The sequence below is a fragment of the Paracidovorax anthurii genome, assembly GCF_003269065.1.
Lineage (GTDB): Bacteria > Pseudomonadota > Gammaproteobacteria > Burkholderiales > Burkholderiaceae_C > Paracidovorax > Paracidovorax anthurii.
The window spans coordinates 1-57,671 of record NZ_QLTA01000033.1 but is presented as its reverse complement, the minus strand read 5'-3'; the positions used below and the strand labels follow the sequence as shown (position 1 = coordinate 57,671).

At 70.1% G+C, this 57,671-nt stretch carries 46 protein-coding genes, 1 tRNA gene and 3 pseudogenes (1 of these 50 running past the window's edge); 37 read left to right on the top strand and 13 right to left on the bottom strand.

The genetic code is table 11. The annotated features are described in order from the left end of the window. The 13 genes from AX018_RS15815 to AX018_RS15750 all read left to right on the top strand — a co-directional run. Positions 1-191: the 3' portion of a LysR family transcriptional regulator gene (locus AX018_RS15815; RefSeq protein ID WP_111878986.1), read on the top strand. It extends 730 nt beyond the left edge of the window; only the last 191 of its 921 coding nucleotides appear in the window; the start codon falls outside the window, past its left edge; it ends in the stop codon at positions 189-191. Positions 192-333: 142 nt separating this feature from the next. Then, positions 334-1,722, top strand: a complete 1,389-nt coding sequence (locus AX018_RS15810) for an SLC13 family permease (RefSeq protein WP_111878984.1) — start codon at positions 334-336, stop codon at positions 1,720-1,722. 46 nt (positions 1,723-1,768) lie between these two features. After that, the gene (gene mdcA / locus AX018_RS15805; protein WP_111878981.1) at positions 1,769-3,460 is read left to right on the top strand and encodes a malonate decarboxylase subunit alpha; all 1,692 of its coding nucleotides are present in this window, start codon (positions 1,769-1,771) and stop codon (positions 3,458-3,460) included. A 281-nt stretch (positions 3,461-3,741) separates the two neighbouring features. After that, complete coding sequence (gene mdcC / locus AX018_RS15795) at positions 3,742-4,074, top strand: malonate decarboxylase acyl carrier protein (protein ID WP_111878979.1); 333 nt, start codon at positions 3,742-3,744, stop codon at positions 4,072-4,074. Then, complete coding sequence (locus tag AX018_RS15790) at positions 4,071-4,970, top strand: biotin-independent malonate decarboxylase subunit beta (protein WP_111878977.1); 900 nt, start codon at positions 4,071-4,073, stop codon at positions 4,968-4,970. The genes mdcC and AX018_RS15790 overlap by 4 nt, the downstream gene beginning before the upstream one ends. A 20-nt stretch (positions 4,971-4,990) precedes the next feature. Continuing rightward, positions 4,991-5,692 (top strand): biotin-independent malonate decarboxylase subunit gamma, encoded by a 702-nt coding sequence (locus AX018_RS15785; RefSeq protein ID WP_111878975.1) that lies wholly within the window; start codon positions 4,991-4,993, stop codon positions 5,690-5,692. Positions 5,693-5,709: 17 nt separating this feature from the next. Beyond that, positions 5,710-6,399: a malonate decarboxylase holo-[acyl-carrier-protein] synthase gene (mdcG, locus tag AX018_RS15780; RefSeq protein WP_111878972.1), complete on the top strand. Its 690-nt coding sequence runs from the start codon at positions 5,710-5,712 to the stop codon at positions 6,397-6,399. Then, positions 6,396-7,268 (top strand): triphosphoribosyl-dephospho-CoA synthase MdcB, encoded by an 873-nt coding sequence (mdcB, locus tag AX018_RS15775; RefSeq protein ID WP_111878969.1) that lies wholly within the window; start codon positions 6,396-6,398, stop codon positions 7,266-7,268. Before mdcG ends, mdcB begins: the two co-directional genes overlap by 4 nt. Next, positions 7,265-8,173 carry an ACP S-malonyltransferase gene (locus AX018_RS15770; RefSeq protein ID WP_111878967.1) on the top strand — a complete coding sequence of 303 codons (909 nt, stop codon included), beginning with the start codon at positions 7,265-7,267 and terminating at the stop codon, positions 8,171-8,173. Before mdcB ends, AX018_RS15770 begins: the two co-directional genes overlap by 4 nt. Before the next feature lie 218 nt (positions 8,174-8,391). Further along, complete coding sequence (locus AX018_RS15765) at positions 8,392-10,566, top strand: TonB-dependent siderophore receptor (RefSeq protein WP_111878964.1); 2,175 nt, start codon at positions 8,392-8,394, stop codon at positions 10,564-10,566. Positions 10,567-10,616: 50 nt separating this feature from the next. Beyond that, on the top strand, positions 10,617-11,720 hold the full coding sequence (locus tag AX018_RS15760) for a PepSY-associated TM helix domain-containing protein (RefSeq protein ID WP_111878961.1): 1,104 nt from the start codon (positions 10,617-10,619) through the stop codon (positions 11,718-11,720). Positions 11,721-11,742: 22 nt separating this feature from the next. Beyond that, entirely contained in the window at positions 11,743-12,522 is a 780-nt protein-coding gene (locus AX018_RS15755) for a hypothetical protein (RefSeq protein WP_146749338.1), read from the top strand. Continuing rightward, a complete protein-coding gene (locus tag AX018_RS15750; protein ID WP_111878955.1) occupies positions 12,519-12,875 on the top strand; it encodes a hypothetical protein in 357 nt (118 codons plus the stop codon). The genes AX018_RS15755 and AX018_RS15750 overlap by 4 nt, the downstream gene beginning before the upstream one ends. A gap of 47 nt (positions 12,876-12,922) precedes the next feature. Here AX018_RS15750 and AX018_RS15745 read toward each other — a convergent pair whose 3' ends face one another. Genes AX018_RS15745 through AX018_RS15735 form a run of 3 tightly spaced genes read right to left on the bottom strand, consistent with a single transcriptional unit; the run spans position 12,923 to position 18,661 of the window. After that, positions 12,923-15,985: an efflux RND transporter permease subunit gene (locus AX018_RS15745; RefSeq protein WP_111878952.1), complete on the bottom strand. Its 3,063-nt coding sequence runs from the start codon at positions 15,983-15,985 to the stop codon at positions 12,923-12,925. Continuing rightward, positions 15,982-17,190, bottom strand: coding sequence for an efflux RND transporter periplasmic adaptor subunit (locus tag AX018_RS15740; RefSeq protein WP_170146282.1), 1,209 nt, complete (start codon positions 17,188-17,190; stop codon positions 15,982-15,984). The genes AX018_RS15745 and AX018_RS15740 overlap by 4 nt, the downstream gene beginning before the upstream one ends. 1 nt (position 17,191) lies before the next feature. Then, the gene (locus AX018_RS15735) at positions 17,192-18,661 is read right to left on the bottom strand and encodes a TolC family protein (RefSeq protein WP_170146281.1); all 1,470 of its coding nucleotides are present in this window, start codon (positions 18,659-18,661) and stop codon (positions 17,192-17,194) included. Between the two features lie 356 nt (positions 18,662-19,017). Between AX018_RS15735 and AX018_RS15730 the strand changes: the two genes are divergently transcribed. Next, entirely contained in the window at positions 19,018-19,554 is a 537-nt protein-coding gene (locus tag AX018_RS15730; protein WP_111878945.1) for a cytochrome b, read from the top strand. A 127-nt stretch (positions 19,555-19,681) separates the two neighbouring features. Here the strand turns inward: AX018_RS15730 and AX018_RS15725 are convergent, their stop codons facing one another. The 5 genes from AX018_RS15725 to AX018_RS15705 form a co-directional block, all read right to left on the bottom strand. Then, positions 19,682-20,707 carry a tripartite tricarboxylate transporter substrate binding protein gene (locus AX018_RS15725; RefSeq protein ID WP_111878942.1) on the bottom strand — a complete coding sequence of 342 codons (1,026 nt, stop codon included), beginning with the start codon at positions 20,705-20,707 and terminating at the stop codon, positions 19,682-19,684. 63 nt (positions 20,708-20,770) lie between these two features. Continuing rightward, on the bottom strand, positions 20,771-21,508 hold the full coding sequence (locus AX018_RS15720; RefSeq protein WP_111878939.1) for an SDR family NAD(P)-dependent oxidoreductase: 738 nt from the start codon (positions 21,506-21,508) through the stop codon (positions 20,771-20,773). After that, positions 21,505-22,716, bottom strand: a complete 1,212-nt coding sequence (gene pcaF / locus AX018_RS15715; RefSeq protein ID WP_111878936.1) for a 3-oxoadipyl-CoA thiolase — start codon at positions 22,714-22,716, stop codon at positions 21,505-21,507. Before pcaF ends, AX018_RS15720 begins: the two co-directional genes overlap by 4 nt. A gap of 20 nt (positions 22,717-22,736) precedes the next feature. Then, positions 22,737-23,384 carry a 3-oxoacid CoA-transferase subunit B gene (locus AX018_RS15710; protein WP_111878933.1) on the bottom strand — a complete coding sequence of 216 codons (648 nt, stop codon included), beginning with the start codon at positions 23,382-23,384 and terminating at the stop codon, positions 22,737-22,739. A 29-nt stretch (positions 23,385-23,413) separates the two neighbouring features. Continuing rightward, positions 23,414-24,115 carry a 3-oxoacid CoA-transferase subunit A gene (locus AX018_RS15705; RefSeq protein WP_111878931.1) on the bottom strand — a complete coding sequence of 234 codons (702 nt, stop codon included), beginning with the start codon at positions 24,113-24,115 and terminating at the stop codon, positions 23,414-23,416. 102 nt (positions 24,116-24,217) lie between these two features. Here AX018_RS15705 and AX018_RS15700 point away from each other — a divergent pair, with 102 nt between their 5' ends. The 3 genes from AX018_RS15700 (at position 24,218) to AX018_RS15690 (ending at position 28,236) form a co-directional block, all read left to right on the top strand. Next, positions 24,218-25,054 (top strand): IclR family transcriptional regulator domain-containing protein, encoded by an 837-nt coding sequence (locus AX018_RS15700; RefSeq protein ID WP_111878928.1) that lies wholly within the window; start codon positions 24,218-24,220, stop codon positions 25,052-25,054. A gap of 180 nt (positions 25,055-25,234) precedes the next feature. After that, positions 25,235-26,200: a type III secretion system chaperone gene (locus AX018_RS15695; protein WP_111878926.1), complete on the top strand. Its 966-nt coding sequence runs from the start codon at positions 25,235-25,237 to the stop codon at positions 26,198-26,200. A 23-nt stretch (positions 26,201-26,223) separates the two neighbouring features. Continuing rightward, on the top strand, positions 26,224-28,236 hold the full coding sequence (locus tag AX018_RS15690) for a hypothetical protein (protein ID WP_245951584.1): 2,013 nt from the start codon (positions 26,224-26,226) through the stop codon (positions 28,234-28,236). Positions 28,237-28,481: 245 nt separating this feature from the next. Here AX018_RS15690 and AX018_RS15685 read toward each other — a convergent pair. After that, positions 28,482-28,652: pseudogene (locus AX018_RS15685) on the bottom strand (3-oxoadipate CoA-transferase); the annotation flags it as partial. 57 nt (positions 28,653-28,709) lie between these two features. On the opposite strand from AX018_RS15685, the gene AX018_RS15680 reads away from it, so the two are divergent. The 11 genes from AX018_RS15680 (at position 28,710) to AX018_RS15630 (ending at position 43,147) form a co-directional block, all read left to right on the top strand. Continuing rightward, on the top strand, positions 28,710-29,804 hold the full coding sequence (locus AX018_RS15680; RefSeq protein ID WP_170146280.1) for a hypothetical protein: 1,095 nt from the start codon (positions 28,710-28,712) through the stop codon (positions 29,802-29,804). 116 nt (positions 29,805-29,920) lie between these two features. Continuing rightward, positions 29,921-30,355, top strand: a complete 435-nt coding sequence (locus tag AX018_RS15675; RefSeq protein ID WP_111878921.1) for a DUF1841 family protein — start codon at positions 29,921-29,923, stop codon at positions 30,353-30,355. 119 nt (positions 30,356-30,474) lie between these two features. Continuing rightward, positions 30,475-32,997, top strand: coding sequence for a bifunctional diguanylate cyclase/phosphodiesterase (locus AX018_RS15670; protein ID WP_245951583.1), 2,523 nt, complete (start codon positions 30,475-30,477; stop codon positions 32,995-32,997). 615 nt (positions 32,998-33,612) lie between these two features. Continuing rightward, on the top strand, positions 33,613-34,251 hold the full coding sequence (locus tag AX018_RS15665) for a hypothetical protein (protein WP_111878918.1): 639 nt from the start codon (positions 33,613-33,615) through the stop codon (positions 34,249-34,251). Further along, positions 34,248-34,877, top strand: coding sequence for a C39 family peptidase (locus AX018_RS15660; protein WP_111878916.1), 630 nt, complete (start codon positions 34,248-34,250; stop codon positions 34,875-34,877). The genes AX018_RS15665 and AX018_RS15660 overlap by 4 nt, the downstream gene beginning before the upstream one ends. Continuing rightward, entirely contained in the window at positions 34,870-35,790 is a 921-nt protein-coding gene (locus AX018_RS15655; RefSeq protein WP_111878914.1) for a hypothetical protein, read from the top strand. The genes AX018_RS15660 and AX018_RS15655 overlap by 8 nt, the downstream gene beginning before the upstream one ends. Positions 35,791-35,803: 13 nt before the next feature. Then, positions 35,804-36,202 carry a hypothetical protein gene (locus tag AX018_RS15650; RefSeq protein WP_111878911.1) on the top strand — a complete coding sequence of 133 codons (399 nt, stop codon included), beginning with the start codon at positions 35,804-35,806 and terminating at the stop codon, positions 36,200-36,202. Between the two features lie 50 nt (positions 36,203-36,252). Further along, on the top strand, positions 36,253-37,647 hold the full coding sequence (locus AX018_RS15645; RefSeq protein WP_111878908.1) for a hypothetical protein: 1,395 nt from the start codon (positions 36,253-36,255) through the stop codon (positions 37,645-37,647). Beyond that, complete coding sequence (locus AX018_RS15640; RefSeq protein WP_211322452.1) at positions 37,644-38,666, top strand: polyprenyl synthetase family protein; 1,023 nt, start codon at positions 37,644-37,646, stop codon at positions 38,664-38,666. The genes AX018_RS15645 and AX018_RS15640 overlap by 4 nt, the downstream gene beginning before the upstream one ends. Positions 38,667-38,697: 31 nt before the next feature. Continuing rightward, positions 38,698-40,575 (top strand): hypothetical protein, encoded by a 1,878-nt coding sequence (locus tag AX018_RS15635; protein WP_111878906.1) that lies wholly within the window; start codon positions 38,698-38,700, stop codon positions 40,573-40,575. 4 nt (positions 40,576-40,579) lie between these two features. Next, positions 40,580-43,147, top strand: coding sequence for a hypothetical protein (locus AX018_RS15630; RefSeq protein ID WP_111878903.1), 2,568 nt, complete (start codon positions 40,580-40,582; stop codon positions 43,145-43,147). Positions 43,148-43,309: 162 nt separating this feature from the next. On the opposite strand, the gene AX018_RS15625 is transcribed toward AX018_RS15630, so the two are convergent. Continuing rightward, complete coding sequence (locus AX018_RS15625; RefSeq protein WP_111878900.1) at positions 43,310-43,969, bottom strand: c-type cytochrome; 660 nt, start codon at positions 43,967-43,969, stop codon at positions 43,310-43,312. Between the two features lie 118 nt (positions 43,970-44,087). Between AX018_RS15625 and AX018_RS15620 the strand changes: the two genes are divergently transcribed. From AX018_RS15620 to AX018_RS15595, 6 genes are read left to right on the top strand one after another with little or no spacing between them, the layout of a single operon-like run. Continuing rightward, positions 44,088-44,942: an AAA family ATPase gene (locus tag AX018_RS15620; protein ID WP_111878897.1), complete on the top strand. Its 855-nt coding sequence runs from the start codon at positions 44,088-44,090 to the stop codon at positions 44,940-44,942. Positions 44,943-44,952: 10 nt separating this feature from the next. Further along, complete coding sequence (locus AX018_RS15615; protein ID WP_111878894.1) at positions 44,953-45,183, top strand: hypothetical protein; 231 nt, start codon at positions 44,953-44,955, stop codon at positions 45,181-45,183. 6 nt (positions 45,184-45,189) lie between these two features. Next, positions 45,190-45,786: a GNAT family N-acetyltransferase gene (locus tag AX018_RS15610; protein ID WP_111878892.1), complete on the top strand. Its 597-nt coding sequence runs from the start codon at positions 45,190-45,192 to the stop codon at positions 45,784-45,786. 46 nt (positions 45,787-45,832) lie between these two features. After that, complete coding sequence (locus AX018_RS15605) at positions 45,833-47,020, top strand: vWA domain-containing protein (RefSeq protein ID WP_111878889.1); 1,188 nt, start codon at positions 45,833-45,835, stop codon at positions 47,018-47,020. Positions 47,021-47,025: 5 nt separating this feature from the next. After that, a complete protein-coding gene (locus tag AX018_RS15600) occupies positions 47,026-48,915 on the top strand; it encodes an autotransporter assembly complex protein TamA (protein ID WP_111878886.1) in 1,890 nt (629 codons plus the stop codon). Positions 48,916-48,943: 28 nt separating this feature from the next. Continuing rightward, complete coding sequence (locus AX018_RS15595) at positions 48,944-53,236, top strand: translocation/assembly module TamB domain-containing protein (RefSeq protein ID WP_111878884.1); 4,293 nt, start codon at positions 48,944-48,946, stop codon at positions 53,234-53,236. A 214-nt stretch (positions 53,237-53,450) separates the two neighbouring features. On the opposite strand, the gene AX018_RS15590 is transcribed toward AX018_RS15595, so the two are convergent. Next, positions 53,451-53,741, bottom strand: a complete 291-nt coding sequence (locus tag AX018_RS15590) for a hypothetical protein (RefSeq protein WP_111878881.1) — start codon at positions 53,739-53,741, stop codon at positions 53,451-53,453. A gap of 124 nt (positions 53,742-53,865) precedes the next feature. Here AX018_RS15590 and AX018_RS15585 point away from each other — a divergent pair. Further along, a tRNA-Arg gene (locus tag AX018_RS15585) sits at positions 53,866-53,940 on the top strand. 372 nt (positions 53,941-54,312) lie between these two features. On the opposite strand, the pseudogene AX018_RS15580 reads toward AX018_RS15585, so the two are convergent. Both AX018_RS15580 and AX018_RS15575 read right to left on the bottom strand, forming a co-directional pair. Then, positions 54,313-55,605 (bottom strand): annotated as a pseudogene (locus AX018_RS15580) (IS3 family transposase). Positions 55,606-55,798: 193 nt separating this feature from the next. Further along, positions 55,799-57,056, bottom strand: a pseudogene (locus AX018_RS15575) (IS3 family transposase). Positions 57,057-57,127: 71 nt separating this feature from the next. On the opposite strand from AX018_RS15575, the gene AX018_RS15565 reads away from it, so the two are divergent. Beyond that, entirely contained in the window at positions 57,128-57,421 is a 294-nt protein-coding gene (locus tag AX018_RS15565) for a hypothetical protein (protein WP_353618495.1), read from the top strand. Beyond that, a partial coding sequence (locus AX018_RS15560; RefSeq protein ID WP_146749282.1) for a transposase occupies positions 57,418-57,671 on the top strand: 254 nt, incomplete at its 3' end. The genes AX018_RS15565 and AX018_RS15560, both read left to right, overlap by 4 nt.

Sequence of the window (57,671 nt, the reverse complement as noted above, 5' to 3'; positions counted from 1 at the left end):
GCGTGGGCTGCACCCTGCTGCCCGGACGGGTGCGCGGCGCCCTGCCGCCCCACGTGAAGCTCATACCGCTGCAGCCGCGCTACCGCATGCGCCAGGCCATCGCCCTGCACTTCCTGCGCACCCGCGAGCGCGACCCGAACCTGCTGGCCCTGCTGGCCGTGTGCCGCGGCACCAAGGCCGCGCTGGCCTGACCCGCGCCCGGATCGTTTCGGCCAGCGGAAGGATCGCGCGCCCCCTGGCATTGATCGGCCCGGGGCGGCCCCCTATCGTCTCCACCACAACAAACGGGGCGCCGCGAAACGGCGCACCCACCACGGCAGGAGACAAGGTTCCATGACTTCCCACTGGGTATCCATTTGCGTGCTCGCAGGCATGTTCGTCGTCGCCACGGTGCTGCCCATCAACATGGGCGTGATCGCGTTCGTCGGTGCATTCCTCGTGGGCACGCTGGCGGCCGGCATGAACGCCAAGGCCATCCTGGGCGGCTTTCCGGCCGACCTGTTCCTCACGCTGGTGGGCATCACCTACCTGTTCGCGCTGGCACAGAACAACGGCACCATCGACTGGCTGGTGCGGCTGGCGGTGCGCGCGGTGCGCGGGCGCATCGCGGCCATTCCGTGGATCATGTTCCTCATCGCCGCGGCGCTCACGTCGGTGGGTGCCGTGAGCCCGGCGGCCGTGGCCATCATCGCGCCCATCGCGCTGGGCTTCGCGGCGCGCTACCGCATCAACCCGCTGCTCATGGGCCTGATGGTGATCCACGGCGCGCAAGGCGGCGGCTTCTCGCCCATCAGCATCTACGGCGGCATCACGAACAAGATCGTGGCCAAGGCCGGCCTGCCGCTCAACGAGGTCGCCACGATGGCGGCGAGCTTCGCGGTGAACCTGGCCGTGGCGCTGCTGCTGTTCTGCCTGATGGGCGGCATGCGGCTGATGCGGCAGCGGGCCGGCGCGGAGGGCGCGGACGCGGCGTTCGGGCTGCATCCGGTGGCCCACGGCCAGGGCGGCGCCCAGGCCTATGGCGATGCCGAGGGCGAATCGCTGAGCGAGGAGCGCCGCACCGCCGCCCGGCCGGGCGGCGCCGGCGATTCGCTGATGGACGCGGCCCCCGCCGCCCCCGGGGCGCAGGGCGCGCGCTGGTACCAGGCCGCCACCGTGCTCGGGCTGCTCACGCTGGCCGTGCTCACGCTGTTCTTCCGGCAGGACATCGGCTTCGTCTCGATCACCATCGGCCTGCTGCTCACGCTCATGGCGCCCCAGTTGCAGAAACGCGCGCTGGGCCAGGTGTCGTGGCCCGAGATCATGCTCATCGTGGGCGTGAGCACCTACGTGGGCGTGATGGAGAAGATGGGCACCATCGACTTCGTGGGCCACAGCGTCGCGGGGCTCACCTCGCCGCTGATGGCCGCGCTGCTGCTGTGCTTCGTGGGCGCCGTGGTGTCGGCCTTCGCCTCGTCCACCGCCGTGCTGGGCTCGCTGATCCCGCTGGCCGTGCCCTTCCTGCAGGGCGACGGCGGCGTGGGGGCGGTCGGCTTCATCGCGGCCATGGCCGTGTCCTCCACCATCGTCGACGTGAGCCCCTTCTCGACCAACGGCGCGCTGGTGCTGGCCAATGCGCGCGGCATCGACCGCGACGTGTTCTTCCGCCAGCTCATGGTCTATGGCGCCGCCGTCACGCTCATCGCCCCCGTGGCGGTGTGGCTGCTGTTCGTGGTGCTGTAGCGCCCTGCCCGCCGGCCTTCTTCCTCCACCTTTTCATTCCACAGCCATGAACCCCAGAGACTGGAACACCCGCGCCAACGACCGCGCCGCCCGGCTCGCGCGGGCCGAGCGCGCGCTGGCCGAGCGGGGCACGCCGCTGGCGGGCAAGCGGGTCGATGCGGCGGCCATCGGCACGCTGCTCGAAGCCGTGCTCGAACCCGGCGACCGCGTCTGCCTCGAAGGCAACAACCAGAAGCAGGCCGACTTCCTGGCCGACGCGCTGGTGGCGCTCGACCCCGCGCGCGTGCACCACCTGCACATGGTGCAGTCGGTGCTGGCGCTGCCGCAGCACCTGGACGTGTTCGAGAACGGCATCGCCTCGAAGCTCGACTTCAGCTTCTCGGGCCCGCAGGGCGCGCGCATCGCGCGGCTGGCCTCGGCCGGGCGCATCGAGATCGGCGCCATCCACACCTACCTGGAGCTGTTCTCGCGCTACTTCATCGACCTCACGCCCCGGGTGGCGCTGATCGCGGCGCAGGCGGCCGATGCCGAGGGCAACCTCTACACCGGGCCCAACACCGAGGACACTCCCGCCATCGTCGAGGCCACGGCCTTCTCGGGCGGCATCGTCATCGCACAGGTCAACGAGATGGTCGATGGCCGCAGCACCCCGCTGCCGCGCGTGGACATCCCGGCCGGCTGGGTGAGCTTCGTGGTGCAGGCGCCGCGCCCGCACTTCATCGAGCCGCTGTTCACGCGCGATCCGGCGCAGATCAGCGAGATCCAGGTGCTGATGGCGATGATGGCCATCAAGGGCATCTATGCCGGCTACGGCGTGCAGCGGCTGAACCACGGCATCGGCTTCGACACCGCCGCCATCGAACTGCTGCTGCCCACCTACGGCGAATCGCTGGGCCTGAAGGGCAAGATCGCCCGGCACTGGGCGCTCAACCCACACCCGGCGCTGATCCCGGCCATCGAGGCGGGCTGGGTGGAATCGGTGCACTCCTTCGGCTCCGAGCTGGGCATGGAGGACTACATCCGCGCGCGCTCCGACGTGTTCTTCACCGGCCCCGACGGCAGCCTGCGCAGCCACCGCGCGTTCTGCCAGGCCGCCGGCCACTATGCCTGCGACCTGTTCATCGGCTCCACGCTGCAGATCGACCTGCACGGCAACAGCTCCACCGCCACGCTGGGCCGGATCGCCGGCTTCGGCGGCGCGCCCAACATGGGCGCCGACGCGCGCGGGCGCCGGCACGCCAGCGCCGCCTGGCTGCAGGCCGGGCGCGAGGCGCGCGCGGGCCGCAGCGGTGCGGCCGGCACACCGCGCGGGCAAAAACTCGTGGTGCAGATGGTGGAGACCTTCCGCGAGCACATGCAGCCCGCCTTCGTCGAGCGGCTCGACGCCTGGACGCTGCAGGAGCAGACCGGCATGGACCTGCCCCCCATCATGATCTACGGCGAGGACGTGACCCACATCCTCACCGAGGAAGGCATCGCCAACCTGCTGCTGTGCCGCACCGACGAGGAACGCGAGCAGGCCATCCGCGGCGTGGCCGGCTACACCGCCGTGGGCCTGGCGCGCGACAGGCGCGCGGTGGAGAACCTGCGCGACCGCGGCGTGATCCGCCGCCCGCAGGACCTGGGCATCGACCCGCGCGAGGCCACGCGCAACCTGCTGGCCGCGCGCAGCATGCGCGACCTCGTGCGCGCCTCGGGCGGGCTCTACCAGCCGCCCCGGCGCTTCCGCAACTGGTAAGAACGTGTTCAATGTCTTTTTCGAGTCGCGCAAGTGTGTTTTCGGGAGGGGATGCAAGGCGCGGTGTGCCGCCGATAGCTCGGCTATCGGCAAACGCCGCAACGCCGCAGACCGCCCGAAAAGGCACTTGCCCTTCGGGTGGGAGCGCAATCGGGCGATTGGACGCCCCGGCTGCTTGCATGGGCGCGAGCCCATGCGGCGCATCCGAAGCATCCACTCATCCCGATTGCGCTCCGACGCGATCTCCAAAAAGGCATTGAACACGTTCTAAGGAGCCAAGAATGAGCGACATCCCCGCAGGGCTCGAAACCCTCGAATTCTCTTTCTCCGGCGGCCGGCCGGCCGGCGCCTTCCCGCCGGTGCTGGTCGGCGTGGTCGGCTCGGGCAACCTCGAAGTGCTGCTCGAAACGGCCGAGGGCGCCGGCTGCGCCGTGCGCGTGGAAACCTCGGCGCGCGGCTTCGGCCCCATCTGGCAGGCGGTGCTGGACGACTTCCACGCGCGCCACCCGCTGGCCGGCGTGCGCCTGTCGATCAACGACATGGGCGCCACGCCCGCCGTGGTGGGCCTGCGGCTCGACCAGGCCGTGGCCGCCCTGCCGGGAGCGCGGACATGAGCCTGAGCTACGCGGAATGCAGCGCGCGCGAGCGCCTGGCGCACCTGCTCGATGCCGGCAGCTTCCATGAATGGCTGCCGCCGGCCGAGCGCCTGACCAGCCCACACCTGGCGCAGCTGGGCGTGCCCTCGGCCTTCGACGACGGCGTGGCCATCGGCCGCGCCACGCTGGCGGGGCAGCCCGTCTTCGTGGCCGCGCAGGAGGGTGAATTCATGGGCGGCGGCGTGGGCGAGGTGCACGGCGCCAAGCTCACGGGCCTGCTGCGGCGCGCGCTGCGCGACCGGCCCGCGGCCGTGCTGCTGCTGGCCGAGTCGGGCGGGGTGCGGCTGCACGAGGCCAACGCGGGCCTGATCGCCGTCTCGGAGGTGATGCGCGCCGTGCTGGATGCGCGGGCCGCCGGCATTCCAGTGATCGTGCTCATCGGCGGCGCCAACGGCTGCTTCGGCGGCATGGGCATCGTGGCGCGCTGCGCCGACCACGTGGTGATGAGCGACGTGGGCCGGCTCGCCATGTCGGGCCCCGAGGTGATCGAGGCCTCGCACGGCGTGGAGGAATACGACGCGCGCGACCGCGCCCTGGTCTGGCGCACCAGCGGCGGCAAGCACCGCTGGCTCACGGGCGACTGCGATGCGCTGGTCGAAGACGACGTGGCGGCTTTCCGCGCCGCCGCCATCGACGCCCTGCGCGCCCCCGGCGGCGGGGCCCGGCCCGTGACGCTGCAGGCCCTGGAGGCCGAGCACGCGCTGCTGGCCGCGCGCATGGCCGCCCTGGAGCACCTGCCGGACGGCGCCCCGGCCGACGAGGCCACCGCGCTCTGGCAAGCCCTGGGCGTGGCCGATGCCGCCCGCGTGCCCGACCTGGACGTGGCCGCCGTGCAGGCGCTGCGCCCCGCCTGACGACCGAACGAGGAGCCCCCATGCAATGGAACACCCTGGCCGAACAGCTCTTCGGCCCCGGCCACGGCATCACGGCCGATGGCGACCTGCTCTCGGGCACGCCTGATTTCGACGGCCAGCCGCTGGCCGTGATCGGCACCACGAACCACGCGCCCATCGGCGTGCGGCTGGCGCTGGCACAGGCCCGCGTGGTGCTCGACACCGTGGCCCGCCATCCGGGCTGGCCCATCCTGCTGCTCATCGACACGCAGGGCCAGCAACTGCGCCGGCGCGACGAGCTGCTGGGCATCAACCGCGCCATGGCGCACCTGGGAATGGCCATCGACCTCGCGCGGCGGCACGGCCACCGCGTGCTCGGGCTGGTCTATGACCAGGCGCTCTCGGGCGGCTTCATCACCTCGGGGCTGATCGCCGACGCCTGCGATGCGCTGCCCGAGGCCGAGATCCGCGTGATGCGCATTCCCGCGATGGCCCGCGTGACCAAGCTGCCCGAGGCGATGCTCTCGGAGTTGTCGCAATCCAACCCCGTGTTCGCGCCCGGCGTGGACAACTACGTGGCCATGGGCGGCGTGCGCTCGCTCTGGCGGGGCGACCTGCCCACCGCGCTGCGCGAGGCCCTGGCGCAGGCCCCCACCGAGGACACGCGCGCCCGTGACGGCGCCGCGCGTGGCGGCCGCCGGCTGGCCGCCGCCGTGGCGCAGCGCGTGCTGGACGCCGCCTGAACGGGCCCTGCCGCGCCATGCCGCCCGCCGCCGTGCCCCTGCAGCGCCACCAGCTGGCCTATCTGTCCGACGCCGGCTGGCAGCGCCAGCTCGCCGCCGGCGGGGACGGTGCCATGCACGATTGCCTGGCCTACTGGTCCGCCCAGCGTCTGCCGCTCGTCGTGGCCACCCAGCCGCCCAGGCCCGCCGGCACCCTCGCGCTGGGGTTGCCCGCGCCCGGCCGCTGGGGCCGGTGCCGCCTGGCGCTGCGGGTCGCGCGCACGGAAATCCTGTATTTCGACGCGTTCCCGCCCGCGCCGCGCGCCCGGCCCCTGCTGCCGGCCGGCTCCCGTGCCGCCTGGGACCGGCTGTGCGGCGCGCTCGCCGACAGCGGCGCGCCCGCCCGCATCTACGGCAGCCACGGCTGGCAGCTCATCACCGGGCTGGACCACCTGCGCCCCGGCTCCGATGCCGACCTGTGCATCGCCGTGTCCGGCCCCGCGCAGGCCGATGCGGTGGCCGAGCGGCTGCGGGCCTTCCCCGAGGCGCCGCTGCGGCTCGACGGGGAAATCATGTTCCCCGACGGCGCCGCCGTGGCCTGGCGCGAATGGAGCGCCTGGCGCGCGGGGCGCACCGCGTCCGTGCTGGTCAAGCGCATCGGCGGGGCGCACATCGCGCACGGGGCGTTCTGGCCCGTGCGGGAAACCGCCGCGGAGGCCGCGCCATGAGCGCCGCCGCGCGGTGGCACGCGCCCTCGCCCGCGCAGGCCTGCCCTGCGCCGCAGGCCATCGGCCGCGCCGCCACGCTCGCGCTCTACGACGAGCTGGCCCTCTCGCCCAAGCCCGGGCTGGTCACGCTCACCGACAACGGCAGCCACGCCGACATGGACGCGCGCACCTTCCTGCGCAGCCTGTTCGCGCTGCGCGGCTACTTCGTGCGCATCGCCGCGCTGGGCCACGCGGGCGAGGCCTTCCCCGCGCTGGAGCGCTGCGGCATCGAGGCCGAGGCCCGCATGGCGGCGGCCACGGGCGGCGTGAACACCCACCGGGGCGCGATCTTCACGCTGGGCCTGCTGTGCGCGGCGGCCGGGGCCCTGGCGCGCGACGGCGCGCCCCTGCGGCCCGAGGCCCTGCGCGCCACGCTGCGCGAGCGCTGGGGCGCAGCGCTGGCGGCGCGCGCACAGCGAGCACCGCGGCTGCCGGGCGGCATCGCCGCGCGCCGCCATGGCCTGCGCGGCGCGGCGCAGGAGGCGGCGCTCGGCTTTCCCGTGCTGTTCGACACCGCCGTGCCCGCGCTGCGCGCCGCGCGGGCCCGCGGGCTCGGCGCCCAGCCCGCGCGGCTGGACACGCTGTTCGCCGTGATGGCCGTGCTGGACGACAGCAACCTCGTCCACCGGGGCGGCCTGCAGGGCCTGCGCCATGCCCAGGCCTGCGCGCGCGACTTCCTGGCCGCTGGCGGCGCGGCACGGCCCGGCGGGCTGGAGGCGGCGCAGGCCATCGGCCGCGATTTCGTCGCACGCCGGCTCTCGCCCGGCGGCGCGGCCGACCTGCTGGCCGCCGCCTGCTGGATCGAGCGCATCACGACGCCCGCGCGATGAGCTATGCCCTCGTGTTCTCCGGCCAGGGCCTGCAGCACCCCGGCATGCTGCCCTGGCTGGCCGACGACGGGCTGACCCGCGCGGTGAACCACCGGCTCGGCGTGCCCGGCTGGCGCGATGCACTGCACCAGGAAGACTGGGCCGCGCGCAACACCCATGCCCAGGTGCTGCTGACCGGGCTGGCCCTGGCCGCCTGGGAGCAGCTGGCCCCCCGGCTGCCCGCGCCCGCCGCCGTGGCCGGCTACAGCGTGGGCGAGCTGGCCGCCTTCAGCGCCGCCGGCCTGTTCGATGCGGCCACGGCCCTGTCGCTGGCCCAGGCCCGCGCGGAAGCGATGGACCGCTGCGCGGCCGGGCACCCCGGCGGCCTGCTGGGTGTGAGCCACCTGGCGCCCGCCGCGCTCAACGCGCTGCTGCGGGCCACCGGACTGGCGGTGGCGATCCGCAACGCACCGGACAGCGTGGTACTCGGCGGCCCTCCGCCCGCGCTGGAACAGGCCGAGGCACTGGCCGTACAGCAGGGCGGCCGCTGCACGCGCCTGCGCGTGGGCCTGGCCTCGCACACGCCCGCCCTGCAACCCGCCGCCGAGGCCTTCCGGCAGGTGCTGGAAGACGTGCCCTTCGCCCGCCCGCGCACCGCGCTGTTCAGCAATGCGGCCGACCGCATCGCCACCGCGGCGCAGGCCCGGGACGCGCTGGCCGCGCAGATCGCCCGCACCGTGCGCTGGGACGAGTGCATGGAGAACCTGCAGGCGCGCGGGGTGCGCTGCGTGCTGGAGGTGGGCCCGGGCCAGGCGCTCGCCCGGATGTGGAACACCCGCCACCCCGGCACGCCCGCCCGCGCGTGCGACGAATTCCGCAGCGCCGACTCCGTGGCCGCCTGGGTCGCGGGCCACCTGGGCGGCTGACCTGGGCGGCTGACCTGGGCGGCTGACCTGGGCGGCTGACCTGGGCGGCTGACGCATCGGCCCGTTCCGCCCCTCAGGCAGCAGGGTCGGAATCCTCGCCGTCGTCTTTACATCAATTTAAATACGAATTATTCTCAATATAATTCATGCATCTTTCTTCGCCCCGGCCGGCACACACGTGCTGCCCGTCCAGCGGCTTTTCTCTCTCGCCTCTCTCCATGGTCCACCCCCGTTTCGGCACGGCGGTCAAGCACGCCATTGCCACCGCCTTCCTGCGTCCTTTCCCGGCCCGTCCGCTGCGCTGGTGCGCGCTCACGCCCCTGGCGCTGTGCCTCTCTCAAGCGGCATTCGCCCAGGCAGGCACCGCCCCCGATTCCGGAGCCCCGGCGGTGCAGCTGCAGGAGGTGCGCATCAATGCCAGCACCGAGAAGGACGTGGGCTTCGCGCCCGTGGAGGCTCAGACCGCCGGCAAGGCCCCCATGCGCCGGCTGGAGACGCCGCAGTCGGTGAGCGTGGTGACGCGCGAGCAGATGGAATCGCGCCAGATCACCAACCTGCAGCAGGCGCTGCAGACCGTGGCCGGGGTGAGCCCCGTCAACTTCGGGCGGCGCGGCTTCGACGACATCAACATCCGGGGCTTCCGCTCCACCGAATCGGTGCTGATCGACGGCCTGGTGCAAAGCCCCGGCATGTGGACGCGCCTCACCCCGTATGGCTACGAGCGCTTCGAGGTGCTCAAGGGCGCGGCCTCGGTGCTGTACGGCCAGGTGCAGCCCGGCGGCATCGTCAACGCCGTGAGCAAGCGGCCCAAGCGCGAGGCCTTGAGCGAGGTGGGCGTCGAGGTGGGCAGCTTCGGCCAGCGCACGCTGCAGGCCGACCTGAACCGGCCGCTGAACGAATCGGGCAAGGCCGCCCTGCGCATCAACGCGCAGGTGGCCAACAGCGACGATCCGACCGACTTCGTCTACCGGCGCGACCGCTGGGTCGCCCCCTCGCTGTCGCTGGACCTGGGCGCGCAGACCGACCTGGTGCTGTTCGCCACCTACAGCACCAGCCAGTGGATGCGCCAGCAGGGCATCTCGCCCTACGGCACCGTGCTGCCCAACCCGAACGGCACGCTCTCGCGCACGCTGTTCACGGGCGACCCGGCCTTCGGCGGCTACGACGTGGAAAGCACCTCGGTGGGCTATGCGCTGGAACACCGCTTCTCGCCCCAGTTCACGCTGCGCCAGAACGTGCGATACGAAACCGAGAAGGGCACCGGCAACTTCGTCGCCAACCAGGCGCTGCAGGCCAACCGGCGCCTGCAGAACCGCAATGCCACGCGCCAGTACATGGACGACGACATCCTGGCCACCGACACCTCGCTGCTGGCCAGCTTCTCGGCCCTGGGCGTGCAGCACCGCCTGGTGACGGGGCTGGACGCGCGCACCGGGCACAGCTGGCTGGCCAACCGGCGCTGCACCATCGGCGCGCTCGACCTGTTCAATCCGGTGTACGGCATGACCGCCACCTGCCCCACGGGCTATTCGGCCGACGCGCCCGAAAAACTCACCGTGATGGGCCTGTACGCGCAGGACCAGATCAAGTTCAACCCGCAGTGGACGGCCCTGGTCGGCCTGCGCCGCGACGGGTCCACCCACGACATCAACGACCGCCTCGCCAGCCAGAAGACGCGCCAGAAGGATTCCGCCACCACCCTGTCGGCCGGGCTGGTGTATGAATTCACGCTGGGCTGGGCCGCCTACACCAGCTACGGCGAATCGTTCCTGCCGGTGGCGGGCACCACCGTGGCCGGCACGCCCTTCGTGCCGGAAACCGGCAAGCAATGGGAAGCCGGCCTGAAGTACGAGGCGCCCAACGGCCAACTCACCGGCTCGCTGGCGCTCTTCAACCTCACGCGCCGCAACGTGACCACCGCCGACCCCGTCAACACCGGCTTCAGCGTGCAGACCGGCGAGCAGCGCGCGCGCGGCGTGGAGCTGGAAGTGGGCGCCGACCTGCAGCGGAACTGGAAGCTGACCGGCGCCTACACCTACACCGACACCCAGGTCACGCGCGACAACGACACCACCCTCATCGGCCGGCCGCTCAACCTCACGCCGCGCCACACGGTTGCGGTCTGGGCCACCTACAAGGTGCCGCAGATGCCCCGGCTCACCCTGGGCGCCGGCGCCCGCTACGTGAGCGAGCAGATCGGCTCATACCCCTTCACCCTGCCCGCCTATACCGTGGCCGACCTCTCCATCGGATACTCCGGCCCCAGCTACCGCATCACGGCCGGGGTGAAGAACGTGTTCAACAAGGCCTACTACGATGGCGCGATCAATGCCAACGTGGTGTCGCCCGCCCTGCCGCGCAGCTTCAGCCTCGGACTGACTTACTTCTTCTGACACGCACGGGGCGCCCCGTGCGCCCCGCCATCCAGCACACCCTTTGCGCCATGCCCAGCCAGCGCACACTCAACCGCCTGCTCACGCTGCATTCGTGGGCCGGCATCGTCACGGGCCTGCTGCTGTGCATCGTGTGCTTCTCGGGCGCGGTGGTGGTGTTCAAGAACGAGATCGACCTGTGGGCCAACCCGTCGCTGGCGCAGCTGCCGCGCCCGGACCGGCCCGCGCCGCTGGACACCGTGCTGGAGCAGCTGCTGTCCCGCTACCCCGGCGCCACGGTGGACGCCATCGCGCTGCCCGATGCCGTCAGCCCGGCCTATTTCGCCTTCATCCGCGAGGCCGGCGCGCCCGCCGCGCAGCGCACGAAGATCGCGCTGCGGCCGGACACCGGCGCCGTCATCGGCCCGGTGGACAGCCAACTCGGCCAGTACCTGCGCATGCTGCACGTGTTCCTGTTCTTCGGGCCGCGCTGGATCGTGGGTTTCCTCGGTGTGGCGATGCTGGTGCTGATCGCCACCGGCATCGTCATCCACCGCAAGATCCTGGCCGAGCTGTTCACGCAGCGCTGGGGCCGCAGCCTGCGCGTGGTGATGTCCGACCTGCACAAGTCGGCGGGCATCTGGGGGCTGGGCTTCCACATCCTCATCGCGGCCACGGGCGCGTGGCTGGGGCTCGCGCCCCTGTTCGTGCAGGGCTGGGCCTACGTGGCCGCCGCCCCGGCGCAGCCGGCCCCGAAGCCCCTGGCCCGGCCCGCGCCCATGCCCTCGCTGGACACCCTGCATGCCGCCGCCGCCCAGGCGGTGCCGGGCCTGCGCACGCGCTATGTCTCGCTGCAGCGCTGGGGCACCAGCGCGGCCGAGGCCGAATTCACCGGCGGCATCGCGGGCCATCTGGCGAGCAACGCGCGGATCGGGTTCGACGCCGCCGGCACCCTGCGGCAGGTGCAGGACCCGCGCAACGCAGGCTTCTGGACGCTGGTGGACGGGCTCATGGAGCCGCTGCACTTCGGCGACTTCGGCGGGCTCGCGCTCAAGTGGCTGTATTTCATCCTGGGCATGACGCCGGCCTTCCTCTCGGTCTCGGGCACGCTGATCTGGCTCGATGCGCGCCGGCAGCGGCAGCGCGAGACGCGGGCCCCGGCGGCCGCCTCCTGAACGCATCCGCGCACGCACCGCCATGGCCCGTTTCTACATCGCCCTGCACGCCACCGTGCCCGCCGCGCTGCTGGCGGCCATGCTGCTGCACCTGTGGCCGCCGTCCGGCCTGGAACCGCTCGCCCTGCGCCCCGCCTGGGCCGTGTGGACCCTGATCGCCGGCTGGCTGCTGATGTCGGCGCTGCTGGCAGCCCTGGCGCAGCGCGCCACCACGCTGTGGCGGGTGGCGCTGGCGGCCGCCGGCGCGCTGCTCGCACTGGCCGGCGGCGCGGGCTGGGCGCTCGGCGCGCCGCAGGCCCCGGCCATGCTCGCCAGCATGGCCGTGCTGGGGCTGGCATGCGCCGGCACCGCGGCGTTCATCGGGCCGGACCGGGTGCAGGCGGCGCGCCCCGCGCGGGCCCCGGGCCCCGCGCACAAGGCCGGGCTGGCGCGCGCGCGGCCGTGGCGCCATCGCCTGCAGACGATGGCCGCCCACCTGCCCTTCTGGCTGGCGGGCTGCCTGGCGCTCGAATCCTTCCGGATCGCCCACCTGGCCGCCGCGGGCGCAGCACGCCCCGCGGGCATGCTGGGGCTGCTGCTGGCCTGCCTGGTCGCGCTGCCGGCGGCCACGCTGCGCCTGTGGCTGCCGCGCACCAGCGCGGTCCTGTGGGCGCTGGCCGCGCTGGCCTATGCGGGGCTTGCGGCTCGGGCCGGGCTGGCGCACTGGGCACTGGCCGCGGGCCTGTGCGCCGTCGCCGCGGCGCAGGCGATCCGCGCCCCCGTGCACGGCATGGCGGCCACGCCCTCGCGGAGCGCGGGATGAACGAGCTTCTCGGCGCCAGCGCCGCGCTGGCCTCGCTGGCGGCGCTTTGCCAATGGGCCCGCGCCGTTCCCACCCGCGCCTGGGGCGATGGCGAGGGCAGCCCCCGGGCACGCCACGGCGCCCTGGCCGCGGCACTGCTCACGCTGGCCCTGCAAGGCACGGCGGCCGTGGCGGCGGCCGGGCCGGCAGCGGGCCTGGCCCTGGTGCCCGCCGCGTGGATGGCGCTCGGCTGGGGCCTCACGCTGGCGATGAACCAGTGGCCCGAGGGCAGCCTGCGCTGGGCGCGGCGCCTGGGCGCGGCCGGCATCCTGGGGTGTGTGCTGGGCCTCGCGGCGCAGGCCCTGCGGGGCTGACGCGGCCCCGGCTTCGCTTTCCAGGGTGCGTCGGCACCCAGGGCTTTTCACCGCACTGCCCACCGTCTGCGCAGCAAGCGTTCCATCGTCACGAAAAACGTCGGCGTGATGTACAGCGTCAGCAGTTGGGAGAACACCAGCCCGCCGATGACCGCGATGCCCAGGGGTCGCCGGGACTCCGCGCCCGCCCCGATTCCGAGCGCGATCGGCAGCGTGCCGAGCATGGCGGCCAGGCTGGTCATCATGATCGGTCGAAAGCGTGTGGCGCAGGCTTCGAGCATCGCGTCGCGTGCCGGCTTCACCCCGCGGTCGCCGCCTCGCATCCGGCCCAGCGCGAAATCGACCATCATGATCCCGTTCTTCTTGACCAGCCCGACCAGGAGGATCAGGCCGACGAAGCTGAAGAGGTTCAGCTCCTGACGGAACAGCCACAGCATCAGCAAGGCACCGAACCCCGCCAGGGGCAACGCGGTCAGGATCGTCACCGGGTGGACGAAATGCTCGTACAGCACGGCCATGACCATGTAGATCAGAAGCACCGTGACGGCGAGAAGCACCGGCAAATCACGCAGGGAATCCTCAAAGGCCCGCGCCGTGCCGGCGAAGTTGCCGGACAGTTGCGGCGTCAGATGCGAGGCCGCGACCGCATGCACCGCGTTCGTCGCCTCGCCGAGCGCGACGCCGGGTGCCATGTTGAATGACAGCGTCACGGAGGGCAGGCCGCCATAGTGATTGATCGCGACCGGGCCGACATCGTCCCGGATCCGCGCGACGGCACCGAGCGGCACCATGTCGCCGCTGCGGCCCGCCAGGTAGAGCGAGCCCGGTGCGTTGATGTCCGACTGAAAGCGCTTGTCGACCTCCAGCAGCACGGGGTATTGGTCGGTCGCCCCGAAGATGAAACCCACCCGGCGCCCGCCATAGGCACTTTGCAGGGTGCTTTGGACTTGCGAGGGCGTTATGCCGAGTGCGGAAGCCTGGTCGCGCCGCAGATCGACGCGGATCTCCGGATTCCGGATCTGCAGATCGGTGTTGACGTCCTGCAATTGCGGCACGGTGGCGAGCCGCCGCATGAACGTGTCGGACGCCGGATAGAGCATATCGGTGGACGTGGCCTGCAGCACGTACTGAACCGCAGTATTCGCTGGCGGGCCGATCTCGATCGCCGGCGGGTTGCGCAGCAGCAGCTCCATGCCCTGCACCGACCTGGCCTTCTCGCGGATCTGCTGGATCACGTCATCGGCCGATTCGCTGCGCTCGCCGATCGGCTTCAAGCCGATCAGCAGCCGGCCGCTGGTGGCGAGCGTGCCGTCGCTGCCGATCACGGACATCACGGCGGCAACGTTCGGATTCTCCTGGACGATCTTCGCAATCCGGTTCTGCTGCTCCAGAAAGACCGGGTAAGGCGTGCCTTCGGCAACCCGCGTGTTGCCGTCGATCTTGCCGGAATCGACCTTCGGGATGAAACCTTTGTCCACCGCCACGTAGGCCGCGCCGGTGCCCAGCAGCACGGCGCCGGACACCAGCACCATGGCGATCTGGTGGTCCATGCACCAGGCAAGACTGCCTTCGTAGCCGCGCAGCGCGCGGGCAAAACCGGCCTCGAACCAGCGAAAGAGAAAGAACACGCTGCGCTGCGTGTTCAGGTAGCGGCTCGCGAGCATCGGCGTGAGGCTCAGCGAAACCGCTCCCGACAGCAGCACCGCGACCGCCATCGTCACGCCGAACTCCGAGAACAGCCGGCCGACGATGCCGCCCATGAACACGATCGGCAGGAACACCGCCGCGAGCGACAGGGTGATCGAGACGATCGTGAAACCGATTTCGGCCGCACCGGCAAGCGCGGCCTCTTCGCGCGACATGCCCGTCTCGAGGTGGCGAACGATGTTCTCGATCACGACGATCGCGTCGTCCACCACCAGCCCGACCGCCAGCGTCAGCGCCAGCAGCGAGACGTTGTCGAGGCTGAAGCCGAGCAGATCCATCGCCCCGAAGGTTCCGATCAGCGAAGTCGGCAGCACCAGCGCGACGATCAATGTCGCCGACAGGTTGCGCAGCAACAGCACGATCACCAGCACCACAAGCACCAACGAAACCACGAGCGTGATCTCGACATCCCGGATGCTGGACTGGATGTAGTCGCCACGGTCGTAGAGCACCTGCAGTTGCGCATCGCCCGGCAGGCTCGCGCGGATGCCGTCCAGCGCCTGCTGCGCCGCGCGCGTCACGGCCACCGTGTTGGCACCGTGCTGCCGGTGGATGTTGATCTCGATCGCGCGCTGCTGGTTGACGAACGCCGATGTCTTCACGTTCTCGACGCTGTCCACCGCACGCCCGACATCGCTCACGTGCACCGGCTCGCCGTTCTGGTAGGCCAGCACCAGCCGGCCGAACCCGGCCGCGTCGTGCAATTGGCCATCGGCCTTGACGGTGTAGGTGCGGGCGGCGCCGTCGAGCGTGCCGACAGGCGCATTGCTGTTGCCGGACTGCAATGCCGAGACGACCTGGTCGAAGCCCAGCCGGCGTGCCGCCAGCGCCCGAGGATCGACATAGACACGCACGGCATAGCGCTGCGCGCCGTTCACGTCGATCTGCCCGACGCCGCGGACGGTCTGCAGGCGCAACGCCACCCGGTCCTTGGCAAACTGATTCAGGTCCGCCAGCGGCAAAGTCTTCGAGCTCAGCGCCAGATGCATCACCGGCGCGTCGCTGGGATTCGTCTTCTTCAGCTCGGGCGGTTCGATGCCGGCGGGCAACAGCGGCTGCGCCTGCGACAGCGCGCTTTGCACGTCCTGCGCTGCGGCGTCGATGTTGCGATCGAGCTTGAACTGCAGCACGATGCGGGTCGATCCGGTGGTGCTGGTCGATGCCATCGAGTCCAGGCCTTCGACACCGGAAAAGCTTCGCTCCAGCGGCGTCGCGACGGAATTGGCCATCGTCTCCGGACTCGCGCCCGACAGATTGACGTTGACGCTGATCGTCGGGAAATCGACGTTCGGCAACTCGTTGACCGGCAGGCGGAAAAACGAGAATCCGCCGAAGATCACGAGTGCGCTCATCAGGATGGCCGTCATCACCGGCCGCCGGATGAAGATCGCGGTGAAGTTCATGGCGCACCGCTCGCGGTGGCTGCGGCGGGCGCTGCCGTGGCCGCCGGTTCCGTTTGCACCCTGCTGCCGTCCCGAAGATCGGTGGGCACGGCCGTGACGACCGTCTCGCCACCCGACAGGCCGGACGTGACGACGACACGGCCGTCGACCACCCGATCGGTCTGGACCCTGCGCACCTTCGCAGTGCCGCCTTCGACGACGTAGACGAACGCCCCACCCTGCCCCGGCTGCAATGCGCTCTCTGGCAGCACCACTGCGTCGGCATCGACCTTCAGCGTGATCCGTACCGCATAGAACTCGCCGGGCCACAGCGCCTCGTCCGCATTGGAGAAGCGCGCCTTGAGACCGATCGTGCCGGCGACGTCGTTGAGCGCGTTGTCGACGAAGACGAGTTCGCCCCTCGCACGCATTTTCTGGGTCAGGCTGTCCCGCGCCTCGACCTCCAGCCGCGCGCCCGGCGGCAGGTCCGACATCGCATCCTGCAGGCGGTGCAGGGACTCCTGAGGCAGCGCGAAGGCCACCTCGACCGGACGGATCGCATTGATGACGACGAGCGCGGTCGGGTTGTTGGCCGTGACCAGCGTGCCGGGCTTGACCAGCACGGCGCCGGCACGGCCGGAGATCGGCGCGCTGACCGTCGCATAGGTCAGCGCGATGCGGGCTTGGTCGATCAGCGTTCGCGTCGCGGCCGCGGCCGCTTCGAGCGAACGCTGGATGTTGAGGGCCGCCTCGTATTCGCGCGCGGTGACGTATTCCTTGTCGGCCAGCGGCTTGAGCCGGGCAGCGGCGTCGCGCGCGTCGTCGGCAAGCGACTTGTCGCGTACGAACTGCGCGCGCGCCTGCGCGAGCGATGCGGCGAGCGGTTGGGTTTCCAGCTCGAAAAGCTTCTGGCCCGCCACCACCCGATCGCCGTCGTGGATGAAGACGCGGCGAAGAACACCGCCAGTCTGGGGACGAATCTCGACCGAAGCCTGCGCGACCACCTTGCCGACACTTTGCAGCACGACCGGCATCGCCCGCCGCGTGACCGCCGTGACCTGCACCAGTGGCTTCGTTGGCGCTGCGGCCGCCGCCGGCTTGCGGCCGAAGAGCCACCAGGCCACGGCCGCGGCGCACGCCATCAGGCCGATGCCGAGCAGCCACGCCGTGCGATGCGATCGCCGTGCGGCAACACCGCGAGAAGGAGGAACGCCTGTGTCGTTCATGTCACCCTGCCGGCGAGGAAGTGCGAGGCACCAGGGACGAGCGCGGCGCGGGAACCGCAGGTCCGATGCTGGCGCCGACCGCATAGCCCAGCTGGACCATCGCGAGCTGGGCCTGGTAGCGTGCCTGCACGAGGCTCACGCGTGCCTGCGCCGCGGTGCTCTGTGCCGTCAGGAGTTCGAGCAGCAGGCCGACGCCGCTACGGTAGCGCTCGCGCGCGGCGTCCTCGGCGACCTGAGCGCTGCGCAGCAACGATTCGGCGCTCGCGATCGTCGCCTCGCCGCTGCTGGCAAGCTGAAAGCTCTGCCAGACCTGGAGGTCGATCGCCTGGCGCTGTTGCTCGCGCTGCGCCGTCAATGCATCCACCCGCGCACGCGCCGCCCTCGCCTGGGCACTCGCGAGCCCGCCGTCAAAGAGAGGGATGGTCAGCGTCAGAGCCACCTGCTGCGTGGCGCCGGCCAAGCCCCGACCCGACCACTGGCGGCCCACCTGTGCCGACAGCGCCAGGCTGGGCAGGCCTTGTGCCTGCGCGGCGGCAACCTCGGCTTCGCCTTGGCGTACCTGTGCGTCGAGCGCCAGCAGATCCGCGCGCGAGACGTGGGCCGCCTCCAGAAGGTCGTCGATTCGCGGAGCCGGTGGCGGCGCTTCGAAGGTGAAGTCGTCGGCGAGCAGCATGGGGGTCGTCACCGGCACGCCCACGGCATTGGCCAGATTGCCATTGGCGATGCGCGCACTCGCGCCCGCCTGGACGAGTTGCAACCGGGCCTGGCCCAGCGCCGCCTCCGCCTGTGCCGTCTCGGCGATCGTTGCAAGCCCGGCGCTGTGCCGCGCCTGGGCCACATCGAGGCTGGCATGCGCCGCATCGACACCGATCCGCAGCGCCGCTTCGAGCCGCCGCGCCCCGAGCAGGCTGTAATACGCCTGCTCGACACCGCTGACCACGGTTTGCAACTCGCGGTCGTAGCCGAGCTGGCTGGCGGCCGCCCGCCAGCGTGCCGCTTCGACACCCGCGGCACGCGCGCCGAAGTCGAACAGCACCCAGGCCAGACCCGCACTGGGCGAGAAGGTGCGCCCCGCTCCACCCGATGCCGCCGCCGCGCCCGCGGCGGCTCCCGACCCGTGGTTCAGTGCCAGCGGGGCCACGGCGCTGATGGCGGGCCGGAGCAAGGCACGGGCCGCATCCACATCGGCAAGGTCGGCAAGCGCGGATGACCAGGCCGCGCGGGTCGACGGATGGGTGCGCAACGCCAGGTCGCTGAGCGATGCGAGGGTCTGCGTGCCGGAAGCCATCGCGGCGGACGCAGGCGCATTCGGAGCCAGGCCGGCATCGACCCGCCAGAGGGTCCCTGCCGCCGGTACGTCCGCCGTGGCATCCGCCGTTCCCGCGAAGCACAACGCGCCCGTGCCGCAGCCCCATGCGATCAGGCCCCACCGCACCAGCGTGCCGCAGTGCTTGCGCGACGGCGACCTCATCGGCACCGAGCGTCCACCGCGCTCTCGGGAAAGGGAATCGGATCGTCGAGATGCACGCCATCGGCCATCGGTGAACTCCGGCGGCCTGACATGGCGCCATGGGTGTCTTCCCATTCACGTTGCATGCCATGCATGCACGCCTTTCGAATCAAGCACTTACCGATTCACGCAACGGTGCACTGGATGAACCGGGGACATGCGGTGTCCGATTTCGCGACGCTTCCAGGCCTGGCGCCGCTGGCCACCCGCCGGCCAGCGCAGCCGGGGCGGCATGGTGATTCCGCAGCGTGGCACACTGCGGCGCCACTGCCAGTCAGTGCGTTCCCTGAACGAAGCCCCACTCCGAGGAGCCCCCGATGTCCCCCACACAAAAATATTCGGCGACGCTGCGCCGGCTGCACTGGACGATGTTCGTGCTCGTCGTGCTGGCCTATGCATCCATCAACCTGCGGCGCGCCTTCGAGCGCGGCAGCGACCTGCGGCTGCTGATGGTCGAGTCGCACTTCCTGCTCGGCATGATCGTGCTGCTGCTGGTGGTGCTGCGGCTCGTGGCGCGCTGGCGCTCGCCGCAGCCGCCCATCGAGCCGCCGCTGCCCGCGCCGCTGCGCATCGGCGCCCACCTGGGGCATGCGCTGCTCTACGCCTTCCTCGTCGTGCAGCCGCTGCTGGGCATGGCCTGCCGGCTGCTCAGCGGGCGCGGCATCGGGCTGCCCTTCACCACGGCCGCCATCCCGTGGCCCACCGCGTGGGTGGACAGGGATCTCGCCACCGTGTTCGAGGAAACCCACGAGTGGCTCGGCACGGCGTTCTACTGGGTGATCGGGCTGCACATCGCGGCCGCCTTGTGGCACGCCTTCATCCGGCGGGACAACGCACTGCGCAGGATGTGGTGAGCGGCCCGCCGGCCGCGCCCGTCATACGGGTTTGCAATCAAAGAGAGAACAAGGCGCGAAGCTGCAGACAGTGCAGCAGCACGGCAAAGCGAAGCAACGCCGTTATCTTTTTGATTGCGAAGCCGTATCAATCCACGCTCGCGCCCGACTCCTTCACCACCTTGCCCCACTTCACGCTCTCCTTCTGGATGAAGTCGGCGAACTGCGCGGGCGTCTCGCCGTAGGCCTCGGCGCCCTGCTCGGCGAGCTTCTTCTTCGTGTCGGGCTGGGCCAGCACCTTGACGATGGTGGCGTTGAGCCTGGCGATCACCGGCGCGGGCGTGCCGGCCGGCGCGAACATGCCGAACCACGACGTGGCCTCGTAGCCGGGCACGCCGGCTTCGGCGATGGTGGGCACGTCGGGCAGCTCGGGCGAGCGCCTGGCCGTGGTCACGGCCAGCGGGCGCAGCTTGCCCGCGCGCACGTGCGGGATGGCCGAGGGCATGTTGTCGAACATGATGGCGATCTGGTTGCCCAGCAGGTCGCTCACGGCCGGCGCGCTGCCCTTGTAGGGCACGTGCACCATGTCCACCCGGGCCATGCTCTTGAAGAGTTCGCCCGAGAGGTGGATGGAGCTGCCGCTGCCCGACGAGCCGAAGTTCACCTTGCCCGGATTCGCCTTCGCGTAGTCGATCAGCTCCTGCACGCTCTTGAAGGGCTGGGCCGGGTTGGCGACCAGCAGGTTGGGCACGTTGGCCACGCGCGTGAGCGGCGCGAAGTCCTTGACGGGGTCGAAGGGCATCTTCCTGTAGAGCGCCGCGTTGATGGCGTGCGTGCCCACGGTGCCCATGAACAGCGTGTAGCCGTCGGCCGGCGCGCGCGCCGCCACCTGCGCGCCGATGTTGCCGCCCGCGCCGGCGCGGTTGTCCACCACCACCGACTGGCCCAGCTCCGCGCCCATACCCTGCGCGACGATGCGCGCCAGGATGTCGGTGGTGCCCCCGGCCGCGAAGGGCACGATGATGGTCACGGGCTTGTTCGGATAGGCCTGGGCGGCGGCGGGGCGCGGCAGCAGCGCGGCGGCGGCGCCGAGCGCGGCGAGGGCCAGCGCGCTGCGCACGAAGGTGCGGCGGGCGGCCGGCGCGTGAAGGGATGCGGCGCGGGAATGCGTCATGGTGCTTGTCTCCTGGAACGGCGTTGGAATAGGTATGGGGAAAAGAGGCGTGGCGCGGCGCGCTCAGGCGGGCGCCACGCCCAGCGTGGTGCCGCCGCACACGTAGAGCACCTGGCCCGTGACGAAGCCGTTCTCGGGCGCGAGGAAGAACAGCGCCGCGCGCGCCACGTCCTCGGGCGTGCCCATGCGGCCCACGGCGATGCTCCGCAGGATGCGCTCGGTCTGCGGCGCGCCCTCGGGGTTACTCCGGCGGAAGAGTTCGGTGGCGATGGGCCCCGGGCCGATGGCGTTCACGGTGATCCCGTCACGGCCCAGCTCCATGGCCAGGGTGCGCGCCATGCCGATCATGCCGGCCTTGGTAGCCGAATAGACCACCCGCTCGCCCTTGCCCAGCGCCGCGCGCGACGCCATGTTCACGATGCGCCCGTGCCCGCAGGCGCGCAACGTGGGCAGGAAGGCCTGCACCAGCAGCAGGGGCGCGCGCAGGTGCAGGCCCACCACGTCGCCCAGGTGATCGGTGGTGGCCGTGTCGATGCTGCCCGGGCGCGTGGCGCCCGCGTTGTTGACCAGCGCCGTCACGCAGTGAAGCTCGGCGATCTGCCGCGCGGCCTCGCGCGTGGCGGCCTCGTCGGTGAGATCGGCCTGGTAGGAGGTGAGCAACGGATGGCGCCAGTCGGGCAGCGCGTAGTCGAGGTTGACCACCGCGCGGTCCTGCGCGAGCAGCGCCTCGGCGATGGCGCGGCCGATGCCGTTGCTGGCGCCGGTGACGACGGCCACCGGGGTCGCGGCGGGGGTGCTCATACGCGCTCCAGGATCACGGCGATGCCCTGCCCCACGCCGATGCACATCGTGCACAGCGCGTAGCGCCCGCCGGTGGCGTGCAGCCGGTTGACGGCCGTGGTGGCCAGCCGCGCGCCGCTGGCGCCCAGCGGGTGGCCGAGCGCGATCGCGCCGCCCCAGGCGTTCACGCGTTCGTCGTCGTCTTTCAGGCCCAGTTGACGCAGCACGGCGAGGCCCTGCGCGGCGAAGGCCTCGTTGAGTTCGATCACGTCGAGCTGGTCCAGCGCGAGGCCGGTGAGCTGCAGCAGCTTCTGCGTGGCCGGCGCGGGGCCGATGCCCATCACGCGCGGCGCCACGCCGGCCACGGCCATGCCCACCACGCGGGCCTTCGGCGCCAGGCCGTGCCGGGTGGCGGTGGCTTCATCGGCCAGCAGCAGCGCGCAGGCGCCGTCGTTCACGCCGCTGGCGTTGCCGGCCGTCACGGTGCCACCCTCGCGCACCACGCCCTTGAGCCGGGCGAGCGCCTCCAGGCTGGTTTCGCGCGGGTGCTCGTCCTGGTGGACGACGACCGGGTCGCCCTTTTTCTGCGCAATCGTCACGGGCACGATCTCGCGCGCAAGGTGGCCGGCCTGCTGGGCGGCCACGGCCTTGCGCTGGCTGGCCAGGGCCATGCGGTCCTGCGCCTCGCGCTCGATGCCGTAGTCATCGGCCACGTTCTCGGCCGTCTCGGGCATGGAATCGACGCCGTACTGCGCCTTCATGAGCCGGTTGACGAAGCGCCAGCCGATGGTGGTGTCGTGCACCGCGTTGGCGCGGCTGAAGGCCGTTTCGGCTTTCGGCATCACGAAGGGCGCGCGGCTCATGCTCTCCACGCCGCCGGCGATCATCAGGCCCGCCTCGCCCGCCCGGATGGCGCGCGCGGCCGAGCCCACGGCGTCCAGCCCCGAGCCGCAGAGGCGGTTGATGGTGGCGCCGGGCACCTCGACGGGCAGGCCGGCCAGCAGCGCGCTCATGCGGGCCACGTTGCGGTTGTCCTCGCCGGCCTGGTTGGCGCAGCCGTAGAGCACGTCGGCCACGGCGGCCCAGTCCACGCCGGGGTTTCGCGCCATCAGCGCCTGGATCGGGATCGCGCCCAGGTCGTCGGTGCGCACGCCGGAGAGCGCGCCGCCGTAGCGGCCGAAGGGCGTGCGGACGGCGTCGCAGATGAAGGCTTGGGGGGAAAGGGTCATGGAAGAGGTCTCCAGGGAATTCAGGCCGCGCGGATGGGCAGGCCCGCGAGGCGTTCGAGTTCGGCCAGCTCCAGGCCGGGCACCGCGTCGATGAGCACGAGGCCCTCCGGCGTGCAGGCCAGCGTGGCCAGGTCGGTGTAGATGCGCTTCACGCAGCCGATGCCGGTGAGCGGGTAGGTGCACTGCGCCACGATCTTGCTGGCGCCCTGCTTGGTGAGCAGGTCCATCATCACCCACGTCTGCTTGGCGCCGATGGCGAGGTCCATCGCGCCGCCCACGGCCGGGATGGCGCCGGGCTCGCCGGTGCTCCAGTTGGCGAGATCGCCCGTGGCCGACACCTGGAAAGCGCCCAGCACGCAGATGTCCAGATGCCCGCCGCGCATCATCGCGAAGCTGTCGGCATGGTGGAAGAACGCACCGCCCGGCAGCAGCGTGACGGGCTGCTTGCCGGCATTGATGAGGTCGTAGTCCTCCTCGCCCGCCGCCGGCGCCGGGCCCATGCCCAGGATGCCGTTCTCGCTCTGCAGGATGACTTCGCGGCCCGCGGGGATGTGGTTGGCCACCAGCGTCGGCTGGCCGATGCCCAGGTTCACGCAGGCGCCGTCGTGGATGTCCTGCGCCACGCGGCGGGCCAATTCGTCTTTGCTACGTTTTTGATAGCTACTCATTCAGTGTCCTTGGCGACATGGAGCGGATTTCATGCCGATTTCCTGAAACCACCGGCCTGGGTGGCCACCCGGTCGATCCGCACGATGCGGCTCACGTGGATGCCGGGCGTCACGATGGCCTCGGGGTCCAGCGCGCCCAGCTCCACCACCTCGTGCACCGTGGCCACCGTGCACCGCGCGGCCGTGGCCATCACCGGGCCGAAGTTGCGCGCCGACATGCGGTAGGTGAGGTTGCCCCAGCGGTCGCCGCGCTCGGCCTTGATGAGCGCCACGTCGCCGTGGATGGGGTACTCCAGCACGTAGTGGCGGCCGCCGATCTCGCGCGTCTCCTTGCCCCGGGCCAGCTCGGTGCCGTAGCCCGTGGGGCAGAAGAACGCGCCGATGCCCGCGCCGGCCGCGCGCAGGCGCTCGGCCAGGTTGCCCTGGGGCACCAGCTCCAGCTCCAGCTGGCCGCTGCGGTAGAGCCCGTCGAAGACGTGGCTGTCCACCTGCCGGGGAAAGCTGCAGATGATCTTGCGCACCCGCCCCGCCTTGAGCAGCGCCGCCAACCCCGTATCGCCGTTGCCGGCGTTGTTGTTCACCACGGTGAGGTCGCGCGCGCCCTGGGCGATCAGCCCGTCGATCAGCTCGCCCGGAATGCCCGCCGTGCCGAAGCCGCCGATCAGCACCGTGGCACCATCCTTCACGCCCGCGAGGGCCTCGGCCACCGAACCGGCCACCTTGTCGATCATGGAAAGAACCCTTCGTCCCGAACCACCACGGCCACTGCGAACGTGGCATGATTGTTCGTATATAGAACATTTGTTCGATTAAAGAATCATACCGCCGTGCCCATGGAAACCGATCCCCCCCTCCAGGAAAACCCCGATGCCGGCGAAGGCCCCGGTGCGCCCGCCGCGCCACGCCCCGGCGACAGCTATGTGCAATCGTTCGCGCGCGGGCTGGCCGTGATCCGCTCCTTCAGCGCCGCCGCGCCGCAGCAGACGCTGAGCGAGGTGGCCGCCGCCGCCGGCCTCACCCGCGCGGGCGCGCGCCGCATCCTGCTCACGCTGCAGACGCTGGGCTACGTGGAGAGCGACGGGCGCCTCTTTCGCCTCACGCCGCGCATCCTCGACCTGGGCTTCGCCTACCTGTCGTCCACCCCCATCTGGGACCTGGCCGAGCCCGCCATGGAAGCGCTGGCGGACCGGGTGCGCGAGTCGTGCTCCGCCGCCGTGCTGGACGGGCACGACATCGTCTACGTGCTGCGCGTGCACACCCACAAGATCATGAGCACCAACCTGGGCGTGGGCTCGCGCCTGCCGGCGTTCTGGACGTCGATGGGCCGCATGCTGCTCGCCGACCTGCCCGGGGACCGGCTCGCCGCGCTGCTGCGCGAGCTGCCGCGCCGGCGCTTCACGCCGCACACGGTGCTGGACGACGCCGGGCTGCTCCAGCGCGTGGGCGAGGCGCGCGAACAGGGCTGGTGCCTCATCGACCAGGAGCTGGAGGAAGGCCTGATCTCCATCGCCGCGCCGCTGCGCGACCGCGCGGGCCGCACCGTGGCCGCGCTCAACATCAGCGGCCAGGCCAACCGCACCAGTGCCGCAGTGATGCAGCGCGAGCTGCTGCCGGAGCTGCTGCAGGCGGCGCAATCCATCTCGCGCCTGCTGCGCACCCGGCGCGGCTGAGAACGTGTTCACGATTGTGCTCACGCCCCCTTCGCGAGGGGGTCGCTACCACAGGGCCGGCCGCCAAAAACGCCGGCGCGACAGCCGCCTTCGCTGAGCGCCCCATTGCTTCGCCCCTGATTCGGTCCTCTTTCGTCGACATGCAAAAAATACATTCACCTTGATGAAAGAGATACCGCTATGGGCATCACAACCGCCTCCCAGGAATCGTATTCCCACTCTCCGGAAGCCGTCGCTTGGCTGCGCGAAGCCGCCCTGCACTTCAGCGACCCGGACACTGCGGAGTCGTTCGCGAACGCGCGCCCCGTCCAGCAGGACGGCATCACCTTCTCCCCCCTGCTGATCCACGAAAAGCCCGAGGAACGCTGGGCCCTGGTGGCCTCGCAGCCCCGGCCGATCGGCGTGGCCGAACCCGTATGGACCACCTTGCTGCTGCACCTCAATGCAACGGCCATGGCCGCCGGGCCGTTCGGTATCGGAATGGATGCGACCGGCAGGGCCGTGGTCGTGTACGGCGTGCCCGGCGCCCACGCTGGAGACGCATCGGGACTGGCCCAGGATCTTTTCCAGCTCAGCTACTTCAGCGGGCTGCTGCGCGAGAGCGCGGTGGCGGTCCAGGGCCATCTGCCCGAAATGATCGACGCCCATGCCCGGCGCCAGGGCGCGCCCCAGGACACCCCGCCGGCCGACACCGCCGACGCCGCTCCGCCGCTGCCGGCCGGCATGGCCGCCGCGGTGCAGTCGCAGATCGACGCACGCTGGCACAAGCCCCTGCTGGAGCAGGCCTTCCAGGAGCTGGGGGTCGCTTCCGCCGATACCCATGACCTCCCGCTGAGCGACAGCGTGCGGATCGGCACGGCGCACGTGCAGATCGTGGCCTGCGGCGACGGCCACACGCTGCTGCTGTCGGCCCTGGTGGACCGGCCGCTGGCCGACGGGCCCACGCGGCTCGCGGCACTCCAGGCCAACGTGGAGCTGATGCTCATCGCCGGCTGCAGCCTGAGCATGACCCCGGAAGGCACCCTGCTGCAAACGCGCTGGGACGCCACGGGCCTGGATGGCGGCGATCTGGCCGCCCAGCTCGACGGCTTCGCCGCACTCGCCGCCAGCATGGACGGCAGCCACGCACCGGCGCCGGTGCACTGATCCCCAGATACCAGGAGTTCCCCATGGTCAAGAGCACCACGTCCAAGCCGCTTACCTCCTCGCCGCAGCATCTGCTGTCCTCGCCCGGCGGCACCCGCATGCAGACCAGCAGCCAGCCGACATCGCCCCTCCACAAGCAGGGCAGCCAGCGCATGCCGGAGTCGGAGCTGCCGCAGATGGCGCGGCAAGGCTCCACCGCCTCCACGTCGACCAGCCGGCCCCCGCGCAACAGCGCGCCCTCATCCCATCCCGGCGAAATCTCCCTGCGCTTTGGGATGGCCGAAGTCAACACCAGCGGCCGCCGCGGCTCCAGCGCCGATTCCAGCGCCAGATTCAGTATCAGTCTCGATCACCCGCCCGCTGCCGAGCCTCATGTCAACACCAGCGGCCACCGCAGCTCCAGCGCCGGCTCCAGCTCCAGATTCAGTATCAGTCTCGATCACCCGCCCGCTGCCGGGACCCAGGTCGATCTCGAAGCCGGCCATGGCGTACCGGCGCAGGCAGAGGAAACACCCGCGCCCGGCGCAGGCGCACGGCTCTGGAGGAAAGGCAAGCAACTGGCCTCCGGCGCCAAGGATTTCGCCCAGGGGTCGATGACCCAGATCAAGGACACCGCCACCGCAGGCGCCACGTATGCCAAGGACAAAGCCGTGGCGGGTGGGCAGTACGCCTCGGAGAAGATCGCCCAGGGCTACCACTACACGGCGGACAAGGCCACCCATGGATGGAATGCCACCAGCGCCTTCACGCGGCGCACCGCGCAGGATCTGATCGGCGACCGGCTGCCCAGCCGCGCGGCGGCGGGCGCCTTCGCCGGGCACACGCTGCAGCAGCTGCTGACCTGCGGGATTCCCACCTTCTCCCGCGAATACGCGATGCTGCAGATCTACCGGGGCATCGTGAACTCCAAGTTCGCCCAGGACAACCCGTTCGCCATCGTCGGCATGCAGGCCGTCATCTCGACGATGGCCGTCGTGGCGCACGCCAAGCTGCGGCATGCCCGCATGGACCGCGATCAAGCGGCCGCGGTCAAGGGCCACTTCGGGCTCACCAACGACCAGTGGAGAGACATGCCCAATAACGACAGGCTGAAGTTGCTCGCCGTGCAACAGGCGGACTCGCGCCGCGTGACGGCCAACCAGGTCATGGCCGAAGTGGGCAACCTCACCATGAGCACGATCGCCGCCGCCGAAGGAGACCCCACGGTGGCCGCCCGGGTACTGGCCACCCAGATTCGCAACGTCATCTACGCAGGCATGCGCGAACTGATGCAGGCCAGCATCAAGTTCGTCAACGTCGAGGGGCCCGGAACGAGTGGCGTCAACAACGCCAACATGAGCTCCATGGCCGCCGTATACACCCTGATGACGATGGGCGCGAGCACGGCCTCGGATGGCGTGGTCTCAGCCGTGCTGAATGCACGCTCCGTGGGCCTCAACGGACTGCAGTTCCAGACAGTCGACTCGAACAACCCCGTGAACGACCCTCAACTGCACAACGCGGCCCTGGTGGCCTTGATCCGTGGTCTGTTCAACACGTCGGTGGAAGTGATCGACGCAGGCCTGGGCAAGCACTATGAAACCAAGCAGGTGGGCGCGCAGCAGGTCTGGAACTCCGGCAACAAGCTTCCCATGACAGACCACGACCGCGTCTTCGACCACTCCGTCGCGCGGTTCTCCTGGAACCAGTTTGCGGGCATGGCCAACCTCGCGGTACAGCAGATCGCCACAGCCTCCGGCCTCCGCGACAAAGCCCCGAACCTCACCTCGTTCCTTGGAGTCGCCACGACGGCCGCAGCGTTCGGCCTCGCCTACCGCAACACGAACCAGACCTACCAGGCCCACGCGAGGGTGCGCTCCGCCGTGGCCAACCCCCCGGCCATCGCGCCGCCTCCGGGCGACGGGCAGCAGCCCGTGCAGACCGCGCAGCCGCACACCACCCAGGTCACGCGCCGCGGCGGCGTGACGATCAAAGAGATCACGGAGGATGTGGAAGCTCCCGTGCAGCTGCAGGAGGAAAGCCGGCGCAACGTCTGAAACAGGAGCGCCATCCGGGAGGGAACAGGGTATGAAGCCGCGGGCGGTGCCGCCGGCACGGCCTGCGGCGAAGCAACGTGGCGGTCTCCCGGAAGGCGGAGCCGCACGAATCCGGTCTGCGGAAAACACGGATCGCCCCTTGGCGACAGTCCGGCGCGCGCCGCCGTAGCGACCGAAGGGCGTGCGGACGGCGTCGCAGATGAAGGCTTAGGGGGAGAGGGTCATGGAAGAGGTCTCCGGGGGATTCAGGCCGCGCGGATGGGCAGGCCCGCGAGGCGTTCGAGTTCGGCCAGCTCCAGGCCGGGCACCGCGTCGATGAGCACGAGGCCCTCCGGCGTGCAGGCCAGCGTGGCCAGGTCGATATAGATGCGCTTCACGCAGCCGATGCCGGTGAGCGGGTAGGTGCACTGCGCCACATCGACAATCTCTCCGGCTCCCTCCCGGGTTTCTCGGGCCCGCTGGACACCAACAAGGTGTCCCGGCGGCAGCAGATCGACCAGATCAGCATCGCCTCCTCGACCCACTCGGGGATTTCCGTCGTGTCGAACACCACGCACCCGATGTACACGGCGGCGCCCCCTGGAGACATCGAGGCGCCCCCTCCAGGCGACACGCAGCCGCCGGAACCGCCGACCTGGGGCGATACCTTCAAGGCCATGCGCGCCACCCTGGGCCAGCGCTCAGCGACCTATTTCGGCGCGCATGCCGGCGCATGGCTCCTGCAGACGGCCTCCGTGGCCATCCTTGCGGGATCGCGCAACGGCGACGTGTCGCGGGAGGCCATCGCCAACCTGTCCAACCTCGTGGGCGGTTCATCCAGCGCGGTGCTGAAGGAAGCCATCGGCGAGACCATGAAGACCATGCCCCGGCTGGGTGATGCCATCCTGCTGCCCAGCGAAACGGTCCTGCAGCGCGAGGGCCCCCGCGTGATGGCGGGCTTCAACGACATGTGGACGGCCATCGCCGCCGCCATGACCAACGTGGCGGTGAATGCGGAGCTCCGCCCCCTGGTCGAGAAATCGCTCACGGACCGCGGTGTCTCGCCCGAACTGGCCCTGCCGATCTCCATGATGGTCAGCGCCCTCGCGCAGCGCGCGATCAGCGCCACCGCCGACACGGTGTCCGACCTGACCAGCACCTTGGTGAAGTCCTTCCTCCCGGGAGCGACGGCCGGCAACGTGGTGAACGAGCAGATCGACAAGCAGACCATGATGGGCGGCATCACGGCACGCGGGCTCCTGAATTTCGGGCTCACGCTGCCGCTCGGGCCGCTGATCACGCTGCGCAAGGTGATGTCCGGCAACGACAACGACTACCAGCGGTCCGCGGCCTCCAACGCCATGGCCTGGACCAGCCTGAACGGCTGGATCGTGGCCAAGGCCCACCTCTCCGCCCTCTACAAGTCGCTCTCGAAACCGGCGGAGGCGCCCCCGGCAGGGGGAGACGTGGAACTGGCCCCGCAGCACGCCACCCAGGCCCAGCCCCATATCCACCTGGATCCCGTGACCGAGCAGGACGAGACCAACAGCGCGGAAAGCAGCGAACACGGCAACGAACGGAAAACCTGACCGCCGCCGGCCCCATGATCGCCGCGCGCCCCTTCCGGGGCGCGCGGCGGAATAGGGCAAACCACCAGCAGGAGTGGTCCGGAACGCCACCCTGCCGTGCTACCCTGCACGCCATCATGTTCCACCCCACGCAAGCCGATGTGCGGCGCTTTTTTTGCGCCGTGCACGCGAAAGCCCGGGCGGGCCAGCCCATGGAAGCCATCGAGACGCTGGCCAGCCTCTGGATCGCCGAGCACCCCGAATACCACGCCGAACTGGCCGACGTGGACGCGGCCCTTGCCCGCAACTACGACGAAACGCCCGACCGCGCCAACCCCTTCCTGCACCTCTCGATGCACCTCTCGATCAGCGAGCAGTGCAGCATCGACCAGCCGCGCGGCATCCGGCAGGCGGTGGAACTGCTCGCCGCGCGCCTGGGCTCGCTGCAGGACGCGCACCACGCCGCCATGGAATGCCTGGGCCGGATGCTCTGGGAAAGCCAGCGCTCAGGCCACCCTCCCGATGGGGACGCCTACGTCGCCTGCGTGCAGCGCCGCGCCACGCGGGATTGACCCCGCAGCACGCCGGCCACGACAGAAAAACCAGAACCCCCATGTTCGACAAGCGGCGCACCCCATGACCTCCCACCCTCTGGCACGCACGCGCTGCTGCGCGGCCCGGCGAGGCTGACGTGCGCATCCGGGGGCAGCTCTCGCTGCGCACCGCGATCGCCGTGCCGTTCGCGGCGCTGTTCATCGGCACCGTGGCGCTGCAAGCCGTCACGCAGCACCGGCAGATCGAGGCGATCATCGACCAGGAAAGCGTGCGCCTGCTGGACGCGGTGACCCACACCGCCAGCGAGCGGCTCACCTACTTCCTGGCGACGCCCTTCCAGATGCAGCGCGGCGCCGCCGACGCGATCGGCCGCCACGGCCTCTACCGCGCGGGCGACATGCGCCCGGTCCACGAATACATGCGCGCGGTGCTCGACGCGCTCTACACGGAAGAGCAGCAGGTCAGCCTGCTCGGCTTCGGCGCCCGCGACGGCGCCTATACCGGCATCCGGCGCGACGACGACGGGCTGCGGCTCGTGCTCAAGGACCGCACCACCCAGGACCTGCTCCAGGTGCACGGCACGGGCGACGCGCGCGACACGGTGATCACCTCCGTGCCGGGCTACGACCCCCGCGTGCGGCCCTGGTATGCGCCAGTGGAGCAGTCCGGGCGGCCCATGTGGTCGCCCATCTACACCACGGCGGGCGATCGCGGCGACGTGATCGTCGCCGCCTCTTCCCCGGTCATCGCCGACGGGCAGTTCGTCGGCGTGGTGCAGGCCGAAGTGCGGCTCGACACGCTGCACCGCTTCCTGCGCGAGGAGCCGCTGCTGGGCAAGGGCCAGATCTTCGTGCTCGATGCCGATGACCGGCTCGTCGCCCAGTCCGATCCGGGCAGCGTGCTCCTGGCGCGCGCGCCGGACAGCCCGCAGCACGAGCGCAGGCTGGGCACCCAGAGCCCCAGCGCCGCCATCCGGGCGGCCGCGCAGGGCCTGCCCTCCGCGGCCCAGGGCGGCGGCGCGGCGGCGTTTTCCTACCGCGTGGGGCAGGACCGCTACTTCGCGCGCGTGACGCCCTTCACCAATGTGGCCGGCATCCACTGGCGCATCGTCGTCGCGCTGCCCGAATCCGACCTGCTGGGCGACACGCGCGAGGTCTCGCGGCGCCTGCTGCTCGCCACGGCCGCCGTGGCCGCGCTGGGGCTGCTGCTGGGCCTCTGGTCGGTGCGCAGGATCGCCCGCTCCATCCTCATGACGGCCAACGCCGCCAAGCGCATGGCGCGCGGCGACTGGGGCACCGAACTGCGCATCGCCAGCCCGCTGCGCGAGACCACGGTGCTGGTCAAGGCGTTCAACGACATGGCCGGACGGCTGCGCCACTCCTTCCAGCAGCTGCACGAACAGCTCCTGGGCGACCCGCTCACGGGACTGCTCACGCGGCGCGGCCTGCTGGAGAAGGCCGACTGGGAGCAGCCGCGCCGCGCGGTGCTGGCGCTGACGGGCCTGGACGCGTTCCGGGCCGTGAACGACAGCATGGGCCTGGACACGGGCGACCGGCTGCTGCAGGCCATCGCCGCGCGCCTGCGGGTCGCCCTGCCCGCCTCGGCCCTCGTGGCGCGGCTCGGAGGCGATGAATTCGCGCTGCTGTACCTGGATGCGGATGCCGCCTCCCCGCAGGCCATCGGCAAGGCCGTGCAGGAGCTGTTCGCGGCGCCGTTCTCGGTGGGCGCCGACGAGGTGCTGCTGCCCGCGTCCATCGGGCTGGTGGCGGGCACGCTGTCCAGCGAGCACCTCGCGGAATGGCTGCGCAACGCGAGCATCGCCCTGGGCGAAGCCAAGCGGCTCGGGCGCAGCCAGTGCGTGGCGTTCGAGTCCGCGATGATGGAGCGCTCCATGGAGCGCGCGCGCCTGGCCATCGAGCTTCGGCAGGCGCTCGACAAGGGCCAGTTCCTCGTGCACTACCAGCCCGTGGTGGACCTGCCCACGGGCCGGACCATCGGAGCGGAAGCGCTGCTGCGCTGGAACAGCCCGGCGCGGGGCATGGTGTCGCCGGGCGTGTTCATTCCGGTGGCCGAGGAATCCGACCTGATCCTCGGCCTGGGCGAATGGGTGCTGCGCACGGCCACGCACGCCATCGCGCGGCAGATACCGCACCTGCCCGCCGATTTCGACATCCACGTGAACGTATCCGCGCGCCAGCTGATCCAGTCCGACTTCCAGGACACCCTGCGCCAGATCCTCGACGAGAGCGGCCTGCCGCCGCACCACCTCACGCTGGAGCTGACCGAATCGGTGCTGCTGGAGGACGACGGCGTCACCCGCGCGCGCCTGGCCTCCATCCGCGCGCAGGGCGTGAAGATCGCCATCGACGATTTCGGCACGGGCTATTCATCGCTCGCCTACCTGGGCCGCCTGCCCTTCGACTGCATCAAGGTGGACCAGCGCTTCGTGCGCAACCTGCTGCACTCGCCGCAGGACGAGGCCATCGTCACCGCCGTGCTCAGCATGGCCAAGGGCTTCGCCGTCACCGTGGTGGCCGAGGGCGTGGAAACCGAGGCCGAGGCCGCCCGCCTGCGCGCCATGGGCTGCGCGCATGCGCAGGGCTACTTCTTCGGCCGGCCCGCGCCGCTGGAACAGATCGACCTGCCAACCACGCGCTGACACGGGTTTGCCATCAACCCGCGCGCGGGGCGGCGCTCCGTGCACAGCCGCCTCGTGCGGCGGCACCTCCCATCCCGGAAATGGCTGCGCTGCATTGCCGTGCCCCACACAGGCACCACGGCCGGCTGCTTTGCGGATGGCCCTTTCCTGGAAGGCCAAGCACCGATTCATAACTATCGGTTATGCGCTGTATTCAGAAAATTTAATAAAAATTAAGACGAATTCATTCCAGGAATCACACAGCGCCTCAAGAATGGACCGACTCGCACAAGACGAGGGAGGGGGCAGGCAAATGTCTGCCGAGTGAGGATCTGCGTGGCGCGCCCGGGATGGGCGCGCCCGTTCGCCAATACAACGAGAAGCCGGTGCCGACAAAAAGCCACCACCATTCGACCGCCCGCAAGCCAGGGGCGGTCGCCCGTTGCCGCCGCAACGGGATCGCGCCCCTGCGGCGCCAACGCCTGCCGGCCAGCCCTGGCCCGGGCGCCTTCCCCCATTTCCACGCACCACCCGCCGCCGCCATTGGCGCCGCGTCCCGCATCCGCGCGCAGGCCCCCCGGTCCTGCCGCGGTATCTCCGCCAGAGCAACCACGCCTTGAATCAGAGGGAATCCGCATGAGCAACGATCCGTTCACCCAGATCATCAACCAGGTCCTGCAAGGGCTCGTCTCGCAACTGAACCGCGAGATCAAGCCGGCCATCACCGGCGCGGGCTACGACCCCTACCAGAACGTCGCCTCCGGCTCGACCAGCATCGGGATCGGCTCCGCCTCGTATTCGGTGACGGACCTGACCGGCATTTCCTCGCTGCAGATCCAGGACATGGTGGTCAGCAACCTCAACGCGTCCGGCACCAATCTCTCGGGCACCCTGAACTTTCACGCGCAGCTCACCAGTTCCCTCTCGGCCCAGGCGAGCGGCTCCGTGCGCGTGCTGTTCGTACACCCCGGCATCTCCGGCAACATCCGCATCGACAACCCGACCATCGCCGGCAGCGCCCAGTTCCAGGCCAGCACCTCGGGCGGGAAGCTGTGCCTCAACAGCATCTCCGGCATGAGCGCGAATTTCAACTACGGCAACGCCTCGATCTGGATCAACGACCTCGGCCCGCTCAACTACCTGCTGCAGCCCGTGGAGAACCTGATCCTGGATGCCGCCAAGGGCGCCATCCGGTCCCTGATCTCATCGCAGGTCAACGACATCGTCAGCCAGCAGCTGAACAAGCTGCTGCCGCAGTGCGTGTCCTTCCCATGAAGCTGAGGATCGAGCCGCTGGCGCGCACCACGCGGCGCATCGGCCCGGTGCGCGCCGGCGCCCTCGCCGCGCAGGCCAGCGACGAGCAGCAGCTGCAACTGGCGCTGGAGCCGCAACTGCGCTCCAACTGGTGCTGGGCCGCGGTCACCTGCGCCGTCGCCGCCCATTACGGCGACACCTCGTGGCAGCAGGACACGCTGGCCTGGCGCATCCTGGCCCCGGACGACGTGCGCCCCGACAGCGCCCCGCCGCCCAGCCTGCTGCAGGAAGAGCGCTTCAACCAGCAGGCCGCCATGGAACGCACGCTGCGCTACGTGAACTGCCTGGCCGGCTGGAGCAGCGGGCGCCCCCCCTTCCGCCGCCTGATGCGCGAGCTGGAAGAAGGCCGCCCGATGGCGGTCGCCATCCGCTGGCAGGCCGGGCCGCAGCACTACGTGCTCGTGGACGGCTACTGCCGCACGCGGCGCGCGATCTCCGTCGCCGACCCGCAGTGCGGCCGTGCCCTGGTCGATTTCGACGACTTCCCCCAGCACTACCGCCATGGCGGCGAGTGGATGGAAACCTACTGGACGCACAGCCCCCGTTCGACACACCCGACATGCAAAGGAGAGTTGGAACATGAGTAACTACGACGCAGCGCTGGTGCTGGATGCCGGCACCCTCAACAAGGGGATGACCCAGCTCTATGGCAACGCCCAGGCCCGGCAGAAGTTCTTCCAGGGCACCGAGGCCGTCGGCCAGATGGGCATCACCTCCGTGGACTGGAGCATCGATGCCGCACCGCAATTCGTGCTGGCGCCGCCCACCCTCACCCAGTGGAACGACCCGCACACCTTCACGCCCTCCGGGCAGACCAAGCCGCCCCAGCCCACGGACCAGATGTTCCAGGTGCAGCTGGCCTCCGTGACCACCACCTTCAACCTGCAGGATGGAACGAAGTCGAAGCTGAATTTCGCGCTGACCGTCTTCGCCCAGGTGACGGTGTCCAACCGCCAGATCCAGCTCGGCCCGGTCGCGGTGCTGCCGATCAATCCGACCGGCGCCTCGGAGTTCATGCTGCAGGTGATGTGCGGCATCGTGTTCACGAAAGTGCAGGACCTGCTCAAGGCCTACCAGATTCCACCCTGCATCACGATCGAGGGCCAGGATTTCACGCCGCCGGTCGTGACCGTCACGGGGAGCCATCTGGTGCTGGCCAGCAACCTGCTGGCGAACGGCACGCCGGACATCAGCGGCGTGCAATGGCCGCAGAAGCCGCTCGGCGTGCTGGTCGGGCGCCGGCTGCTGTCCACGCTGCTGCAGAAATACAGCAGCGCACTCGTCCAGAAGATGGACGACGCCAAGATCAACAAGAGCGACAGCAACTGGACGGGCAGCTACTCGCTGAACGGCGGCATCAGCAACGCCTCGGTCGCGCTCGGCTCGACCCTGCCGAACGTCAACGTCTCCGCCACGTTCGCCGCCACCGCCGAGGTCGGCGTCTCGTGGTGGCTGGTCCCCGCCGCCTGCGCGGTCGAAGCCGCATCGAATCTGCTGTGACAGGAGCCACACCATGGTTGATTTTGCAAAAGCCACTTTCAGCACCAAGCCCTCGCCCGTGACGGTCACCGTCGCGCCCGTCGTCTCCGGATCGAAAACGGTGCAGCTGCAGCTCCAGCCGCTGCCCGCCTTCACGATCACCTATGCCGCCGATGGCAGCGGGTGGGAGAAATTCAATGCCGGCCTCCTGGAGCACGTGGCCAACATCATCATCGGCGTGGCCACGCCCTTCATCACATCCGCCGCCCAGAGCGCGGCACAGAAGGCCCTCAACGAGAACGCCTCGTTCAGCGTGCCGGACATCCCCCTGCAGCTCGACGGCATCAGCCTGAAGCTGACCCCCTCGAACCTGAACATTTCCACCGCGGACGCGGACCACGTGCTGGTCACGGCCAACGTCGACATCGCCTGACACGACCGGCTCCGGTCAATCGAATGAGGAGAATTTTCATGAGCGCTGGAATGCAAGCTTTTCAAGACGGCTGGAAAAATCGGTCCACCGTCCCCCTGAATGCCGCCCTGCCCCGCCAGATCGGCATCAGCGACGTCCCGCCACTGCCGCTGGCACGCTCGCTGGACATGCCCGCACAGGCCGGCTTCGCGCGCGGCTCCCTGGGCATCGAGCTGTCCGCCATGCAGCTGTCGCTGCCCCAGGACGGCCTGCCCGTGATCGAACACAGCAGCGACGCACAGGGCCGCTGCGTGCTGGCGGTGCGCCTGCAAGGCATCGCGCTGCAAGGCACGTACACCGTGCAGGGCACGCAGGTCTGGGAAGCCGACCTGGACGGAGCCGGCACGGCCCTGCCGCCGGGAGCGCGGCGGCGCGGCGGCACCGACGACACCAACGCGCATCCCGCCTGGATCCAGACCGCGAACGACCAGCGCGCCGCGCTGCAGAACGTGCCCGGCGGCAACGGCGCGACGCTGCTGACCACCTATTCCAACCACCGCGCCGCCTTCAACGACGTGTTCACCGATCCGCTGGCCTATGCCTTCCAGGCCGGCTGGGGCACGCAGGCCATCTCCGACATGGCGGAGGACACCCATACCGCGCTGAACAACGGCAACGGCAATGGCGACGGCAGCTACGTCAACGACAAGGACAAGCAGTACGGCGGCACGACCTACAACGGCAACGCGCAGACCCAGAAACTGGCGCTGCTGACCGCCCTGACCGCGCTGGCCGGAAGCACGAACTCGCCGCAAAACAATATCGATCCGAACAACCCCTACAACCAGGCGGCGGCGGCCACGCTGAGCTTCGGCTCCAGCGTCGTCAAGAACACCATCCACGACAAGAACGTGGAAAAGAAGATCGACAACGTTCCGCAGCTCACCAAGGACGGCGTATACACCGTGGTGCAGAACGGCACCCCTGCGGAGCCCAACACCGTGGAAGAAGTGCACCAGTTCCTGAACGGCAGCCCGATCGGCGGCCGCGACGCGCAGGGCAACACCTGGACCATGGTGCTCAACGAGGACGAGCGCGCCTTCGTGCGCAAGATGCAGGCCGACATCGCCGAGCACGCCGCGCGGCTGGCGGCGCTCAAGCCCGTGGCCCTGACCGCGGGCGGGCTGCAGGCGCGGCTCGCCTGCCATGTGTCCCTGCAATTCGGCGCGCAGGCGGATGGCACGCCGGTGCTGATCGACGGGCGCGTCGAGCTGGACGGCTTCGATCTGCACTTCGACGACGGCGGCTGGGACAACTCCCTGGGCCAGGGGCTCGCACAGGCCGTGCGCGAGGCGCTCGGGGAAGCGCGCTTCATCAAGAGCCTGCTGCACGATCGCATCGCCGACGCGCTGGAGCGCGCTCTGGTCCGGCCGCTGGCCCAGGCCCTGGTGGACGCGCAACCGTGAGGATCGCTGCCGCCGGGCAGGACCCGGTCCAGGCCATCCTGCAGGACCTGATGGCGGCGGAGATGCGGGGCTTCGAGCGCGAACTGGCCGACGCGCTGGAGCCGCAGAAGGGCTACCTGTCGGACGCCGAGATGGCGCTCTACCGGGGCGGCAAGAAGCTGCGGCCGCTGATGCTGTTGCTCACGGCCCGCGTGTTCCAGCCCGGGGGCGACCTGCCCTACAAGGTGATGCGCGCCTCCGCCTCGCTGGAGATGCTGCACGTGGCGAGCCTGATCCACGACGACATCGTGGACCACGCCTCGCTGCGGCGCGGCCACAGCAGCGTGAACGCGGCGCGCGGCACCGAGATGGCGATCCTGATCGGCGACATGCAGTTCCTGCAGGCGGTGCGCTGCTTCGTCGATGCGATCGAGGACATGAACGACATGCAGCTCGTGAAGTGGGTGCTGGACTCGGCCTTCGACATCTGCCGCGGCGAGATCGACGAGATGACCACCCAGCCCTACTGGCACCCGGACTCCCTGCTGAGCCGCTACCTCACCACGGTGGACCGCAAGACCGCCGTGCTGTTCGGGCTGGCCTGCGAATCCGGCGCCGCGCTCATGCGCGCGCGCACCTCCGAGCTGCGCCGCCTGGGCTCCTTCGGCCGCTACATGGGACGCGCCTTCCAGATGATGGACGACATCTTCGATCTGGCGCACTCGGACGAGGAGGCCGGCAAGAGCAAGGGCATCGATCTGCACCAGCGCCGCATCACCCTGCCCATCATCCACGCGATGAAGCTGTTCGGCGACGAGCACCCCATGGTGCGCTACCTGCGCAGCAAGGAAACACCGCCCCCGCAGCAGATCGACGCCTGGGTCGACGAGATCCGCCGCTCGGATGCCTTCGCGATGGCCTACGCGCAGGCGCGCAGCACGGCACTGCAGGCCGTGCAGTTCCTGGAGAACCTGCCCGCCGGCCCGCACCTGCGGGCCCTGCACGACATCACGATGCACGTCGTCAACCGACCCTACTGATTCAATTTTTCCGAGAGAGAGGGGAGCCACCATGGGCTTGCAGCTATTCAACTTCGTCTACAACACCTTGATGCAGAAGGCGAACGACAACAGGCCGGACAACAGCCTGTTCCTGCCGGTCGCGCTGTCGAACATGAAGCAGTCGGACGGCACGCCGTACCTGCCGCTGAAGGGCAACAACTGGGACCTGAACAACATCAGCGGCGCGGTGGATATCTCGAACGACCTGGCCGTTTCCTGGTTCAACGCGTTGATGCCTCAGATCATCCGGCTGAGCCAGGCGAAACCCGGCCCGCAGGTCACCCAGCAGATGATCGACGACGCCCAGGCGGCCTTCACCTACATCAGGACGCAGAACCTGAACGTGAAGCCCTATGCCGGCGTCGGCCCCGACCTGAACGTGAGCCGCATCGAGATCGACGGCCTGGCGAACATCCAGGTGAGCGGGCAGCCGCCCACGGTCAGCTCCAGCAACGATGGCTATGCCGCGCAGATCACGCTGAACCTCAATGCCTACCCCTCCAAGGGGCAGGCCTGGAACGAGGCGCTCGCGCTCGCGGGCCCGGAGGCGGGGCAGGACCCCGCGACCCAGCCTCCCACGCCCTTCGATGGCCTGGGCTTCACGCTGACGCAGTGCCTGTGCTTCGTCGACAAGAAGGGCAACGTGGTAGCTCCGCCGCCGACGCTGGGATTCACGCCCTCGCCCCGGCACGCGAACGGCTTCGACAGCAGTTCCACCGGCATCGCCCTGCTGACCATGGGCAACGCCAAGGTGGTGTCCGACACGAAAGTGACCGTGGCCAGCGGCGGCAAAGCCCTGCAGATCGCCCTCGACACCATCCGGCTGACCGCGGTGCAGGGGACCGTGCCCGCCTTCACGCTGCAGAACCTGCAATACCAGAGCATCGCGCCGGTGCCCTTTCCGTCCTACATCCAGACCACCGCCTTCTACGGGCCCTGGAGCGCGTTCTTCAAACAGGTGCTGTCCACCAACGAAGCGTCGCAGATGCTGACCGACCAGGTCAATGGCGCGCTGATGGACAAAGGCAACCGCGGCCAGGTGCAAACCCTGCTCAACGAGCAGCTGGACAGCGCCTTCAACGACATCTTCGGCAGCACGCAGGTGGCCAACAGCACCGTGGACACCGATGCGAACGCGGTGGACAAGTACCTGTTCAACCGCGCGCGCGGCGCGCTCAACGACCGCAACAGCTACGTGTACCTTCCCACGCTGGTGCTGGGATCGGGGTCGCCGGTGCTGGAGCCCTACACCGCCACCGATCTGAGCATCCCCGGCCCGTTCACCACCCAGGTGTTCGGCAGCGTCAACATCTCCATCTCGGCCATCGTGCTGCAGAACCTGGTCATCCATGGCCTCTCGAACGTGGTCGTGCCGCCGGACAACCTCCGCTTCGGCGCCAACCAGCAGGCCAATGCGAAACTGCTGCTGGGCTCCATGAACCCGGGCCCGACGGTGAATGTCAAGGGCACGCCGCGCACCGTACCCTCGCCGCCCGCCACGGCCAGCACCCCCTTCACGCTGAACGTGCAGGTCGGCCAGAACGCGCCGATCCCGCTGAGCGGCACGCTGAGCCTCAACCTCCAGAACCAGAGCGGCACGCTCGGCATCCAGACCTCGCTGACCGCCTCCGGCGACACGCCCCAGGAACTGCAGCTCACCTACAGCCAGATCCAGCTGGTGGCCGGCGACAAGGACGTGGCGCTCACCATCACCCTGTCGGACACCGATGCGCAGTACGCCGCCTTCATCAATGCCTTCATCGGCCAGTCGCAGCTCATCGAGGCCATCGTCTCCGCGCTGAACGACTACATCGGCCAGAACCTTTCGCAGATCAGCGAGGCGGCGACCCGGTTCGCCCGCTCCGCCCTGAACAACCTGGGGCAGTGACGCCATGGGCACCAACGACATCTACACCACCCTGCAAGGGGCGCTGCAATCGACCGACACGACCAAGCTGCTGCAACTGGCGCAGGACGCGTTCCCCGGCCCCATCCAGACCGCGCTGGGCGACTACCTGAACGGCATCACGCTGCAGCTCGGCTCCGCCGCGAGCCTGACGGTCAACCCCTCCACCAAGCAGCTGCAGCTGCAGCTGCAGGCCCAGCTCGATGGCGCCGACCTCGACCTGCAGGCCACCCAGGGCGGCGCCACGCTGACGCTGAGCAGCACGCAGTACACCGACGCGCAGGTGGTGCTGACCTTCAGCCGCGCGGATGGCGGCGTGGAGATGACGCTCGACGCGACCATGGGCCAGAGCCTGCAGTGGCCGCTGCAGGGCCTCTGGCCCGCGATGCTCGACTGGAGCCCCGCCAACCAGATCGCCTTCTCCCGTGGCCAGCTGTCGCTGCGCTACGCATCGGGCGCGTCCGTGCAATTCACCGGGCAGGGCGGCCTGCTCTATTCCGGCCAGCCTTTCGTGAATGCCGCGCTCGGCGTGCAGCGCACCAGCCAGGGCACCGGCATCATGGTCGGCGCCGTGGTGGAGCAATGGTCGCCGGGCTCGCTGTGGAAGCCGCTGTCGGCCCTGGTGTTCAACCACAGCGGCGTGGTGGTGTCCACCATCCCTGGCCAGTCCGGCAGCCTGTCGTCGCTCGGCCTGCTGAGCGCCGAAGACGTCCCCGCGATCGCGGGCGACTTCGACATCGCGCCCGGCTTCGTGCTGTTCACCTCGCTGCAGCTCACCGACTCGCTGAAGGCCGTTGCGAACTTCATGGGCGATGTCTCGCAGCTCGATCTGTTCGCCTCGTACGCCAAGGACAGCGGCGACAAGTCGCTCAAGGCGGTCCTGAACAATAAGTTCAGCGCCATGGACAACGGCATCTTCGCGTTCAACGGCTTCCAGCTCACCTGGGACGATCCCGGGCAAGGCAACAGCAGCATCAGCGCCCAGGCCTCCGGCACCTTCCATCCCGAGCCGGGCACCGCCATCGACCTCAGCCTCACGGGCCGCATCGTCCCGTCCGAGGGCGACCTGAGCCTGACCCTCGGCGTGAAGGACTGGAACCAGCCCTTCGGCCTGCGCACGGTGAACATCCTGGACCTGCACGGCACCGTGACGGTGGGCGCGGCGGCGGCCGGCGTGACCCTGAGCGCGGGCGGCGCCCTGAAGCTGCAGAACCCGGACGCGCCGCAGTACGAGTTCGACGTCGGCTTCGAGGTCGAGGTCGTGGACTTCGAGGTGCCCAACGGCATCGCGCTCTGGACGCAGGCCGACCAGGCGCCGATGCAGGTCTCGAACGTGCTCAACGCGGCATTCGCGCTCGATTTCTCCCCGCAGACGCTGGACCGCGACGGCGAGCCCGCGATCGCCGACGTGGTGCGGTTCCTGGACGCGATCATCAGCATCCGCCAGTTCACCTTCTGGTTCGTGGAAGGCGCGCAGTTGCAGTCGATCGGCGACCACGGCCCGTTCCCGGCCGGCTTCGGGCTGCAGGCGGATTTCGCCCTGCTGGGCCAGCCGGACGTGCAGGTCACGGCCACGCTGGTCGAAGCGGCCAACGCCAAGGCCGGCTTCTCCGGCTACATCCTGGTGCAGCAGGCCATCGCCTGGGGCTCGGTCTTCCGGCTCTCCGGCTGGGACCCCGACACGCGCAAGCCGAACGGCCAGGGCCCGCAACTGGCGATCGCCGCCACGCCCGAGGGCATCGTGGTGCCGGGCGTGAACGGCGGGAACCCGGTGCGCTTCTATTCCTCGCTCTACCTGCAGTTCCTGGACGTGGTGGAAGACCACCTGTACGCACTCGCCACCACCGACAACCGGTTCCAGCTGGACTATGCGGTGCAGAACGGCCAGCCGGCCGGCGGCTGCGGCGCCTGGAGCGGGCACAGCATCACCTTCCTGCTCGACCCCGACAAGACCCAGCTCGGCGCCTCCTTCAGCTTCAACTTCGGCTGGCAGGACATCGAATGGAACGGGATCACGCTGTGGGGCGTGACGCTGGTGCCCCAGATCCGGCTGCCGAACTTCAGCGTCGCCGCCGGGCTGGGCTTCTCCGCCTCGCTGCAGTCGCTGGTCGTGACGGGCTTTTTCGACTTCAGCCTGTTCGGGCTCGACCTGCACCTGGGCGACCAGGGCAACCCCTACACCCTGCTGAATGTGGACGTGGCGGGCGTCATCACCCACCTCAAGGACGTCGCCGGCCACCTGCTCACCGTGCTGCAGCAGAAGGCGTCGGAGCTGCTCCAGGCGGTGCTCTCCAGCCTGGCCGACTTCCTGCGCTGGGCCAAGGACCAGTGGCGCAACTTCGTCAACGGCCTGGAGCTGATCGGCCAGATCCTCAAGGACCAATTCCAGCAGCTCGGCAAGGCCCTGGCCAGCCTGCTGCAGGGCCTGGGCGCGCTGGCGGCGCAGGTGCAGCAGGCCATGGTGGCCCTGGGCTACGCGCTGGAACAGGTGGTGGACTGGGTTGGGGACCTGTTCGGCTGCCCGATCTCCAAGGCATCGAACGCGCTGTCGTGACGGGCCCCGCGCCCATGGGCTTGCCCGCCGGGCGAGCCCATGGGCCGGGAGATCCGGCGGCCCGCCAGCGCTACCGGGATGAATATGGAAGGAAATGCATTTTCATTTTCTTCCATTTGAAAATGGGTGAATACCCTGGAATATCCCCGGGCGGTAGAAAGCTCAACGGAAACGGGATTGCGGCACCACCTGCAATTCGCCGTCGAGCGAGCCCAGGTATCCGGCCAGCGCCTTCAGTTCGGCATTGGAGAACTGCTTGGCGACGCCCGCCATGATGGCATTAGAGCGGCCCAGGTGGGCGTTCTTGTCGGTCTTGTAGGCCTTGAGCGCGACGAAGAGGTAATCGGCGTGCTGGCCCGCGATCTTCGGGTAGGAAGGATCGATGGGCTTGGAGAAATTCTCGCCGTGGCAGGACACGCAGGCGCCCTTTTGCAGCAGCTGCGCCACCTGCGCGCTCGGCTCGCGCGAGGCCTTGGCGGGGGCGCCGCCCGGGCGCGGCTGGGCGGCGTAGTAGGCGGCCACGTCGGCGATGTCCTGCTCGGAGAGGGAGTCGGCGATGCCGCGCATGGTGGGGTGCCGGCGGTCGCCCTTCTTGTAGGACTCCAGCGCCGCGGCGATGTAGCGGGCGCCCTGGCCCGAGATCATGGGCACCTTGTGCACCTCGGGAAAGCTCGCCTGGTAGCCGGGGATGCCGTGGCAGCCGATGCACATGGCGATCTTGCCCTCGCCCGCCTTCGGGTCGCCCTTGATCTCCTGGGCAGAGGCGCCGAAGGTCACGCAAGCGACAGCGACGGCGAATATCGTGGTCAACTTCTTGTTCATTTTGCGCGCACAATCCAAAGGAGTTTGTCGGTGCTCGAAGGGCGAAAATGATTATAGCCAGCGCCCGTTCCGGCGATTTATCAACGATTACCCTATTACCACTGCCGCTGCACTCGCCATGAAATTCCAAGGCTCCGAGAGTTATGTCGCCACCGCGGATCTCAAGCTCGCCGTGAATGCCGCCATCACGCTGCAGCGGCCGCTGCTGGTCAAGGGCGAGCCGGGCACGGGCAAGACCCTGCTGGCCGAGGAAGTGGCGCGCTCGCTCGGCTTGCCCCTGCTGCAGTGGCACGTCAAGTCCACCACCAAGGCGCAGCAGGGCCTCTACGAATACGACGCGGTGAGCCGGCTGCGCGACAGCCAGCTCGGCGATGCCGAGAGCGGCGAGCGCGTGAAGGACATCCGCAACTACATCCTGCAGGGCGTGCTGTGGCAGGCATTCACGGCCGAGCGACCCGTGGCGCTGCTGATCGACGAGATCGACAAGGCCGACATCGAATTCCCCAACGACCTGCTGCGCGAGCTCGACCGCATGGAATTCCACTGCTACGAGACGCGCGAACTGGTCCGCGCGAAGCACCGGCCGCTGGTGTTCATCACCTCCAACAACGAGAAGGAGCTGCCCGACGCCTTCCTGCGCCGCTGCTTCTTCCACTACATCCGCTTCCCCGACGCGGACACCATGCGCCAGATCGTCGCGGTGCACTTCCCCACGCTCAAGGGCGATCTGCTCGCGGCCGCGATGAAAACTTTCTACGAGGTGCGCAACCTGCCCGGCCTCAAGAAAAAGCCCTCCACCAGCGAACTCATCGACTGGCTCAAGCTGCTGGTGGCCGAGGACATCCCCCTCTCGGCGCTGCAGAGCGGCGACGACAAGGTGGCGATCCCGCCGCTGGTGGGCGCGCTGCTCAAGAACGAGCAGGACGTGGGCCTGTTCGAGAAGCTGGTCTTCATGAACCAGCGCCACCGCTGAGGGGCCCGCGATGAGCGACGCGCGGCGGCTGCTGATCGAGGGCCTGTCCGACGCCCTGGGCTTCGTCGGCGGGGCCCTCGCGGGCTACGGGCTCGGCCAGTGGCTGGGCCTGGACGTTTTCGCGCCGGGCTACGGCGCCGCCAGCCTCGCGGGCATCGCCCTCGTGGGCCTGGGCGGCGGCCTGGGCCTGCAGGGCGCGCGGCGCTGGCGCGCCGCCCGCCAGGCATCCACCAAGGACTGATCCCCCATGGCGTTCATCGAACCCGTCACCCTCCGGGACCGCGGCGTGCGGCTGGAGCCCCTGGCCCTGTCGCACGAAGCCGGCCTGGTCGCGGCCGCGGCCGATGGCAACCTCTGGACCCTGCGCGTCACCTCCGTGCCCGAACCCGGCGCCACGCGCGCCTACGTCGAGGCCGCGCTGGACGGCCGCGCCCAGGGCCACCGCTTCGCCTTCGCGGTGCTCGACGACGCCAGCGGCGAGGTGCTGGGCACCACCAGCTTCCACGACGTGCTGCCCGCCGTGCGCCGCGTGGAGATCGGCTACACGTGGTACGCCAAGCGCGTGCAGCGCACCCACGTCAACACCACGGCCAAGCTGCTCATGATGGGGCATGCGTTCGACGCCCTGGGCTGCCACGTGGTGGGCTGGCGCACCGACAACTTCAACTTCGCGTCGCAGCGCGCCATCGAACGCCTGGGCGCACGCAGGGACGGTGTGCTCCGCGGCCACGCGCTGCGCCGCGACGGCACCATCCGCGACACGGTGATGTACAGCCTCCGGTCTGGCGAGTGGCCCGAGACGAAGGCCCATTTGCTATATCTTTTAGAGCAACATCCCCAATAAAACCGGCGACATGGAGCCTCTTCTTGCCTGAACCGGAGCGCCCAGCATGCTGATCGACTTCTTCTACGCGCTGCGCGCCGGCCAACTGCCGGTGTCGGTCAAGGAATACCTCGCGCTGCTGGAGGCCCTGGAGGCGGGCGTGGTGGGCCCGCGCTCCGAGGGCGGCTGGAGCCAGGACGACTTCTACCACCTCGCGCGCACCGTGCTCGTCAAGGACGAGAAGCACTTCGACAAGTTCGACCGCGCGTTCGGCGCCTACTTCAAGGGCGTGGAGCTGGTGGCCGACTTCCGCAAGGAGATCCCCACCGACTGGCTGCGCCAGGTGCTGGAGCGCGAGCTCACCCCCGAGCAGAAGGCCGCCATCGAGAAGATGGGCTGGGACGAGCTCATGGAGACGCTGAAAAAACGCCTGGAAGAGCAGCAGGAGCGCCACGAGGGCGGCAGCAAGTGGATCGGCACCGGCGGCACCAGCCCCTTCGGCCATGGCGGCACCAACCCGCAGGGCGTGCGCATCGGCGGCCAGGGCCGCAACAAGAGCGCCGTGAAGGTCTGGGACCAGCGCGCCTTCCGCGACTACGACGACACCCAGGAGCTGGGCACGCGCAACATCAAGGTGGCCCTGCGGCGCCTGCGCCGCTTCGCGCGGGAGGGCAACGCGCTGGAGCTGGATCTGCCGGACACCATCCGCAGCACGGCCGCCAACGCGGGCTGGCTCGACATCAGGATGGTGCCCGAGCGCCACAACAACGCGCGCGTGCTGCTGCTCATGGACGTGGGCGGCTCGATGGACGAGCACGTGCAGCGGGTGGAGGAGCTGTTCTCCGCCGCCCGCAGCGAGTTCAAGCACCTGGAGTTCTACTACTTCCACAACTGCGTCTATGACTACGTGTGGAAGAACAACCGGCGCCGCTTCGCGGAGAAGTTCCCCACCTGGGACCTCATCCGCAAGTACAACCGCGACTACAAGCTGATCTTCGTGGGCGACGCGACCATGAGCCCCTACGAGATCCTGCAGCCCGGCGGCAGCGTGGAATACAACAACGAGGAGCCCGGCGCCGAGTGGCTGCAGCGGCTCACGCACGCCTTCCCGAAACACGCCTGGATCAACCCCGAACCGCAGGGCGTGTGGCAGTACCGGCAAAGTATCGGCCTCATCCTACAGTTGCTGGGGGGGCGGATGCACCCTTTGTCCCTCAAGGGGCTCGAAGAGGCCATGCGGCTGCTGTCAAAATAATCTTCATGCCCAGCCTTTCCTCAGCGCCGGCCCGTTGGCCGGCGTTGCTGCTTCTGAGTCTCATGGCGCTCCAGGGCTGCAGCCTGCTGCCCGGCGCCCGCGACAAGGCGGACAGCGACGACGACACCGCCACCCTCGCCTCCGATGCCGGCCCCGCCGGCACGGGGGCCGAGGCGTTCACCCTCGAAGTGCGCGGCCCCGAGGCCGTGCGCGAACTGCTCACGCGCCACATGGAGCTGCAGCGCTTTCGCCGCCTGCCGGACCTGCAGGCCGGCGAACTCTCGCGCCTGCTGGGCGCGGCCGAGGCGAACGCGCGCGAGTTGCTCGCCACCCTGGGCTACTTCAGCCCCACGCTCGCCATCGCCCTGAAGGAGACGCCCGGCGCGGCCGCCCCGCGCGCCATCACCGTGGACGTGGAGCCCGGCCCGATGGCGCGCGTCACCAGCACCGACGTCGCCTTCACCGGCCCGGAGGCGGAATCGCCCGAATTCGCCCGGCGCAAGGAGCGCATCCAGCGCGCTTGGCCGCTGCAGCCCGGCCAGCCCTTCACGCAGGATGCCTGGGACGGCGCCAAGGCCGACGGCCTGCGCCAGCTGCAGGCGCGGCGCTACCCCACGGCCCGCATCGATGCGAGCCGCGCCGAGATCGACGCCGACCGCGCCGAGGCCCGGCTGGGCGTGACCTACGCGCCCGGCCCCGCCTACCGCTTCGGGCCGCTGCGCGTGCGCGGCAGCGAGCGCTACGACCCCGACGGCGCGCGCCGCATCGCGCGGCTGCCCACCGGCGCCGACTACTCCGAGGCCGCGCTGCTCGACGCCCAGTCGCGCCTGGCCAGCAGCGGCTATTACGACGCCGTGTTCCTCGCGCTCGACACCGAGGGCACCGATCCGCAGGCCGCGCCGGTCACGGCCCAGGTGCGCGAGGCGCCGCTCAAGAAGGTCGTCTTCGGCGTGGGCGTCTCCACCGACAGCGGCCCGCGCCTGAGCCTGGACCACATCCACAACCGCCTGCCCGGCATCGGCTGGCGCGCGGTGAGCAAGATCGCCATCGACCGGAAGACCCGGCTGGCCTCCACCGAATGGACCGACCTGCCGGGCGAGGACGGCTGGCGCTGGTTCGGCGGCGCGCAACTGCAGCGCGAGCAGACCGGCAGCTACGACACCGACAGCAGCCGCCTGCGCGGCGGGCGCACCAAGAGCGACGGCCACATCGACCGCAGCTACTTCCTGCAGTACGACACGGCCAAGAGCCGGGGCACCGATGCGCCGCCCTCCAGCAGCGCCATCAGCGCCAACTACGGCTGGACCGGCCGCTACTTCAACAGCGACACCGCCCCCACGCGCGGCTACGGCATCGCGGCGGAACTGGGCGCGGGCACCACGCTGCGGCCCGAGCGCGACCCGTTCCTGCGCGCGCGCCTGCGCGGGCAGGCCTTCGTGCCCATGGGCCGGGTGGACATGGGCGAGGGCGTAACGCGCGCGAGCCGGCTGTCGCTGCGCGCCGAGGGCGGCGCGGTGATCGCGCGGGACGGCGCCGACATCCCGGTGACCCAGCTCTTTCTCACCGGCGGCGACACCACCGTGCGCGGCTACGGCTACCAGAAGATCGGCGCGCGCACCGACAACGGCACGCTCTACGGCGGCCGCTACCTCGCCGTGGCCAGCATGGAATGGCAGCGGCCCATCGAGCTGCGCGGCAACCGCACCGACTTCGAGAGCGCCGTGTTCGTGGACGCCGGCGCCGTGGCCGACCGCGTGGGCGACCTGGACCCGCGCGTGGGCGTGGGCGCCGGCCTGCGCTGGCGCAGCCCCGTGGGCCCGCTGCAGGCCGACATCGCCTACGGCGTGCAGGCCAAGGCGCTGCGGCTGCACCTGCGCCTGGGCTTCAGCTTCTGACCGGCATTGACTGTTTTCGCGCGATCCGATGGCCACGCACCAGACCCCGAACCCCTACGCCGCCGCCGCAGCCCCCCGCCCCCCGGCGCCCCGCAAGGGACGCGCCTGGCGCATCGCGCTGTGGGCCCTCGCCGGCCTCTGCGCCCTCGTGCTCGCCCTGCTCGCGGCCGCCTGGTGGTGGGCCGGCACCGGCACCTCGCTCGCCACCACGCTCGCGCAGGCGGCCCGCTACCTGCCGGCCGGGCAGACCCTCGAAACCCGCGACGTGACCGGCTCGGTGCGCGCGGGCGGCCGCATCGGCTGGCTGCGCTGGAGCAGCCCGACCCTGGCCGTGGAAGTGCAGGACGCGCGCATCGGCTGGAGCCTGCCGCCGCTGCTGCGGCGCGAACTCACGCTGGGCGAGGTCCACGCCGCGCGCGTCGTCGCCACGCCCCGGCCGGCGGCGCGGCCCGAACCCGACACGCCCCCGCAGCCGCTGGAGCAGCTGGTGCTGCCGCTGCGCATCGACCTGCCGCTGCGCGTGGACGAGATCACCTGGGCCGCCGCCAGCCCCGTGACGGTGCGCCACCTTGCCGGCCGCTACCGCTTCGACGGCGAGCAGCACCGCGCCACGCTCGACAGCCTCGAATTCGCCCAGGGCCGCTACACCGCCAGCGCCACGCTGCAGGCGCAGGCGCCCATGGCGCTCGTGCTGACCGCCGACGGCGTGGTGCGCACGCCCGCGCCGGGCGGCGGCGCCGACCTGGACGCCACGGCCCGCGCCGAGGTGCGCGGCACCCTGGCCACGGCCGCCGCGCGGCTCGACGCCACCGCCCGCCTGCAGGCCACGCCGGCCCCGACCCCTGCCGCCTCCACCCCGGCCGGCCCCGCCTCGCACGCACCACGCGGCGGCACGGCGGCCACGCGGCCCGCGCCCGCATCGCCCCCCGCCGCCGCCGAGCCCATGCGCGCGGACGTGCAGGCCCGCATCGCCCCCTGGGCCACGCAGCCCCTGCTGGAAGCGCGCGCCGAACTGCAGGCCCTGGACGTGGCGGCCCTCTGGCCCGGCGCGCCGGCCACGCGCCTGAGCGGGCGCATCGGCGCAGCCCCGGCCCCGGCCGTGCCCCCGGCCACCGCCACCGGCTGGGCCCTCTCCGCCCAGCTGAGCAACGCCCTGCCCGGCCCCTGGGACCGGGGCCGGCTGCCCGTCGAATCCCTCGACGCCCGCGCGGATTTCGACGGCACCCGCTGGACCGTGCCCCAGGCCACCGCGCGCGTGGGCGGCGGCAGCATCGCGCTCGAAGGCGCCGCCTTCACTCCCGCCACACAGGCCCTGCAGGGCGACCTGGAACTGCGCGGCGTGCGCCCCGACGCCGTGCTGAGCACCCTCGACCCCGCGCCCCTGGCCGGCCGCGCCCGCGCGCGCAGCCCAGGCGCCGAGGCCGGCGCCGCCGCGCCGCCCGTGGTGCAGTTCTCGGCCGACATCCACGCGGGCGCCACGGGCTCCCCGCGCCCCGCCCGGGCCGCCGGCGCCTCCACCGCCAGCGCGGCGCCGCGCATCGACCGCATCGCGGCCGAAGGCACGTGGCAGGGCGGCGTGCTCGCCCTGGCCCAGCTGCAGATCGACGCGCTGCAGGCGCAGGCCCGCGCGCGGCAGCTGCGCATCGACACGGCCGCGCGCTCGGCGCAGGGCCAGTTGCAGGCCACGCTGCCCGGCGCCACCGCGCAGGCGGACGGCCGCATCGCCCCGCGCGCGGGTGCCGGCACGCTGGAGCTGCGCGTGGCCGACGCCCGGCGCGTGCAGCAGTGGATCGAGTCCGTCCCCGGCCTGCGCACCGCGCTGGGTGGCGCGGCGCTGCAGGGCGAGGCCCGGCTCGCCGGGCGCTGGAACGGCGGCTGGCAGTCCCTGCAGGGGCAACTGCAGGCCGCGGGCCTCGTGGCGCGCCCCGCCGGCGCGGCGGCCACCGCGCCCGGCCCCTTCGACTGGCAGGCGCAGTTCGCCACGCCGCGCTGGGAAGTCGCCCTGCCCCCCCGGCCGGGCACCGGCGCGGGCCCCGCCACCGTGCGGCTCACGGCCGTGCGCGCCGAGCTGTCGGGCTCCGTGCCCCGGTCCACGCTGGCGCTCGACGGCGAGGCCCGGCTGGACGAGCGCCGCCTCGACCTGCACCTGCGCGGCACCGCCGGCGCGCCCGCGCCGGGCCGGTGGAACGCGCAGATCGACGAGCTGCGCGTGCAGGCCCGCGACGGGCAGCGGCCCGGCCCCTGGACCGTGCAGTTCGCGCAGCCGCTCACCGTGGCGGCGGACACCGCGCCCGCGCTGCGGGTGGAGACCTCGGGCGGGCAGGCGCGCGTCACCGGCCCCGCGCCCGGCGCGGTGGCCCTGCGCTGGGAGCCCGTGCGCTTCGTGCGCACGCCGGCCGGCGGCCTGCAGCTGCGCACGCGCGGCCAGCTCCAGGGGCTGCCCATGGCCTGGGCCGAGGCCGTGGCCCAGGGCAGCGACGCCCTCGCCCGCCTGGGGATGCAGGGCGACCTCGTCTTCGACGGCGACTGGGACGTGGACGCGGGCGACACCCTGCGCGCCAGCGCCAGCCTGCGCCGCACCGCCGGCGACCTCCGCCTGCTGACCGGCGCCGCGCCCACCGCCACCGTGGTGCGCAGCAGCGGCCCCAGCACGGGAACGGGCGCGGGGGCCGGACTCGCCGCCCGCGCGGCGGCGGCCACCACCGCCACGGACACGCGCGAAGGCCCCGGCACGCCCGCCGGCGTGCGCGCCGCCGAGCTGCAACTGCAGGCCGAGGGCGAGGACGTGCGCGCGCGCCTGCGCTGGGACAGCGAGCGCGCCGGGCAGATCCAGGCCGAGGCCGCCACCCGCCTGGGCCGGGCCGACGGCGGCTGGCAATGGCCCGCCGACGCGCCCGTCTCGGCCACGGCGCGCGCGCGCCTGCCCGACATCGGCGTGTGGTCCGCCCTCGCGCCGCCGGGCTGGCGCGTGCAGGGCATGCTCGACGCCGACGTCGCCCTCTCGGGCAGCCGCGCCGCGCCGCGCTGGAGCGGCACGCTCGCGGCCGACCGGCTCGCGGTGCGCTCGCTGCTGGACGGCGTGGACCTGCAGAACGGCCGCCTGCGCGCCGCCCTGCGCGGCGACCGGCTCGACGTGACCGAATTCCGCGTGAACGGCGGCGCCGGCAGCAGCGCGCGCATCGCCGGCTTCAGCGGCAACCGCACCGCCGCGCCCAAGGACGGCGGCACGCTCTCGGGCACGGGCAGCGTCTCGTGGGCCGGGCTGGGCCAGGGCGGCGCGGCCACGGGCTCTAGCTCGGGCATCGCCATGGATTTCAGCGCCGAGGCGCGCGCGCTGCAGGTGCTGGTGCGCGCCGACCGGCAGGTGAGCGTCTCGGGCCAGGTGCGGGCGCAACTGCGCCAGGGCCAGCTCTCGCTGCGCGGCAAGCTCACCACCGACCGCGCCACCATCATCCTGGCCGAGGCCGGCGCGCCCAGCCTGGGCAGCGACGTGGTCGTGCGCTCGGCCGCCAAGGACCGCGAGGACGCCCGGGCCGCGGAACGCGCCGGTGCCCAGGCCGGCCGCGTCGAGGCCGCGCGCCCGCCCGACATCGCGCTCACCCTCGACCTGGGCGACGACTTCGCGCTGCAGGGCCACGGCATCACCACGCGCCTCGCGGGCCAGCTCGAAATCCGGGGCGCCGCCACGCTGGGCGGCCCGCCGCGCATCACCGGCGAGGTGCGCACCGTGGAAGGCCGCTACCGCGCCTGGGGCCAGTCGCTCAACGTGGAGACCGGCCTCGCGCGCTTCAACGGCCCCTACGACAACCCCGCGCTGGACGTGCTGGCCATCCGCCCCAATATCAGCGTGCGCGCGGGCGTGCAGGTCACGGGCACGGCCAAGGCGCCGCGCGTGGCGCTCTACTCCGACCCCGAACTGCCCGACGCCGAGAAACTCTCCTGGGTGGTGCTGGGCCGCAGCGCGGCCTCCGGCGGCGCCGAGGCGGCCCTGCTGCAGCAGGCCGCGCTCGCCCTGCTCGGCGGAGGCGGCGGCAACGGCGGCGCGGGCAACTTCGCCAACCGCCTGGGGCTCGACGAGATCGGCTTCCGGGGCCCGCGATCGAGCAGCGGCACCAGCTCCACGGGCGAGGACGCCGCCGGCGCGGCCCTCACCTTCGGCAAGCGGCTCTCCAAGGACCTCTACGTGACCTACGAGCGCAGCCTCTCGGGTGCCCTCGGCACGCTCTACATCTTCTACGACCTCACCCAGCGGCTCACCCTGCGCGGCCAGACGGGCGTGCAGAGCGCGGTGGACCTCATCTACACCCTTCGTTATGAGTGAAAAGGCCTCCATGTCGCCGAAAACGCTGCATGGATTGCTACATAAAGAATAGCAACCGACACCACCGCCCCGCCGGGGCGGGGCGGCCTCTCAGAACGTGTTCACGATCTCAGGGTTTGCCATCCAAGAGAGAACCAGGCGCGAAGCTGCAGACAGTGCCGCAGCACAGGCCAAGGCGAAGCAACGCAGTGATCTTTTTGATGGCGAAGCCATCTCAGCGCCGCGGCCCCGGCGCGAGCTGGATGGTGCCCACCGCCGGCGACACCTCCAGCGCCGCCCGGGGCGCCAGCCAGTGCACCCACACGCCGCGCAGCCACGCCAGCGCATACAGCCCCGACACCGCGAACACCCCCCACTGCCCCGTGCGCCAGCTGGCCCAGAACCAGAACGGCTGCCCCAGCAGCCCGAACACGCAGGCCCACCGCCGCCACCGCGCCGCGCGGGCCTGCGACAGCCAGACGGCAAGGGCACCGAAGAGGGCAATGGCGATCTGATCGAAGGACATAGGGATGAGCATACTGTATATCCAAACAGTCACCATCCCCATATCCCCGGAACCGTCCGGGTCACCCCGGGGCGGCCCCGCCGCGCCGGGACACCCGCGCGCGGGCCTTACAATCCGCCCTCTTCTCCTCGTAGTTCAATGGATAGAACGAGTGCCTCCTAAGCGCTAGATACAGGTTCGATTCCTGTCGAGGGGACCACACCGAAGGCCGTATCGTTCCAAAGACGTGCGGTCTTTTTCTTTTCCCCTGTAGTGGGCAGTTCCGAACAGTGCATAGATATGCGCCGAAGTGCGCCGGAATCCAGGGGTATGTGGGGGTACATCTGCAGCGCCCCCACCCCTACTTGCGCGTACAAAAATGGGGGGAAGCGGTCGGTTTCCGCCTTGCGGCTCCCAGACTTCGGCCCTCCCTCATTTTTCCCGGCGTTGCGAGCGGCTAGAAGCGGCCGGTCTTGGTCCGCAATCGCCCCAGGTTTTTGATAGCCCCTGGTCTCACCTCATCGCACCAGGGATGCACATTTATGGGCATCTGCAATTCACCTGACCTTGCCCCCGTATTCCCGGACCCGTCCTATTCGCAACGTAACGACGCGTCCTTGACGGTTGAGCGGCGTGCCTGGGCGGCCTGATGCCGCCGGAACTCTCTGGGTGAACGCATTTTCAACGACGAGTGCGGATGCACCTCGTTGAAGTGCTCGAAGGCCGCCGGTAGTTGCGCCAGCACGGAGGCCGCATCGCTCAGGTCCATGCGAGCCACGTAGTCGCGCTTGAACGCGTTGACGAAGCTCTCGGCCATGCCGTTGCTCTGCGGACTGCACACCGGCGTGTTGATCGGCTTGAGGCCCAGTGAGCGGGCCACCCCTCGCGTCTCGGCCGCGATATAGGCGCTGCCGTTGTCACTGAGGAACTCCAGCCAGTGGTCGGCAGGCACTGCCTCCACCGAGTCAAAGCGCTTCTCCACCGCCTCGATCAGCATCTCGCGCACCGGCTCACCGGGCAAGCCTTTGCCCTCCCAGGCTCGCCAGGCGATCACTTCGCGGTCGCAGCAATCCTTGGCGAACGTGGTCGTCACCGTCTGCCCCGAGTCGCACCTGATCTCCAGCCCATCGGAGCACCAGCGCAGATCGCTGCACCCCACCGCCACGGTGCCCTCGTGCCTTCGGCTGGACTGGCGCCGTCGGGGTGTCTTGGGCAGCAGCAGTCCGGCCTGGGCCATCACGCGGTAGGCACGCTTGGGATTGACCCGTGTGCTGCCTTGTGTGCCTGTTTGCGCGCTGCGCTGGCGGTTGACCAGGGCGCAGGCGCGTCGATACCCGTAGCTGGGCAGATCGGTGATCTGCTGGCGGATCTCGGCCAGCAACTGCGCATCGCCCGCTGGCGTGCGCCCCTTGCGGCCATCGCGCCAGTCCTCGCTGCGGTGATGCAGCTGATGCACATGCGAGCGCGCCACGCCCAACGCCCGGCAGACCGTCTTCATTGGTCGTCTCCGGGCAACAAGGGCGAGCGCGCAATCCACTTTTTTTCGGCAGCGTACTCCACGGCTTCCTTGAGAATTTCATTCTCCAACGTCTTCTTGCCCAGCACCCTCTGCAGCTTGGCGATCTCGGCGCGGGCTGCGGCCAGCTCCGATGCGGGCACCACGGCTTCGCCGGCACTGACGGCCGTCAGGGCGCCTTGGCGATTGAGCTTTCTCCACTGGAACAGCAAGCTGGCAGCGACGCCTTCCTGGCGCGCCACCAGCGACGCTCATGCCCGGCTCGTAAGTGCGCCGCACCAACGCGGCTTTCTCCGCAGGAGACCAGCGCCTGCGGCGCTGGTCTTTCAAGATGACTTCAACAGTGTCCGTATGCCTGGTCGTACTCACAGTCCTACTCCTATCTTCAAAGATAAGCGATAGGACGGGGCCGGGGTTTCAGGGGGCTATCTCACACCGTCGCAACCCGCTTCTTCGCTAACCGTGTTTTTGCGTGAGATCAGTACTACAACCGCATGAATGCTGGGTTTGGCTGATCTCACTTTGATCTCACTTGAAGCAGGAGTGAATCGCCGCGTCTTTTCTAGACACTCCTGAGCCGTTGGGAATATTGGTGTTCGAACTCAACCGGTAAGAGGCCGCCCGTCGATGAGTGTCGGCGTTGGGGGTTATAGAACATTTCGATGTAGTTGAAGACGAACGAACGAGCTTCGTCTCGGGTCGTGTAGATGCGGCGACGAATGCGTTCGCGCTTGAGCAGTTGGAAGAAGCTCTCGGTCACGGCGTTGTCGTGGCAGTTGCCGCACCGGCTCATGCTGCTGACCAAGTTGTGCTCGCGCAGAAAGGCCTGCCATTCGTGGCCGGTGAATTGGCAGCCCTGATCGGAGTGCACCAGCACGGGGGCTTGCGGCTGGCGACGCCACAGGGCCATCAGTAGCGCGTCCAGGACCAGACCGGTATCGATGCGGTTGCCCATCGACCATCCCACCACCTGTCTGGAGAACAGGTCGACCACGACCGCCAAGTAGAGCCAGCCTTCGTGCGTCCGGATATAGGTAATGTCGGCGACCCACGACTGGTTGGGCTGTGCCGCAGTGAACTGGCGCTGCAGGTGGTTCAGCGCAACCACGCCAAGCTTGCCGCCTCGCACGCCGGGTTTTCGGCTGTAGCCCGTCTGGGAGCGCAGGCCTTCGCTCTTGAGCAAGTGCGCCACTCGGTACTTACCGCAAGGCTCGCCCAAGTTCCGCATGTCCAGCGTCAGCTTGCGGTAGCCGTATACGCCGCCGCTCCCCAGCCATGCCTGTTTGAGCAAGCCCATCAGCCTCTGGTCGTCCTTGGCCCTCGGGCTCAGCGGCTGAGCCTTCCATGCGTAGTAGCCGCTGGGGTGAATCTGCATCATTTGGCACATGCGTCGCACGCTGTATGCCTGCTCGTGCTGCTCGATGAACGCGTACCTCACCCGGACTACTTGGCGAAGTACGCTGCGGCCTTTTTTAGGATGTCGCGCTCCTCGGTCACGCGCCTGAGCTCGGCCTTCAAGCGCCGCAACTCCTCGGTCTGAGACTCTTGGGAACCTCTCAAAACCCCGATCCCAGTTACGCAGCGCCCATATAAATCAACAAGTTACGGCGCTCAAACTTGCAAATTCGGAGGTTTTGAGAGGTTCCCTCTTACGTCCGTCGCTCAGGTACAGGCTCTGCATAGACCTTGATCCACTTGTACAAGCTGTGCTGGCTGACGCCGATCCGGGCCGAGACGTCGGCCACCCAGTGGCCTCGCTCCGTGATCTGCTTGACCGCTTCGATCTTGAATTCTTCGGGGTAGGGCTGTTTGCTTGTCATGGCACCTCCTATTGGGCCTCAGCCTCAGGTTTGAGGCTCGAAGGTGTCTAGCAAAGCCGGGGCGATTCACCATGGCCGCCGCGCGTGCCGAGCGCGGGCGCATCGAGCGGGGCAAAGCCACCATGGAGCTGACGCTGGCCCTGGGGCGGCCCGACCTTGTGCCTCGTGCGCCGGTGACGCTGCGCGGGTTCAAAGACGTGATCGACGCCACCGACTGGCTGGTGGTGAAGCTGACGCACACCCTAGGCGATAGCGGGCTGACCACACGCCTGGAATTGAAAAAACGTGTAGGGTTAGGGATTCTCTGCACGAATCCCATCGGGATGTGCGTGCGCAATCCTGAAGCCGAGACAATACGCGCATGAAGCAAAGCAGCCTGGGCCTGGGCAACACCATCAAGCGGACCCGCAAGCGCGAGTTCCTTGATGCGATGGAACTGGTGGTTCCCTGGGGCGAGCTGGTTTCGCTGATCGAGCCCCACGCGCCCGAGAGTGGCCGCCGTGGCCAGCAGCCCTTTGCGGTGCAGACGCTGCTGCGCATCCACTTCATGCAACAGTGGTTCAAGCTCAGCGACCCGGCCATGGAAGAAGCATTGCACGACGTGCCCGCCTTCCG

Excerpts from the sequence above, each read along its gene's own strand:
- mdcC (WP_111878979.1), top strand. The coding sequence starts at position 3,742 with ATGAGCGACATCCCCGCAGGGCTCGAAACCCTCGAATTCTCTTTCTCC.
- AX018_RS15695 (WP_111878926.1), top strand. The coding sequence starts at position 25,235 with ATGGGCATCACAACCGCCTCCCAGGAATCGTATTCCCACTCTCCGGAA.
- AX018_RS15635 (WP_111878906.1), top strand. The coding sequence starts at position 38,698 with ATGGGCTTGCAGCTATTCAACTTCGTCTACAACACCTTGATGCAGAAG.
- AX018_RS15660 (WP_111878916.1), top strand. The coding sequence starts at position 34,248 with ATGAAGCTGAGGATCGAGCCGCTGGCGCGCACCACGCGGCGCATCGGC.
- AX018_RS15690 (WP_245951584.1), top strand. The coding sequence starts at position 26,224 with ATGGTCAAGAGCACCACGTCCAAGCCGCTTACCTCCTCGCCGCAGCAT.
- AX018_RS15790 (WP_111878977.1), top strand. The coding sequence starts at position 4,071 with ATGAGCCTGAGCTACGCGGAATGCAGCGCGCGCGAGCGCCTGGCGCAC.
- AX018_RS15565 (WP_353618495.1), top strand. The coding sequence starts at position 57,128 with ATGGCCGCCGCGCGTGCCGAGCGCGGGCGCATCGAGCGGGGCAAAGCC.
- pcaF (WP_111878936.1), bottom strand. The coding sequence starts at position 22,716 with ATGACCCTTTCCCCCCAAGCCTTCATCTGCGACGCCGTCCGCACGCCC.
- AX018_RS15770 (WP_111878967.1), top strand. The coding sequence starts at position 7,265 with ATGAGCTATGCCCTCGTGTTCTCCGGCCAGGGCCTGCAGCACCCCGGC.
- AX018_RS15645 (WP_111878908.1), top strand. The coding sequence starts at position 36,253 with ATGCAAGCTTTTCAAGACGGCTGGAAAAATCGGTCCACCGTCCCCCTG.
- AX018_RS15595 (WP_111878884.1), top strand. The coding sequence starts at position 48,944 with ATGGCCACGCACCAGACCCCGAACCCCTACGCCGCCGCCGCAGCCCCC.
- AX018_RS15605 (WP_111878889.1), top strand. The coding sequence starts at position 45,833 with ATGCTGATCGACTTCTTCTACGCGCTGCGCGCCGGCCAACTGCCGGTG.
- AX018_RS15785 (WP_111878975.1), top strand. The coding sequence starts at position 4,991 with ATGCAATGGAACACCCTGGCCGAACAGCTCTTCGGCCCCGGCCACGGC.
- AX018_RS15725 (WP_111878942.1), bottom strand. The coding sequence starts at position 20,707 with ATGACGCATTCCCGCGCCGCATCCCTTCACGCGCCGGCCGCCCGCCGC.
- AX018_RS15720 (WP_111878939.1), bottom strand. The coding sequence starts at position 21,508 with ATGAGCACCCCCGCCGCGACCCCGGTGGCCGTCGTCACCGGCGCCAGC.
- AX018_RS15675 (WP_111878921.1), top strand. The coding sequence starts at position 29,921 with ATGTTCCACCCCACGCAAGCCGATGTGCGGCGCTTTTTTTGCGCCGTG.
- AX018_RS15710 (WP_111878933.1), bottom strand. The coding sequence starts at position 23,384 with ATGAGTAGCTATCAAAAACGTAGCAAAGACGAATTGGCCCGCCGCGTG.
- AX018_RS15700 (WP_111878928.1), top strand. The coding sequence starts at position 24,218 with ATGGAAACCGATCCCCCCCTCCAGGAAAACCCCGATGCCGGCGAAGGC.
- mdcA (WP_111878981.1), top strand. The coding sequence starts at position 1,769 with ATGAACCCCAGAGACTGGAACACCCGCGCCAACGACCGCGCCGCCCGG.
- AX018_RS15610 (WP_111878892.1), top strand. The coding sequence starts at position 45,190 with ATGGCGTTCATCGAACCCGTCACCCTCCGGGACCGCGGCGTGCGGCTG.
- AX018_RS15750 (WP_111878955.1), top strand. The coding sequence starts at position 12,519 with ATGAACGAGCTTCTCGGCGCCAGCGCCGCGCTGGCCTCGCTGGCGGCG.
- AX018_RS15735 (WP_170146281.1), bottom strand. The coding sequence starts at position 18,661 with ATGAGGTCGCCGTCGCGCAAGCACTGCGGCACGCTGGTGCGGTGGGGC.
- AX018_RS15620 (WP_111878897.1), top strand. The coding sequence starts at position 44,088 with ATGAAATTCCAAGGCTCCGAGAGTTATGTCGCCACCGCGGATCTCAAG.
- AX018_RS15655 (WP_111878914.1), top strand. The coding sequence starts at position 34,870 with ATGAGTAACTACGACGCAGCGCTGGTGCTGGATGCCGGCACCCTCAAC.
- AX018_RS15630 (WP_111878903.1), top strand. The coding sequence starts at position 40,580 with ATGGGCACCAACGACATCTACACCACCCTGCAAGGGGCGCTGCAATCG.
- AX018_RS15590 (WP_111878881.1), bottom strand. The coding sequence starts at position 53,741 with ATGTCCTTCGATCAGATCGCCATTGCCCTCTTCGGTGCCCTTGCCGTC.
- mdcG (WP_111878972.1), top strand. The coding sequence starts at position 5,710 with ATGCCGCCCGCCGCCGTGCCCCTGCAGCGCCACCAGCTGGCCTATCTG.
- AX018_RS15810 (WP_111878984.1), top strand. The coding sequence starts at position 334 with ATGACTTCCCACTGGGTATCCATTTGCGTGCTCGCAGGCATGTTCGTC.
- AX018_RS15740 (WP_170146282.1), bottom strand. The coding sequence starts at position 17,190 with ATGAACGACACAGGCGTTCCTCCTTCTCGCGGTGTTGCCGCACGGCGA.
- AX018_RS15745 (WP_111878952.1), bottom strand. The coding sequence starts at position 15,985 with ATGAACTTCACCGCGATCTTCATCCGGCGGCCGGTGATGACGGCCATC.
- AX018_RS15755 (WP_146749338.1), top strand. The coding sequence starts at position 11,743 with ATGGCCCGTTTCTACATCGCCCTGCACGCCACCGTGCCCGCCGCGCTG.
- AX018_RS15705 (WP_111878931.1), bottom strand. The coding sequence starts at position 24,115 with ATGATCGACAAGGTGGCCGGTTCGGTGGCCGAGGCCCTCGCGGGCGTG.
- AX018_RS15760 (WP_111878961.1), top strand. The coding sequence starts at position 10,617 with ATGCCCAGCCAGCGCACACTCAACCGCCTGCTCACGCTGCATTCGTGG.
- AX018_RS15730 (WP_111878945.1), top strand. The coding sequence starts at position 19,018 with ATGTCCCCCACACAAAAATATTCGGCGACGCTGCGCCGGCTGCACTGG.
- AX018_RS15765 (WP_111878964.1), top strand. The coding sequence starts at position 8,392 with ATGGTCCACCCCCGTTTCGGCACGGCGGTCAAGCACGCCATTGCCACC.
- AX018_RS15615 (WP_111878894.1), top strand. The coding sequence starts at position 44,953 with ATGAGCGACGCGCGGCGGCTGCTGATCGAGGGCCTGTCCGACGCCCTG.
- AX018_RS15665 (WP_111878918.1), top strand. The coding sequence starts at position 33,613 with ATGAGCAACGATCCGTTCACCCAGATCATCAACCAGGTCCTGCAAGGG.
- AX018_RS15600 (WP_111878886.1), top strand. The coding sequence starts at position 47,026 with ATGCCCAGCCTTTCCTCAGCGCCGGCCCGTTGGCCGGCGTTGCTGCTT.
- mdcB (WP_111878969.1), top strand. The coding sequence starts at position 6,396 with ATGAGCGCCGCCGCGCGGTGGCACGCGCCCTCGCCCGCGCAGGCCTGC.
- AX018_RS15625 (WP_111878900.1), bottom strand. The coding sequence starts at position 43,969 with ATGAACAAGAAGTTGACCACGATATTCGCCGTCGCTGTCGCTTGCGTG.
- AX018_RS15650 (WP_111878911.1), top strand. The coding sequence starts at position 35,804 with ATGGTTGATTTTGCAAAAGCCACTTTCAGCACCAAGCCCTCGCCCGTG.